This window comes from Paenibacillus dendrobii, from assembly GCF_009807035.1.
GTDB lineage: Bacteria > Bacillota > Bacilli > Paenibacillales > Paenibacillaceae > Paenibacillus_AQ > Paenibacillus_AQ dendrobii.
This window is the reverse complement of the sequence record NZ_WUBI01000003.1, coordinates 682,099-739,769: the sequence shown is the minus strand read 5'-3', so window position 1 is coordinate 739,769 and position 57,671 is coordinate 682,099. Positions and strand designations below refer to the sequence as shown.

The 57,671-nt window shown below is 52.1% G+C and carries 36 protein-coding genes and 1 riboswitch (1 of these 37 running past the window's edge); of the genes, 32 read left to right on the top strand and 4 right to left on the bottom strand.

The features are described from left to right. The 4 genes from GRF59_RS21255 to GRF59_RS21240 form a co-directional block, all read left to right on the top strand. Positions 1-716, top strand: partial view of an ABC transporter substrate-binding protein gene (locus GRF59_RS21255; RefSeq protein ID WP_160499697.1) — the 3' end only. It extends 775 nt beyond the left edge of the window; the window shows 716 of its 1,491 coding nt (coding positions 776-1,491); the start codon falls outside the window, past its left edge; its stop codon occupies positions 714-716. Positions 717-935: 219 nt separating this feature from the next. Next, positions 936-2,663 carry a sensor histidine kinase gene (locus GRF59_RS21250; protein WP_160499696.1) on the top strand — a complete coding sequence of 576 codons (1,728 nt, stop codon included), beginning with the start codon at positions 936-938 and terminating at the stop codon, positions 2,661-2,663. Between the two features lie 6 nt (positions 2,664-2,669). Next, positions 2,670-3,431 (top strand): response regulator transcription factor, encoded by a 762-nt coding sequence (locus GRF59_RS21245; RefSeq protein WP_160499695.1) that lies wholly within the window; start codon positions 2,670-2,672, stop codon positions 3,429-3,431. 28 nt (positions 3,432-3,459) lie between these two features. Then, a complete protein-coding gene (locus GRF59_RS21240; RefSeq protein ID WP_160499694.1) occupies positions 3,460-4,980 on the top strand; it encodes an ABC transporter substrate-binding protein in 1,521 nt (506 codons plus the stop codon). Between the two features lie 39 nt (positions 4,981-5,019). On the opposite strand, the gene GRF59_RS21235 is transcribed toward GRF59_RS21240, so the two are convergent. Continuing rightward, positions 5,020-6,306, bottom strand: a complete 1,287-nt coding sequence (locus tag GRF59_RS21235) for an amidohydrolase family protein (protein WP_160499693.1) — start codon at positions 6,304-6,306, stop codon at positions 5,020-5,022. A gap of 161 nt (positions 6,307-6,467) precedes the next feature. Between GRF59_RS21235 and GRF59_RS21230 the strand changes: the two genes are divergently transcribed. Then, positions 6,468-6,896, top strand: coding sequence for a MarR family transcriptional regulator (locus GRF59_RS21230; RefSeq protein WP_160499764.1), 429 nt, complete (start codon positions 6,468-6,470; stop codon positions 6,894-6,896). A gap of 138 nt (positions 6,897-7,034) precedes the next feature. Here the strand turns inward: GRF59_RS21230 and GRF59_RS21225 are convergent, their stop codons facing one another. After that, positions 7,035-7,577, bottom strand: coding sequence for a YceI family protein (locus GRF59_RS21225; protein ID WP_160499692.1), 543 nt, complete (start codon positions 7,575-7,577; stop codon positions 7,035-7,037). Positions 7,578-7,785: 208 nt separating this feature from the next. On the opposite strand from GRF59_RS21225, the gene GRF59_RS21220 reads away from it, so the two are divergent. The 12 genes from GRF59_RS21220 (at position 7,786) to GRF59_RS21165 (ending at position 28,248) form a co-directional block, all read left to right on the top strand. Beyond that, the gene (locus GRF59_RS21220; protein WP_160499691.1) at positions 7,786-8,754 is read left to right on the top strand and encodes an acetylxylan esterase; all 969 of its coding nucleotides are present in this window, start codon (positions 7,786-7,788) and stop codon (positions 8,752-8,754) included. Between the two features lie 323 nt (positions 8,755-9,077). Beyond that, positions 9,078-10,352: a BNR-4 repeat-containing protein gene (locus tag GRF59_RS21215; RefSeq protein ID WP_202128783.1), complete on the top strand. Its 1,275-nt coding sequence runs from the start codon at positions 9,078-9,080 to the stop codon at positions 10,350-10,352. Positions 10,353-10,528: 176 nt separating this feature from the next. Further along, the gene (locus GRF59_RS21210) at positions 10,529-12,322 is read left to right on the top strand and encodes a sensor histidine kinase (RefSeq protein ID WP_160499690.1); all 1,794 of its coding nucleotides are present in this window, start codon (positions 10,529-10,531) and stop codon (positions 12,320-12,322) included. Positions 12,323-12,346: 24 nt separating this feature from the next. Further along, positions 12,347-13,099: a response regulator gene (locus GRF59_RS21205; RefSeq protein WP_160499689.1), complete on the top strand. Its 753-nt coding sequence runs from the start codon at positions 12,347-12,349 to the stop codon at positions 13,097-13,099. Positions 13,100-13,251: 152 nt separating this feature from the next. Next, positions 13,252-14,580, top strand: a complete 1,329-nt coding sequence (locus GRF59_RS21200) for an ABC transporter substrate-binding protein (RefSeq protein WP_237391948.1) — start codon at positions 13,252-13,254, stop codon at positions 14,578-14,580. 224 nt (positions 14,581-14,804) lie between these two features. Beyond that, positions 14,805-15,686: a carbohydrate ABC transporter permease gene (locus GRF59_RS21195; protein WP_160499688.1), complete on the top strand. Its 882-nt coding sequence runs from the start codon at positions 14,805-14,807 to the stop codon at positions 15,684-15,686. Between the two features lie 23 nt (positions 15,687-15,709). Further along, complete coding sequence (locus GRF59_RS21190) at positions 15,710-16,555, top strand: carbohydrate ABC transporter permease (protein WP_160499687.1); 846 nt, start codon at positions 15,710-15,712, stop codon at positions 16,553-16,555. Between the two features lie 4 nt (positions 16,556-16,559). After that, positions 16,560-18,806 carry an FAD-dependent oxidoreductase gene (locus tag GRF59_RS21185; protein ID WP_160499686.1) on the top strand — a complete coding sequence of 749 codons (2,247 nt, stop codon included), beginning with the start codon at positions 16,560-16,562 and terminating at the stop codon, positions 18,804-18,806. A 168-nt stretch (positions 18,807-18,974) separates the two neighbouring features. Next, the gene (locus GRF59_RS21180) at positions 18,975-22,073 is read left to right on the top strand and encodes a hybrid sensor histidine kinase/response regulator (RefSeq protein WP_160499685.1); all 3,099 of its coding nucleotides are present in this window, start codon (positions 18,975-18,977) and stop codon (positions 22,071-22,073) included. Then, entirely contained in the window at positions 22,051-23,157 is a 1,107-nt protein-coding gene (locus tag GRF59_RS21175; RefSeq protein ID WP_160499684.1) for a response regulator, read from the top strand. Before GRF59_RS21180 ends, GRF59_RS21175 begins: the two co-directional genes overlap by 23 nt. Before the next feature lie 212 nt (positions 23,158-23,369). Beyond that, positions 23,370-25,307 carry a dockerin type I domain-containing protein gene (locus GRF59_RS21170; RefSeq protein WP_160499683.1) on the top strand — a complete coding sequence of 646 codons (1,938 nt, stop codon included), beginning with the start codon at positions 23,370-23,372 and terminating at the stop codon, positions 25,305-25,307. A 4-nt stretch (positions 25,308-25,311) separates the two neighbouring features. Continuing rightward, on the top strand, positions 25,312-28,248 hold the full coding sequence (locus GRF59_RS21165; protein WP_160499682.1) for an InlB B-repeat-containing protein: 2,937 nt from the start codon (positions 25,312-25,314) through the stop codon (positions 28,246-28,248). 145 nt (positions 28,249-28,393) lie between these two features. Here GRF59_RS21165 and proP read toward each other — a convergent pair whose 3' ends face one another. Both proP and GRF59_RS21155 read right to left on the bottom strand, forming a co-directional pair. Beyond that, the gene (gene proP, locus GRF59_RS21160; protein WP_160499681.1) at positions 28,394-29,878 is read right to left on the bottom strand and encodes a glycine betaine/L-proline transporter ProP; all 1,485 of its coding nucleotides are present in this window, start codon (positions 29,876-29,878) and stop codon (positions 28,394-28,396) included. Positions 29,879-30,093: 215 nt separating this feature from the next. Continuing rightward, positions 30,094-34,548, bottom strand: a complete 4,455-nt coding sequence (locus GRF59_RS21155) for an S-layer homology domain-containing protein (protein ID WP_160499680.1) — start codon at positions 34,546-34,548, stop codon at positions 30,094-30,096. A 477-nt stretch (positions 34,549-35,025) separates the two neighbouring features. Here GRF59_RS21155 and cspD point away from each other — a divergent pair, with 477 nt between their 5' ends. The 15 genes from cspD to GRF59_RS21080 all read left to right on the top strand — a co-directional run. Further along, a complete protein-coding gene (gene cspD, locus GRF59_RS21150; protein WP_136607705.1) occupies positions 35,026-35,226 on the top strand; it encodes a cold-shock protein CspD in 201 nt (66 codons plus the stop codon). 85 nt (positions 35,227-35,311) lie between these two features. Beyond that, the gene (locus GRF59_RS21145) at positions 35,312-35,524 is read left to right on the top strand and encodes a cold-shock protein (protein WP_160499679.1); all 213 of its coding nucleotides are present in this window, start codon (positions 35,312-35,314) and stop codon (positions 35,522-35,524) included. 294 nt (positions 35,525-35,818) lie between these two features. Further along, on the top strand, positions 35,819-36,676 hold the full coding sequence (locus GRF59_RS21140; RefSeq protein WP_160499678.1) for a protein phosphatase 2C domain-containing protein: 858 nt from the start codon (positions 35,819-35,821) through the stop codon (positions 36,674-36,676). Between the two features lie 234 nt (positions 36,677-36,910). Continuing rightward, positions 36,911-37,294 carry a GntR family transcriptional regulator gene (locus GRF59_RS21135; RefSeq protein ID WP_160499677.1) on the top strand — a complete coding sequence of 128 codons (384 nt, stop codon included), beginning with the start codon at positions 36,911-36,913 and terminating at the stop codon, positions 37,292-37,294. 27 nt (positions 37,295-37,321) lie between these two features. Next, complete coding sequence (locus GRF59_RS21130; protein WP_160499676.1) at positions 37,322-38,707, top strand: DUF5808 domain-containing protein; 1,386 nt, start codon at positions 37,322-37,324, stop codon at positions 38,705-38,707. A gap of 234 nt (positions 38,708-38,941) precedes the next feature. Then, positions 38,942-40,159: a helix-turn-helix domain-containing protein gene (locus GRF59_RS21125; protein WP_160499675.1), complete on the top strand. Its 1,218-nt coding sequence runs from the start codon at positions 38,942-38,944 to the stop codon at positions 40,157-40,159. 49 nt (positions 40,160-40,208) lie between these two features. After that, positions 40,209-41,225, top strand: coding sequence for an ABC transporter substrate-binding protein (locus GRF59_RS21120; protein ID WP_160499674.1), 1,017 nt, complete (start codon positions 40,209-40,211; stop codon positions 41,223-41,225). A gap of 19 nt (positions 41,226-41,244) precedes the next feature. Continuing rightward, positions 41,245-42,102, top strand: coding sequence for an alpha/beta hydrolase (locus tag GRF59_RS21115; protein ID WP_423802974.1), 858 nt, complete (start codon positions 41,245-41,247; stop codon positions 42,100-42,102). Between the two features lie 2 nt (positions 42,103-42,104). Then, a complete protein-coding gene (locus tag GRF59_RS21110) occupies positions 42,105-42,890 on the top strand; it encodes a 2,3-dihydro-2,3-dihydroxybenzoate dehydrogenase (protein WP_160499672.1) in 786 nt (261 codons plus the stop codon). A gap of 228 nt (positions 42,891-43,118) precedes the next feature. After that, the gene (dhbC, locus tag GRF59_RS21105; protein ID WP_160499671.1) at positions 43,119-44,378 is read left to right on the top strand and encodes an isochorismate synthase DhbC; all 1,260 of its coding nucleotides are present in this window, start codon (positions 43,119-43,121) and stop codon (positions 44,376-44,378) included. A gap of 3 nt (positions 44,379-44,381) precedes the next feature. Beyond that, positions 44,382-46,010 (top strand): (2,3-dihydroxybenzoyl)adenylate synthase, encoded by a 1,629-nt coding sequence (locus GRF59_RS21100; protein WP_160499670.1) that lies wholly within the window; start codon positions 44,382-44,384, stop codon positions 46,008-46,010. Positions 46,011-46,078: 68 nt separating this feature from the next. After that, positions 46,079-47,047 carry an isochorismatase family protein gene (locus GRF59_RS21095; protein WP_160499669.1) on the top strand — a complete coding sequence of 323 codons (969 nt, stop codon included), beginning with the start codon at positions 46,079-46,081 and terminating at the stop codon, positions 47,045-47,047. A 22-nt stretch (positions 47,048-47,069) separates the two neighbouring features. Further along, positions 47,070-54,251: an amino acid adenylation domain-containing protein gene (locus GRF59_RS21090; RefSeq protein WP_160499668.1), complete on the top strand. Its 7,182-nt coding sequence runs from the start codon at positions 47,070-47,072 to the stop codon at positions 54,249-54,251. 82 nt (positions 54,252-54,333) lie between these two features. Next, on the top strand, positions 54,334-54,534 hold the full coding sequence (locus tag GRF59_RS21085; RefSeq protein WP_160499667.1) for an MbtH family protein: 201 nt from the start codon (positions 54,334-54,336) through the stop codon (positions 54,532-54,534). A gap of 266 nt (positions 54,535-54,800) precedes the next feature. Next, positions 54,801-54,887, top strand: a riboswitch (cyclic di-GMP riboswitch). 67 nt (positions 54,888-54,954) lie between these two features. Beyond that, positions 54,955-57,671 (top strand): MucBP domain-containing protein (locus GRF59_RS21080; RefSeq protein ID WP_160499666.1); only part of this gene is annotated, 2,717 nt, incomplete at its 3' end.

The window sequence follows — 57,671 nt, the reverse complement described above, 5'->3', positions numbered from 1 at the left end:
CGGATGTCATGGATGGTTTGAAGACGCTGCACCAATGGTACAAAGACGGCATTATCAACCCGGATGCACCGACCAAGCCTGAGCCGGACAAAGGACGCGCATTCTTTAGTGCCCAAGGGTTCCCTGGCGCAGAAGTGGGCTGGCAAATCAACGAGGGCGTAGAAAAGTACGACATGGTACAAAACTATGGTCCAATCTATACGACCTCGACCATTCAAGGCTCTTTAAATGCAATCTCTGCGAACTCCAAGTATAAAAAAGAAGCACTGAAGTACCTGGAGCTGGTCAATACCGATCCTAAACTGCGCAACATGCTTGCTTTTGGCGAAGAGAATGTGGATTACAAGAAGATCGATGGCGAAAAGGTCGTTGAGCGCACAACGGACACATGGCCACTGGCTGCTTATACGCAAGGTACGTTCTTCGATATGGCGACAACCAAAGGCGCTCCAGAAGATCAATGGCAGCAGGTTGAGAAACTGAACGGGGATGCTTTCGCTTCGTCCTTGCTGGGCTTCTCCATGGACACGACCAACCTGGCTACCGAAGTAGCGAATACGAAGGCCGTGTGGGATAAGTACCGCTATGAATTGCTCACGGGCGCTTCCGATCCGGAGAAAATGGTACCGAAGATCGTTTCTGAAATGAAATCGGCCGGCATGGATGCCATCATGAAGGCTGCTCAAGAACAGATCGATGCTTTCTTCAGTAAGTAAGTCTTAACGCCCTGCATTAAAGACCCGAACGGAGGAGTCAACTGCCGTTCGGGTCTTGTTATATCGGTAATTTTGCATAAAAACATTTTGTTCTATATATCGTCTGGATGGAAGCAGTCAAATGGTATGATGAAATGGATTTATGCCATTGAATTCATTGATGCCTGCATTTTATGATGGAATGAGTGCCGTATGACAAACAGCAAAGGAGGCGGCCGCATGAATTCCTTTTGGCAGATCAAGATCTATCGCGGCAAATTCATTGCTTATACGGTATTCGTGGTGTCTATTGGCTTGACGCTTGGCGCTCTGACTTGCGCGGTGCTGCTGTATCAGTGGATCGAGAATGCCCGCAGTGAGGCTGTCAGCGCCTTTGCCCGGATTGAAGGCGAGCTTCAGTCTGATAATGACCGGATCGAAGCTTACATGCAGCGCATTTATTCCAACAATCGCCTGATGACGGATGTCCGTTACTTTTTGGGCAACAGCGCCGAAGGATATCTCACGGGCAGGCTGCAAAATAGCCAATCCAGCGAACCGCTCATCTCCTTTCCCGAAGATATGAAGGCCTTTCTGTACAGCTCGGCCCAGGGAGACATTACTCAGATTAGTCTTCATACCGAGTTTCAGGGCAATGTGGTCCGATTTGACGGCAACGGCAATGGCAGTTTTCAATTTCGGCTTCCGAACACGGACGACGCCTTCCGCGAGTCCATTCAGAAGGGATTCGTATACCGCAAAAAATTGTCCGATCCCAATCAAATTTCGCGCCAGATCGGGGAGTTCCGTTTTCGGGTCAGCAGCGAGCAGTTGTTCAAGAAGGTACGCGGCTACAAACTGGATATCGCCGCAGCCGTGAGCGATTCCGGTGAAGTATACATGGTCTCCGGTGGTGATCACAGGATGGAAGCGCTGGCCCTCAAAGCAGCGGCAGAGCAGCGGAACAGCGGCTATATTTCATTTGGGGGAGTGAAAAGGGTGTTTTACATGACCTACTCCTCCACCAAGTTCAATTACAAGTTCGTCGTCCTCGTGGATTTGCTCCTGCTCATGCGTCAAAATGCCACCATGCTCGTCGCCGTATTTTTGATCGTACTCATGGCCATGATCAGCGTACTGATACTTATCGTTTATAATCTGCGCGATGACGCGAGATTCCTTAAACGCATTATTCATTCCATCAAGCGCGTGAAAACCGCGGATTTCACGTCGATTTCTCCCGCACGCTACCGGCGAAACGAATACGGCATGATTGCCCGGGAACTCGACGATATGGTTCTTCAGCTCGATAAACACATCCGTACCGAGTATTTGCTCAAGCTGAAACAGCAGGAGACCGAAATGAAGGCGCTTCAGCACCAGATCAATCCGCACTTTTTGTACAACACGCTGGAGGCCATTCGCTCTACGGCTTTGGTGAACCGCGATGTGGATACCGCCGATGCCATTGCGACGTTAGGAACCTTATACCGGGATATCGTGAAAAAAGAAAACATTATTTCCATCGGCAGTGAGCTCGAGTTATTGCAACAATATTTAAAAATTATGGAACTAAAGTACCCTGGTCGGTTTTATTACCAGATCCATGTGGATGAGGCGCTGATGTCGTTATCGACGGTCAAATTTTGGATGCAGCCTCTGGCGGAGAACTTTTTCGTTCATGGTTTCAACCCGGGCCATGAATTCAATCTGCTCATCGTCAATGGCTGGGAAACGGAAGAAAGTTATGTACTGGAATTCGTGGACAACGGAAAATGGATCACCCAAGAGCGTTTGGATGAGGTCCGCCGTAATCTTCCCTACCGTGACGACGCTCCTGTTCATAGCATAGGGCTGCATAATGTATATACCAGGCTTTCCTTTTTCTATGGAGAGGGCTTTTCCATGGCGATTGATAATAACGAGGAGGCAGGCGTTAAAATTACCGTGATGATTGCAAAGGAGTGATTAGGCATGTATAAGCTTCTGATCGTAGACGACGAACCTCAGATTTTGGAAGGGATGAAACGGACTTTGGATTGGGCGAGCTACGGCTTCCACCGCATCGAGACCAGCGAAACCAGAGAAGATGCCGTCTCCAAGGCTGTGGAGTTATTGCCGGATATCGCGATCTTTGATGTCTGTATCGGCACAGACCGCGGCTACGAGATCATCAACAAGCTTAACGAGCTGCGTCTTCCTACGAAATATATCATTATGAGCGGTTACAGCGAATTCGAATATGCCCAGGAGGCCATTCGCTGCGGCGTGAAGGATTATCTGTTGAAGCCTGTCGAGCGATCCAAGCTGCAGATGGTGATCGAGAAAATCATCGTGGAGGATTTGCATGGCACGCTGGATGGCGTGAATGGTGAAGATCTGAGCACAGATCCGATCCTGGGCATTCCATATGAAGGTTTATCTAAATTGACCAACCGCATCCTGCTGATGGTGAAGGCGGAATACGCCCAGAACATCACGTTGAGGTCGGTGGCGGAGCGCTTCCGCATGAACAGTACCTATCTCGGGCAGCTATTTTTAAAGGAAGCCCAGATGAAGTTTTCGGAATATTTGATGGCTTATCGGATGCTTCAAGCGAGGGACTGCATCCTAACCACGGATGAGAAAATTGCAAGTATCGCGCTTTCGGTCGGATACGCGAACCTGAACTATTTTTACACCCATTTTCAAGGGTACTTTGGCAAGTCGCCTTCGGAACTCAGGAAAAAAGGTTAGGCTCCCCATGGGAGAAAGGAGGCTTACGATGCATCACCCCTCTTTTTTCGGCCGTATCACCTTATACATGGCGTTAACCGGCATGTTCGCACTGCTTGCAGCAGGCTGTTCCTCGTCTACAGTCGAAGATCAGGGTACGGAGCCTGGCGGAAGCATGGTCAATCTGGTCTATTACACGATCGGAGAGCCGGACAAGGATCTTCAAATGGTCAATGACAAAATCAATGAAGTTCTGGCCAAAAAAATTGGCGTAACCCTTACATACATCAAGGTGGGTTGGCAGGAGTATGATAACCGGCTAAATACGATGGTGTCGGCGGGGACTCCCTTTGACATTGCCTTTGCGTCCGACTTTACGGGATATGTCAAGCGGGGGGCGTGGCTGAGGCTGAACGACTATCTGTCCAATGTAGGGGAGGGACTGTACGATGTTATCGACCCTATTTTTTGGGAGGGGTTGCGCATGGATGACGGAGGGATTTACGGCATACCCACGAATAAGGAATTGGCCGTGCGTCAGCAGTGGATGTATCCGGAAGAACTGGTGAAAAAGTATAACATCGATATTGCCCAGTACAACACCCTGGAGTCGCTTGAGCCTTTACTCCAGATGATTAAGCAAAAGGAACCGGACTATTTTCCGATGGAGCTGGACAAAGACTCTCAGAATTTTTTCGCTTTATATGGCTATGAATATCTCATGGACAAGAAGCTTCCGCTGATGGTGCGTTCTCTGGAACCCGGCTCCAAAGTCGTGAATATCTTCGAAACGAAGGAAGCGCGGCAGGTACTCTTGACGCTTCGTCGCTATTACAAGGCAGGATACATCAATGAAGATGCCGCATTGCGGGAGAGTCAGGGACTTAAAAGAGGCCTCAAGGTATTCTGGAAAGCTTCGGAAGGCGGCCCTCTCGCAGAAAATAGCTGGAGCAAGGATCGCGGATACACGGTTCTGGCGCACCCGGTCACGCCTGAGCTCGTGACGACGGAGTCCGTGCGGGGAGGCATCATGGCGGTCAGCTCGGAAACGAAGCATCCCGTGGAGGCCATCAAGTTCCTGAATCTGCTGAATACAGATCCTGAGGTACGTAACCTGTTCAATTATGGCATCGAGGGCGTGCATTATACCTTGGATAAGAGCGGCCAAGTCGTGACGATTCCTCCTAAAGATGAGAACGGAGATCCTATTGCGGATGCGCCGCCCAATTATACAGGGGTAACGTACACCCAGGGCAACTGGTTTATTCTGAAGACCATGGGCGGGGCAAACCCGGACCCTATCAACAAATGGGATGAGTTTCGCTCTTCCAACGCCAGAGTCGTCAAATCGAGCCTGCTCGGCTTTACGCCCGATTTAACCATGATGCCGATCCAATTGCAGAATATCGAAATGGTCTGGCAAAAATATTACCCGAGCCTGATGACCGGCAGCGTCGATGTGGACACCGAGCTGCCAAAGTTCAATCAGGAGCTGAGGCAGGCAGGACTTGACGAGGTCAGGGCAGAGGTGCAGAGGCAGCTGGATGCGTGGCGCAGGAATCACAAGTAGCGTTATGATTCATTAAATAGATTAGGGTTCGGAAGGCGCTCAATGGAGCTGCTTCATGCCTTTAAGCCACACGGCTTCAATCGACAAGGTATCCGAAATACGGGTGGTCGGATCGCCATTCACCAGTATAAGGTCGGCGCGCGCTCCTGCAGCGATCCGCCCCCGATCATGAAGAGCAAAACGACGAGCCGGTTTGGAAGTAGCGGATTGCAGCGCTTCGATCGGCGTGAATCCGGCCTGGACCAACAATTGCATTTCATGATGAACGCTGGCGCCATGCGCAAGTCCGCCGAGATTCGGTACAGGGACGGGTGAGACATCCGTTCCGACCAGAACATCCACTCCGGCCCGGTGAAGATCCATGACATTTTTAAAGCTATTCTCCAAATTTCCTTGCGGGAAAGTATTGAAGCTGGAGTTCAAAATATCCAACCAATCCGGACTTAATTTCGAATAAACTCGCGGATCATTCGCCAATTCCGTTGCCGGATTTCCAAGGATGGACGCGTTCAGTACCAAGCACGGCGTCACAAACGCGCCTGAATCGGCGATGGATTTCACCAGTTCGGGCGTGGATTCGGGCCGGTCGATGAACAAGTGGCCCAATCCGTTCACGCCAAGGTTGATGGCGGTTTGCGAAGAATGAGCGGTCAAGACGTGGGCGATAACGATTTTATCGAGCTTGTGAGCTTCTTCCACGGCCGCTTTTAGAATTTCGTCGCTTAATACAGGTAAGCCCGGAGCCCCCATGACCGTTCCTTCTTCAATCATGATTTTAATATAATCCGCACCATTCTCCACTTGGGTGTGCACATGCTTGATCGCTTCCTCCACAGACGTCACTTGGGGGATTTCCTCATGATCGTGAGCATAAGCGGCCAGCATAGCTTCGCGGTCTTCCTTCGACAACTTCTCGAGTTCCCTTAATACGAAATCAGGAATTTCATCGCCATCCGGCAGCAGTTCATCCGGATGACCGCCCGGAGCGGTGATCGCCGTACCGGCAGAACGGACATCGGAGACGTTATCCACATTTTTCAATTGGATGGTACGCCCCCTTTCCGTAAAATCGCCGTTCATTTCAAGCTCTGTCGTCACGCCGAATTGTAAAGCATCCCTTAATCCGCCAATGGACGTATGAACATGCGCATCGATCAAGCCTGGCAATAAAGTCGCACCTTTCGCATCAATGATGGTTGCGTCTGCCGGGATTTCTCCTCCTACCGCTATGATAGTGTCCCCTTTGATGATAACATGTCTTGAATCGATCACTTTTTCCCCATCGAAAATCCTTGCATTTGCAATCACCGTAACTGTATTCTTCATGCTGTCTTCCTCCAATAGTTTATGATTTAACAGTACGAATGATAACAGTTAGAATTCTAACAGTCAATAAACTAATATAATAATTGACATACAAACTCCCTCCCCGTATAGTTATTTAAATGTTGAAAGTTAGGATTCTAACAATTCGAGGAGGTACAATGGTGAAACCTCGCAAAGATACGCCCTATCTGGAATTGTTTCAGATGATTGGCCTTAAGTTAAAGAAAAAAGCGGATGAAAGCATAAAAGAGTTGGGGTTAAACTCGCAGCAAGGAAAAATGATCAGCTATATTTACGAGAACCAGAATCAAGATATCATTCAAAAGGATCTGGCCGATCGATTTCAGCTGCGCGGGGCTAGCATTACAAGTATGCTGCAGGGGCTTGAGAAGAAAGGATACATCGAGAGGAAAATTCCAGCCAATAATGAGCGGCAAAAAAATATTTATGCTTTGCCAAAAGCTGTTGAATTGATTGAAGCTTTTAATGACTCCTTCCAAAAGGTCGATGAAGAGATCGTTGAAGTCCTTACCGAAGAGGAGAAACAGATGTTAAAGGAATTGTTGATCAAGATTAATCAAAGATTATAATGGCGGATGAATCGAATGAAAGCTTGATGCCTACAGGAAACCTTACCCGGGCCGCAACTGCAGCGAGTTTCCAGCGTAAACGGCTCTATGCCGCCACGTTGGAACAATCGTGAACAAGGTTCCCCGTGCATCCAAACGCTACTCTATTCTAATGGCTTCCAAGTTAAGCTCTATCGTGATTTCGTTTCCAACCACGACGCCGCCCGTTTCCAGCGGGGAGTTGAAGGTCAAGCCGAATTCGCTCCGATCGATGCGGGCGATGGCATGGAAACCAGCGCGCTGCCGGCCGCGAGGATCATGGTTCATTCCTTCGAAAGCGGTATGGAAGATAACGGGTTTAGTCGTTCCGTGCATGGTTAAATTTCCTGAGATGTCATACCGTCCTTCGGCAGCAGGTTCGCAGCGGAGGCCTTGAAACGTGATATCAGGATATTTCGTTGAATCAAGGAAATCATCGCTTTTCAAGTGTTCGTCCCGCTGCGGCTGGCGGGTCGTGATACTGCTTGCATCGATGGAGGCTTCGATCGCCATGTTTTCAAGTGCATTCGGATCAAAGCTCATTTGAGCCTGAAATCGCTCGAATACGCCTTTGATTTTGTTAATCATTAAATGCTTCACCGAAAATTCGACGGAGCTGTGCTGAGGATCTACTTCCCAAAGTATCGTGTTCGTGTTCGTCATGTCGTACCACTCCTTTTCGTTTATGAAGCTGATTATATAAAAACGCTACTGACAACAGCCTGTCAGTAGCGTTTTAAGATGTTTTTGACTTGTCGTGAATCGTTGCCAGGGCTTCTTTTACACACGGGCATCCTATTTTTTCGTCAAAAGATCGGTGCAAACGGGAGAGGCATCCGCTATACTGCTAGTTATGAAGGAGGATGACACGATGGGCTACATAGACGAGGTATCGAAGGAGTTATACAGCTATCTTCCCCCTCTCACCAAGCAGGATGATTTTGACGAGTTCTGGAAGACCACGATCCAGCAGGCCAAGGCGGTCCCGCTGGAGCCGGAGAGGGATCAGGTGGATTACCCGGCCCGCTACGCAAAGGTCTACGAAATTTCTTATTACGGAATGGATGAAACCCGAATTCACGGCTGGCTGATCGTTCCGGCATTTGCGAAAAAGGAGAAATATCCGTGCCTCATCCATTATCACGGCTTTAACGGCAGCCGGGGCAAGCCCTCCGAGCTCATGCATTGGGTGATGATGGGGATGGCTGTATTGTCCGTGGACTGCCGCGACCAGGGAGGACGGACGGGCAACAACGCTTCCTACTCTCACGGGTATACAGCGAATGTAGCCAGCAAGGGCGTACATAACAAATGGGAGTATTATTACCGGTACGCGTATATGGATGCGTTGAAGGCGATCGACTTCGCCTGCGCCCAGGAGGATATCGACGCTTCGAAAATCGTCATCGAAGGCGGCAGCCAGGGCGGGGCGCTCGGTACGGCGGTATCCGCTCTGGACGACCGTCCGGTGCTCTCGATGGTGGACGTGCCGAGCAACAGCAACCTCGTCTGCCGAATCGAAGGTAACCACGGGGCTTTTGCGGCGGTAGCCGAATATCTGAACAAGCACCCGGAGCAGACGGACCTCGTGATGGACAACCTGAGCTACTTCGATACGATGAACCTTGCGGACCGCATCTCGTGCAGGGTGCTCGCCAGCGTCGGATTAAAGGACGAAACGTGTCCGCCGCAGATGTACTTCGCTACCTATAACCGGATCACGAACAGCAAAGACATCGTCATTTATCCGTTTAACGGGCATGAAGGCGGAGGGGCCGGCCATACGGAGATCAAGCTGGACTATTTACGTAATCATTTTCCCGACTGGTTCGAAGAGTGAGACCATGAATAGGAATTGATCGGATATTGTTCACCACTGCATGGAGGCAGGCGGAGAATCGAGCATGCGAAGGTTTGAAAAGCGGCGCCAACCCGGCGTCGTTTTTTTGGGGATAAGGTAGCGTCCAGCTTTGAAAATGAAGTGATTTTGTTCTATGGGAAGCATCATTTTGTGTATGACAGTTGGACGGGCCGTCGTGCTACGATATCCATGACGACGTCATGCCCACATAAAAAAATGAAAGCGCTTTACTATACCGGCCGGATAGAGTCCCATGCTTTGCATATGAGAGGGTTAACATACCAAAGGAGGCGGATGATGATATGAAAAGAGGCAGACCGTGGAAAATGGGAATTGCGGCGCTGATGCTGGCGACGCTCCTGCCCGCAGGAACGGGCAGCGCTGCCGCGGCACTAACCGAGGTACCGTATGCGATGGATTCAAGCAATCAGGCGGGTTGGTGGTCCCCGCTCGAAACGTATGGAACGGGATTGGAGTACGCCTACATGGCTTATAACGCCCCCGGAAGCGTCGAATCGACGCACAAGGTTTATATCGCCCGCCGGGACGGAACCGGGGCATGGTCCAACATTCCGGTGATGGATGGAAGCAAGGTTGCGGAGTACACCGACGATGTGGGCCATAACCAGCCGTCGATCGCCAGGGACGGAAGCGGGAGATTCCATGTGTTTGCTTCGATGCATGATGAAGCCTGGCATTATTTCCGTTCCGATACGGTCGGGGGAACGCCGCAAAATCATTCCGCCGACATGCCGACGCCTTCCACGTTCAAAGGCACGTATCCCGTCTTGACCACGGCGCCGAACGGGGACGTGTACCTGTTGATACGTTCCAGCGAGGATGCCGCCGGCTACCGGTCCGGGCAGCTGTTCCGCTTTGACAATGCGGCTTCCACGTGGTCCAAGGTGGCTGTGGTTGGTTCGTCCTTGAACAGATCGTTCTACCCTGACGATCTCGTGTTCGATGCGAACGGCGACTTGCACATTCTGTTTGAGTGGTCCGCTTTTGCGGCCAGCGCACTGCGGCATGAATTGTCTTACGTCAAATACAGCCCGGCGACGGGCAGTTTCACCAAGGCCGACGGCAGCGCCGTCTCCTTGCCGCTGAAGCCTGGAACCGCGGATATCATCCAGCCGCTTGCCGCGACCGAAGTGTATGTTCAAACGGGCAGTGATCCGGGGGGGCCCGGCGTGCAGAGCGCCAAGCTGGCCGTCGACTCCGCGGGCAGCCCTGTCGTTGCGTACCGTTATCGGGAGGAAGGAAGCACCACCTTCTCCGTGAAGTATGCATCTTACGGTAGCGCTGGTTGGAACCTGCAGACGGTGTATAATGCGTCGGAGACCAAGGCAGCCATCGATATCACGTGGGCGGGCTCGGTGCCTCGGGTGTACTACGCCAAAAGCAGCGGTACGGACCGCGCCTTCATGGCCGTCCCGTCGGGCGGCGGCTGGAGCCAAACGTCCATTGCGCCAGGCAAGCCGATCGAGCGGCTGAGCGTGAAGCGCAATGATAACGGCGTCGATATTTTGTATCTCGTGGACGTCACGAACCGCAAGCTGAATTATGGCAGGAATTAAATCGAAAAACACAACAGCTCAGATGGAAGGGGGCGGTTCTGCACTTGTCAATAGAACGATTTGATGCTTTTAGCGGCCCGGGACGCTACATTTTTATGGTATTGCACGAACATTCTTATCTATGGACATCGCGTGAGATATAATGGGAGCACCAAGAGTATAAAGGAGTTCTCGTGATGCGGAAATGGCTCGGCCACCTCGTTCCCCACAAGCTGAAATACCGGTTGTTTGCCGTGTTTGCGCTCGTCATTTTGCTTCCGTTCAGCGTATTGAACTTATACAACTACCAGAAAATCGAATCGCTTGTCCAAAATAAAATCAGCGAGCAGAGCCACGAACAGCTGGACAATCTGCACCGCTCGCTCGAGGATCAGCTCAGCATCGCGTTCAAGACCCTGATCTTCCTGGAGCAGGATTCGGAAATCAGGCGCATCCTGCAGCAGCCGGAGGAGCGTTCGGTCCTGGACAACAAGGAGATTATGGAGGACAAATTCAAAGGTCTGAATAACAGCTTTTTCCTGTATAATCCGTCCGTCTATTTCACGCTGCTCGACAACAGCAGCCATGTATATACGTCCTATCCGCCGAATAAGTCGCTGAATTACAGCCAGATTGCTTCGAACCCGTCGTTCAAAGCGCTGGAGGAGGCCAAGAGTTCCTATCTTTGGGTGTCTGACGATGACAATTACGTGTCCCGGGATATCAGCAAAAGCCCGGCACTGCTGTCCCTGTATGCAGAACTTCGGGACCGCAGCAACCGGGCTTACGGCCTGGCGCGCATCAGCATCGATTTTTCGTTCTGGTTCCAATCCATGCTGCAAAAATCCGAGAGCGATCAGGCCTATTTCATCATGACCCGTTCCGGCGAGGTGATCGCAAGGTCCATCCCCGATGCTTCGCTGTCTCCGGAAGCCGTGCAGGAAATCGCAAGTCTGCCGCAAAACGGCCACTGGACGGATCAGCAGTCCGACTCGCTCGTTAACTACAGCTATCTGTCTTCCCTGGACTGGTACCTCGTGGACCGGATTCCGCTCCATTTGTTGTTCCGGGAAATCGAAACCCTGAAGAAACAGTATTTCGTGACCTTTTACGTCATTACCGCCGCGTTTATTGCGGTTGCGTTCATGATTGCCCATGCGTTTACGAGGCCGCTATCCCATATGCAGCGAAAAATGAAGGAAGCGGTCCACAAGGATCTTCGGATCCGGCTGCCCGAGAAGCGCTACAAGGGCGAAATTTTGGAGCTGACCCGGACTTTCAATGCGATGATGGTCGATATGAACGGACTCGTCCAGCGGCTGCGGGCCGAGGAACGGCAGAAGGATGCGGTGCATTTTCAAATGCTGCTGGCCCAGATGAACCCTCATTTCCTGCTGAATACGCTCAATACAATGAAGTGGATCGGGCTGCGGGGCGGAAACGAAGAGATCGTGGAAATATGCCTGTCCCTCGGAAAGCTGCTGGAGACGAGTCTGAATTCCGACGTAGACCTGATTCATCTCCGCGACGAAATCGAGCTCACGCGCGCATTCCTCTACATTCAGCAGGTGAGATATGGGAACCGCTTTCAAGTGGAGTTCAGCTATGACGAGGAACTGGTCTACGCGCTGGTGCCGAAACTGAGCTTGCAGCCGCTGGTGGACAACGCGATTCAGCATGGCATCGGCAATATGGCGGAAGGCGGGCGGATTCTGATCCGGATGGGTCGCAGCCCGGAGCTGCCGGACCGGCTTACGCTGGAGGTCGAGGACAACGGCGCCGGCATGGGGCAGTCCGGTAAGAAACGTGAAGAAGGACGCAAGCGCCCGAGCATCGGGCTGCAAAACGTGCGGGAGCGGCTGCGCCTGTTGTTCAAGGACAAAGGAGAGCTTGAGATCATTCCGCTCGAGCAGGGCACGCTGTGCCGCATGCATTTGCCGGTGCTGCTGTCCGAGCCCTACGAAAGTGCACGGCAATCCGATATCATCTAGCGAACTGCGAAGGGGAGAACGCATATGTGGAAGGTACTGCTGGTGGAAGACGAAACGTTCGTGAGGGAATCGGTCAAGGAGATCATCCGGTGGGAAGAGATGGGTTTTACGCTGGCCGGCGAGGCAAGCAACGGCCTGGAGGCGCTGCCGATGATCAAGGAAGATCCGCCGGATCTGGTGCTGTGCGATATCGTCATGCCGCAGATGGACGGCCTGGAGCTGCTGCAGGAGACGCGGAAAGCAGGCATCGCATCCAAGTTCGTCATGCTGACCTGCATCGGCGATTTCGAATCGATGCGCAGAGCCATGGAATACGGCGCATCCAATTATATTTTGAAGCTGTCCATGAGCGTCAAGGATTTGCGGGAGACGCTGGTGAAGGTGAGCAGGGAGCTGTCGGCCCAGCGTTCCCCGGCCGAGCGTCCGGTTCGTCCGGCTGCGGCTGCCCGGGAGAAGATCACCCATCCCGAAGTGAACAAAATCATGGAATACATCGAACAAAACTATGACCAGGACATTACGCTCAGATCACTCGCACGCTACGTCATGATGGGGGAAAACTACGTCAGCGCCCTGTTCAAAAAGAAAACCGGGGAGACGCTGATCCACTACCTGCACCGGACAAGGGTCGAGAAGGCCATCGAATACCTGACGACGACGGATCTTCCGGTCAATCGGATTTGCCAGAACGTCGGGTTCATGAACGACAACTATTTCATTAAAATTTTTAAGCGGATGACGGGGATGACGCCGAGCCAGTACCGGATGAAGCAATAGAACAAAATGCATCTCCGGGCGACCGGTGATAAGCCCCTAACTGCGTATATCTGTTCCATGGAAATCATGATTCTGTTACTTACGGCGTGACCCGCTGCTTTGCTATCCTTGAGCTGCAACACAACATTCCTATTTGATGCGGGGGGCTTCAATTGAGAAAAAAAGGTTTGCTTGCGGGATTCGTATCGCTGGCGCTGATCGCGGGCGTGATGTCGGGCTGCTCCGGCGGCGGAAGCAAAGGGGAAGCCGAAGGGGCGGATGCGAAGGCTGCTTCGTCCTCGGGTACTGTTAAGCTGAAAATGTGGGGCGGGGTTCCGCCGGAAGCCGGGCCGCAGGAGGTCATGGACGCCTGGAATAAGGATCACCCGGACATTCAAGTGGAGTACGTGCGGTACGTAAACGACGATGAGGGCAATTTGAAGCTGGATACGGCGATTATGACCGGCCAGGATGTGGACTTGTTCATCAACTATTCCGCTTCGCAGGCGACGAAACGGGTAACGTCGGGGGCAGCAGCCGATTTGAGCTCATTCACAGACTATAATATTGATGAGAAAATGGGGCCGGAAGCCGAAGGCTGGAAGATCGAAGGCAAATATTACGGTGTGCCGACGACGAAAAGTTCGTTCTTCGTCGCGCTGAACAAGGACGCCCTGGATGCGGCCAATCTGCCGGTTCCGAAGGATTGGACCTGGGAAGAGATGATGGAATACGCCAAAAAGCTGAAAAAAGGCGACGGATACGGCTTCATTCAAAACACCGAGCCGTACGTTGATCCGATCGACTCGGTGCTCGCCAAAGAAGGCTATACCAAAGCGGACGGGACGTCCAACCTGGATCACCCGCTGGTGAGAAAATGGCTGGAGTCCTTGAACCGCATGATGAAGGATGATCAAACGACGCCGCCGCTCGGCGAGCAGCTGACGTCCAAAATGCCGGTCGAGCAAATGTTCCTCAGCGGCGAAGTGCCGATGCTGAACATCGGGGCATGGCTGCTCCGCAGCTCTAACAACTTCACCGATTATCCGCGCGATTTCAAAATTGCGTTCGCGCCGGTGCCGAGACTGGAAGAGGATGCGGCGAAGTACGTGACGCGCGGCGGTTTGGGTGATTATATCTCGATCAACGCCAAGTCCAAGCATCAAAAGGAAGCATGGGAGTTTCTGAAATGGTACGCGGACGGCGGCATGGCGCCGATGGCGGCAGGAGGGCGTTTGCCGGCATCCAAGGATTCCGATCAGGACGCGGCGCTGAAGAGCATGCTCGGCGACAAAGGGGACACCTACGATCAGGAATCCTTGATGTACGTCATGTTCGACAATAAGACACCGACTTTTGTCCGTACCGTTCCGCAGGAAGTTATGGATCTGCGCTCGCAGGAATACGAAAAGTACTTCCTGGGTTCCCAGGGTCTGGATGCGGCAGTGGCGGAGATGGTTAAGCGGCATAACGAATATTTGAAATCCAATCCGCAAAAGTAATCATTTGCTGCGGAGGTGAAAATGACAAGGGACGGCCCAAGCTTGATGGCCGTCTCTTTTTTATTCCAGATAGAACAATTTGATGACCAAGCGCCATGCGGCGAGCTGCACGGTGTTTTTTTTGCATCATTTTGTGGTATGAAGACGATGGTTTTGTTCCTTCTCGTGAACCGCTGCGGCTTGCTAGACTGAGTACATCAAATCAAGAAATGAGGGGAAAACGCATGAACAACCATTGGATGAGAAGGCAGCGGAGGCTGGGTTACGTCTTTATCGGGCCCAGCATGATCGGCGTGCTGTTGTTCTTTCTCATACCGGCCGCATATTCCCTGGGCTTGGTCTTCACGGATTATAAATTCATGAATCCCAAGGTCGGGTTCGTCGGTTTCGATAATATCATCCGGATGCTGCACGACAAGCTGTTCTACCTGTCGCTGAAGAATACGGTCCTCTTCCTCGTGGCGGTGCCGGTGTCGATCGCGCTTGGCTTCGTCGTCGCGGTCATCCTGAACCAACGGATCTATTTAAAAAAGCTGCTGCGCGCTTTGTATTTCATGCCGTACATCACGAGCGGGGTAGCCGTCGCCTTTGTCTGGATGCTGCTGTTTCAGCCGAAGCAGGGGCCGATCAACGGTTTCCTCCGCGGCATCGGCATCGAGCATCCGCCGGGGTGGCTGTCCACCACGACAACTTCGATGTTCGCCATCGATATCATTTGGATCTGGTTCCTGATGGGCTATAACATGATCATCTATCTGGCCGCGCTGCAAGAAGTATCGCCGGAACTGCTGGAAGCCGCGAAGATCGATGGTGCGCGGCCGGGTCAGCTGCTCCGTAAAATCATTTGGCCGCTCGTCAGTCCCACGACGTTCCTGCTGCTCGTAACCGGCATGATCATGACGATCAAGACGTTCGGTATTATTCAGGCGACGACGCAGGGCGGTCCTGGGAACAGCACGACCATCCTTTCCTTGTACGTCTATCAGAATGCTTTCCGATATTATGACATGGGCTATGCCGCCACGATCTCGTGGGCGCTGTTCATCATCATCCTGATCATCACCGTGGTTCAATGGATCGGCCAAAAACGTTGGGTCCACTATTAACAGAAAGAGAGGCCTGAAGCATCATGGAACTCAAAAAACGACTCGTTTCCGGCACGCCGGGCAGGCTGCTGGTGACGCTGATCATGCTGGCGCTGGCCATCGTGATGATCATGCCCTTTTTATGGATGATCAGTACGTCCTTGAAAACCCCGACCGAGGTGTTCAAATACCCGATCGAATGGATTCCTGCGCATCCGACGTGGGAGCATCATCTAAAGGTGTGGAGCGGCCCGAAAAGCTTCGGCACCTATTATCTGAACTCGCTGAAGATCGCTTTCATCGGCATGGTCGGAGCCACGTTCCTGTCCGCTTTCGCGGCATATGGCTTCGCCCGGGTCGAATTCAAGGGGAGAAATGCACTGTTCATGCTCTATTTATCCATGATGATGATTCCCCCGCAGGTACTGTTCGTGCCCAAGTTCATCATGTTTGAATGGGCCGGCATCTACAACACGCATTGGTCGTTGATCCTGCCCGGCATGTTCACGATTTTCGGCGTGTTTATGCTGCGCCAGTTCTTTCTGTCCATTCCCCATGAGATTTCCGAGTCGGCCTTCATCGACGGAGCGGGGCATTTCCGGATCTTCTTCCGGCTCATTCTGCCCCTCGCCAAACCGGCACTGGCTACTCTGGCCATCATCGATTTCTCCTGGCAGTGGAACGATTACGAGAATGCGCTGGTCTTCCTGATCGACGAGCGGCTGTATACTATTCCGCTTGGACTTCAGAATTTCATCCTGGAAAATACGGTGGATTACAACGGCATGATGGCCGCGGCTTCTGCGGGCATTATTCCGATGATCGTCGTGTTCGCGATCGGCCAGCGCTACATTATTCAAGGCTTGACCAACTCAGCGGTGAAAGGGTGAGAAGATGAAAACGGAGACGATGCGAAGCGACGTGACCGTGATCGGCGGCGGGCTGGCAGGCGTATGCGCCGCCATTGCGGCGGCACGGCTCGGCAGCAAGGTCGTACTGGTGAACAATCGCCCGGTTCTGGGCGGCAATTCGAGCAGCGAAGTACGGGTATGGGTGTGCGGGGCGACCGCGCACGGCATTAACCGGTATGCGCGGGAGACGGGCATCATGGGCGAGCTGTTCGTGGAGAACCAGTACCGCAACCCGGACGGCAATCCGTACTTGTGGGATTTGGTTATCCTGGAAGCGGTCAAGGCGGAGCCGAACATTACGCTGCTGCTGAATACCGATGTGCATGAAGTTGAGGCGGATGGTCCGGAGGAGAACCGCATGGTTCGGTCGGTGACCGGCTGGATGATGGGCTCCGAACGGCGCATACGCCTGGAAAGTCCGGTCTTCCTGGATTGTACCGGCGACGGTCTCGTCGGCTTTATGGCGGGAGCCCGGTACCGGATCGGCCGTGAAGCCGCCCATGAATACGGGGAAGCGTGGGCGCCGGAGGAAACGGACGGCATTACCTTGGGCAGCACACTGCTATTCTATACGAAGGACGCGGGGCATCCCGTCCGGTTCGTGCCGCCTTCCTTCGCCAAGGACATCACGCAGACGCCGATCCCGATCAAGCGGGTCATCCGCAGTGGCGATTCGGGCTGCCATTATTGGTGGATTGAGTGGGGCGGCGAGTTGGACACGGTTCATCATAATGAAGCGATCCGGGACGAGCTCTGGTCCGTCATTTATGGCATCTGGGATTATATCAAAAATTCGGGGCAGTTTGAGGCCGATACCATGACCCTGGAATGGGTCGGTTCCATTCCGGGAAAAAGGGAATACCGCCGTTTCGTCGGCGACTATGTGCTGAATCAGAACGACATCATCGCGCAGGAGCCGTTCCATGATCGCATCGCCTTCGGCGGCTGGTCCATTGACCTGCATCCGCCGCAGGGCATGTATGCCGAAGCCAGCGGCTCCAAGCATATGCATGCGGACGGCAACTATCATATTCCGTACCGCTGTCTGTATTCGGCGAACGTAGGAAATCTGCTGTTCGCCGGCCGGAACGTCAGCGCTTCCCATGTGGCGTTCGGCACGACGCGCGTCATGGCGACCTGCGCGGTCATGGGGGAAGCGGCCGGCACCGCTGCTTCGCTGTGCGCAGCGAAGGGCGTGTCGCCGCGCGATATCTACCGCTCGCATCTGCAGGAGCTGCAGCAGACGCTGCTGCGCCAGGACGCTTCCATTATTGGTCTGTCGCATGAAGACGATCAGGACCTGGCATCGCTGGCGAAGGTTTCGGCATCATCGGTTCGCAGAGCCATCTCCTTCGACAACCCGGATTCCGCCGTTCAGCTAAGCCGGGATGTCGCGGTGCTGTTCCCGGTCGAGCCGGCAGTCGAAGGGCTGGAGCTGCTCGTAGACGCAGCCGAGGATACCCGGCTTACCGTGGAGTTATGGGACACCGGACGTCCGGAGAATTACGTGCCGTATTCGAAGGTGGCTGAAGCCGAAGCGGCCATCGCCAAGGGCGAAGCGCAGTGGGTATCCATCCCCCTCGCTTGGGAACCGGACGCGCCGCAGAACGCCTTTGTCATCATTCGCGAGAATCCGGGCGTCAGCCTGTACCGGACGTCCAAACCGCTTACCGGCGTCCTCGCCTTCGAGAAGGGAGCGGTCCCGAACGCGTCGTCCAATCTGGAGGACCACGACGAGAATCAACCGGTTGTGGCCTGGAGCATGAAAGCTGTGGTCCGCCAGCCGTTCTGCTTCAAGGTCAAGGGCATGACCACAGCTTATGCGCCGGAAAAAGCGGTTGGCGGATACAAGCGGCCATTCGGCGGTCCTAATCTGTGGGCATCCGAGCCGATCGGTCCGGAGAGCGAGGCTTGGCTGCAATTGACATGGGAGCATGAAATATCGATGAAGGAAATCATGTTGACGTGGAACGACGACGTGAATGAAGACCTGATTAACCTTCATCATCACCGCACGTCATTCGATACCATCCCGGAACTGGTGAAATCTTACCGGATCGAGGCACGGGTCCAAGGGAATTGGAGTACGGTGGCTTCTGCCGAGGATAATCGGCGGAGGAGCAATCGCATCCGTTTGAAGGGCTCGATCTTGGCCGATGCGCTGCGCGTCGTGATCGAAGAAACGAACGGCGCCCCTTGCGCCGAGTTGGTGGAAATTCGGGTGTATTAACAGTTGAGGCAGCCTACCCTTCCGGGTGGCTGCCTTTTTGAAGTACTTCTATTATATTTTATGAATCTGCTTTTTTTGCTGCCGTGGTATGATAGCCTTAACCAAGCTTGAATGGGAAAAAGTGGGGTTCTGAATCTTTCTCCTTTGGCAGGAAGGAACATGCAGCCTATGAAAAAGCAATTGTCAGGTCTGATCGTCATGGTCGCCGTATTTGCCGTCGCGACCTCAATTTTCATCTATGAATGGCTTCATCCAAATGTCAACTACCCGAAAGCGCATGAAGGCGTGCTGGATGCCAGACATTGGAACTTTACGCAGCAGGGGATCATCCCGCTTCGAGGCGAATGGGAATTTTACAAGGATCGGCTGCTGACGCCCCGGGACTTCGCCGATCGGGGAACGGAGCTGCAAGCGGAGCGGCGTCTTCTCCCTGTCCCCGGAGACTGGGAGGGAAAGGTGTCGGATGACGGCTATGGCGCCGGGACTTACCGTCTGCGGATACGGGTGGGTGATCTTGGCGATTACGGTCTTCGAGCCAAAAAGATTCGGATGTCGAGCCGCATTTACATGGGCGGCAAGGAGCTTGGAGGCACTGGGCAACCTGCCTTGTCGGATAATGATTTTGTGCCCAGCAATGTTCCATTCTTCGGGTCGATCGAGGCGGATGGCCGGGAAATCGATATTATCGTCCGGGTGTCGAGCTATCGATATCTGCAAGGAGGACTTGTGCAAGCACCCGAGTTCGGGCTAACGGTCGACGTCATGGCCCGGAGAGATAACGCCCGCATAGCCGACGTGATCGTTATGACCACGCTGCTGTCCTTTGGCATTTATTTTGCGGGGATGTTCAGGCAATGGCGGCGGGAGCCGTACTTGATTTTCTTCAGCTTGTTCTGTTGGGCACTGGGGCTTTTTTTCAGTATCGACAACGAAATTATTATGGGGAACCTGGTTCCCTCGATGTCATTTCTGCTGTTGCAAAAGCTGTTGTTCATCCTCCCGTACCTGTCTATTCTGTTCTTTATTCATTATGTGCGCCTCTATTTAAGCGACAGAAGCGGGTACTGGTTTAGGACATTCCTTGGGGTTTCCTGTGTTTATCTGGTTTTGCTGGCCGCGCTTCCGAATGATTATCTAATGGTTTTGTTGTGGCCCGGCGTTGTTTTGCAGATTGTGGCCTTCGGGTTCATTTTCGCCTCGATTTTCCGCAATCGTCATCAGGGAATCCAGGTTTTTTATATTCTACTCGGCGTGTTCTTTTTAATCATCAGTTGGGTGTTTGCCCAGACCCGTTACCAGTTGGCGCTGGATAGTCCTTATTACATCATCGTCACGCTGCTGCTGGTCGTACTGTCGCAGTCGTTCCTGATGACGGACCGGATTCGGGGAGCTTTTCTGCGCAGCGAACGCTTGGCCGAACAACTGCTGATCCATGACCGGCAGAAGGACGAATTTTTGGCAAAAACGTCGCATGAGCTTCGCACGCCTCTGCACGGCATCATCAATCTGTCGGAGGCGCTGCTGGAAAACAAGGAAGTGCCACTCGCAGCAGGGCATCGCGAGAACGTCAGGCTGCTGCATCTGATCGGAAGGCGGCTTGCCGGGCTGGTGAATGACATCCTCGATATGAACCGGATTCGGTACGGTCAGCTCCATGTGCAGCCGAAGCCGGTTGATCTGTATGTATCGACCCGCTTTGTCATGGAGACCTTGTCGATTTCGCCGATCAAGAGCGGCGTCCGGCTTGTAAGCGAGCTGTCTCCCGCGCTTCCGCTTGTACTGGCTGACGAGAATCGGTTGCGGCAGATTTTGCACAATCTGCTGGAGAACGGGCTGAAGTACACCGACCGGGGAAACGTCTCGATCTCGGCAGAAAGACGGGGAGAGATGCTGGCTGTTTCGGTTAGCGACACCGGGAGGGGTATTCCGGCTGAAATCATGGACGACCTGTTTCAGCCGTTTTTCCAACATGACGAGAAAGGCTTCCAATCACGCGATGGCATCGGGCTCGGGCTCAGCATATCGAAGCAGCTGGTGGAGCTGCAGGGTGGGCATTTGCAGGTAGAGTCCGAAGTTGGCCGCGGTTCGCGGTTCACGTTCACGCTGCCGATTGCCTGGAGTGGAGCGCGCGAGGCGGCGGCAGTCGCAGAATACGCCGAATATACGGTGGACGAGGAATGCACAGAGTACGAGAAGCACATGAAGTCTCCAGAGAACCTCGAACCGATCACTGCTCTCCCGTTCATGCCCGCCGGGTTGGAGGAGACGTTCCATATTCTGATCGTCGACGATGAGCCCTCCAACCTGAAGGTAGCGATGGATGCAATCTCCTCCATGGGTCATACGTATACAACGGCGGGCGGCGGAGCAGAGGCACTGGAGGCGCTGCGGCGCAAGAAGCCAGACCTCGTGCTGCTCGACTTAATGATGCCCGGCGTGTCGGGACTCGACATTTGCCGGAAAATCCGCTCATTGCACGGTCTGGCCGAGCTTCCGGTGCTGATGCTGACCGCCTCGGGGCAGACGCGTGACATTCTGGCCGCTTTTACTGCGGGGGCTAACGATATTTTGCAAAAGCCTTTTGAACTGGCGGAACTTCGGGCCAGGGCGCAGTCGCTGCTGGCGATGAAAAGCTCCTCGGAGTGGGCTGTACGTAGGGAGATGGATTTTTTGCAGGCTCAAATTTCCCCGCATTTTCTGTACAACAGCCTGAATGCCTTGGTTGGGCTCAGCTACAAGAATGTGGACAAGCTGAGGGAAACCATTCATCATTTGACCACGTATCTTCGTGCCAAGTTTACATTCGTCTTCCAAGGAGACGCGGTTCCACTGGAACGGGAATTGGAGCTGGTGCGCGCCTACCTTGCCATTGAGCTGCTTCGTTTCGGTCAGCGGCTGGTCGTCCGCTATACAATCGAAGACAATGTGCACAGTATGCTGCCTCCGCTTACCCTTCAGCCTATTGTCGAGAATGCCGTCCGCCACGGGATCGGGCAAAAGCCCGAGGGAGGGACCGTGGATATCATCGTCCGCCGCGGCGATAACGGTGTCGAGATCGTCGTCAAGGATGACGGAGTCGGAATGGATGAAGGGACGCTGAGGCAGCTGGAACAAGGAAAGACCGGGGGCATCGGCATCGGAAATGTGAACCGCCGTCTGCAAATGAGGTACGGACGAAGTCTAGACATTCAAAGCCGCTTAGGCGAAGGAACTCGAATCACGATTTATTTGACGGAGGGGCACTATGTGGAGAGCCATTCTGATTGACGACGAAGAGATCGCACTTGACGTCATGGGCATTTTGTTGGACGAAGTTGGTGATGTGGAGGTAGTCGGCAGGTTTCAACTGGTTACCGAAGCGATTGAACAATGCGGCACTCTCCAACCGGATTTGATTTTTTTGGATATCGAAATGCCTGGAATGGGCGGGCTGGAGGCTGCAGGAGCGCTGGCAGCATGCTGTCCGGATGCTGAAATCGTCTTTGTGACGGCCCACGACCAGTATGCGATTGACGCGTTCGACACCTCCGCCATCGGGTATTTGCTTAAGCCCGTCGCCAAGGACAGGCTTGTTAAGACGCTATCCCGTTATGCGGAACGGCAAGCCAAAAGGCAGATCCGAAGCGTTGAATCCATGCGTGGGAACGAGCTGAATGCCGCCAGCCCGGCGGCTGGACTCGAAGGATACGCGGAAGATAAGCCGCGGCTGTTGCTTAAAGTGCTGGGTAGCATGGAACTGTATGCTCCAGACGGCCGGCTATTGACATGGCGTACCAAGAAAACGAAGGAGCTGTTTGCGCTGCTTTGGCATCATCGGAGTCGGCCGGTATACAAATACGCGATTCTGGAATATTTGTGGCCGGATGATTCGGCGGAACGAGGACAAAAGCTGCTGCATACGTCCCTTTATTACTTGCGGAGCCTATTTAAGGCGGAAGGCTACGACGGATTCGTGAAATACGGTGATGAGCGGTATTGGATTGATTCGTCGGCCATCCGCAGCGACTTGGAGGAGCTCCTTGGAATGCTGAAGGAAGGAGATGCGGCAACTAAAGCCGAAGACATGATCAGACTGTACAGCGGCGGCGATTATTTGGAGATGGAGCATTACGAATGGGCCAATGCCTACCGGATGGAGCTTCGCTCGGCCATGATGTCCTCCATGAATGCAGCACTCGGACGGGTACCGAATGAATTCCGCTTGCAGCTTCTCTGGAAATTGATCGAATTGGAGCCAAGCCGGCTGCCCTATTATGACTTGCTTGTGGATTGCCTGTACCAGGCTGGGGACGAGGATGGCGTTCGCCGGGTGCGGGCGATGATGGAGCAGATGGAGCTGAAGGGAGAATAGAACGGGACGATTGGGGCGAAAGTAGCAGACGACAATCGCAGAAAATGTAGAGAAAACAGTCTTCAGATACTCATTTGAAGGCTGTTTTTGTCGTTTTATGGGAGCAATGTTGTGAAAATGTTGAGAGCTGCTTATTACAATGAGACTCAGATGCAGACGATCTCAAGACTATGAGGTCCGTAATTTATACATTCGGAAAGAGAGGATCAGACATGAACGCACAAAAGAGGAACAATACCGCTTACAGGGCGGTCATATCCGTCGTTATAAGCCTGGTCATGCTGTTCGGGGCGATTCTCCAAATGTTGGCGGTGCCGGGACAAGCTTCCGCCGCCCCAGGAGTCGTATGGAAGCCGATCGACGGGGGCGGGCTCAGCGCGGGTACGGGTTCGAACTCCAGCTCGAGGGACCCGAGCATCGCGACCTGGAACAACCATTTGTATGCTGCATGGCCGCAGCAAAATGGCGGCTTCGGGCAACCGGAAATCAGAGTTATGCAGTGGGACGGCAGTCAGTGGTCGCCGGCTGATGACGGGAGCGGTCTGAACTTTGGATCCAACAGCAGTGCAAACAATCCTTCACTTGCAGTATATAAGGGTTGTTTGTACGCCATCTGGTCGGAAAGACCTTCATCAATCCCTCAGATCAGAGCCAAGAAAAATTGTGGAGGCGGGGACGGATGGGTTTCGACAAGCGGAAACGATCCGGTAAGCGGCAGCGGCAGAGGTGAATTGCCGGTGCTCCTCGTTTATCACGATGATTTGTATGCGACTTGGATAGGTACTTCGGACGGGAGTACGGGCCGAAAAATTCAAGTGAAAAAATATAATGGCAGCGTCTGGAGCAGCGAAGCGGTGGATATGACATTCGTTTCAAACGGAGTGGCATTTGGGCCGCGGCTCGCAGTCTATCAAGACGATCTTTATTTAACCTGGAGCGAGCAAATGGCGGACAGCCCGTATTACTCTTATATTCCCGTCATGAAAAAAACCATCAATGGTGCAGGAAGTGTCATTTGGAAGAACGTATCGGGGAATTTGGGGATTACGAATACGACGACATCGGCAGGAAGCCCGGTTCTGCAAGCCTATAACGGGCTGTTATATGCGGTATGGAGGGATAACAATCCCGCTCAGTTGAAGGTAAGCAGCTTCGATGGAAGTGTCTGGAGCCCAGTCGGTAGCGGCAATTTGGATAAGCCGACGGGGGTTCAATCGCAAAGCCCGAATTTATTTGTATATAATCAGAAGCTGGTTGCCGTTTGGAACGATGTGAATTCGCAAGGGTTCCAGTGGGACCTCCGGGTCGAGGAATACGACGGCACGAAGTGGAGCCCGGCGAACCAGGGAATTGCGGACACGAATTTCGGCAACGTTACTTCTTTTGCCTTATTGAACAACGCGATGTATCTAGCATGGTCCGACGTCTCGAAAATTTATGTGTCCGAGCGCCGGGAACCGCCTGCTGCCCCTAAGGGTTTACAAGCGGTTGCGGGAGATCGGGAAGCGGAGCTTAGCTGGAATTTGGGCAGCGGGGTTGCAAATTACAAGATTTATCAAGGCACCGCCAGCGGGGTGTACGGCCCCGATCCGATCAAGACAGTAGATGGCACGACCGGCCATTATAAAGTTCAGGGACTTGCGGGCGGCACGACTTATTACTTCGTCGTGACGGCCGTTAACGATAATGGGGAGAGCTCCTCCTCAGTGGAAGCGAGCGCAATTATTACAACGCAGCTCGCGACGGTAAGCTACGCGCCTGGTGATCACGGAACGATCAGCGGAGCGAGTGAACAGGTGGCGATCGGCGGGCATCCGGCAGCGGTACCGACGGTCACTCCTGAGGCGGGATACCATTTTGCTGGATGGAGCAGCGATGGAGGCATCACGAAGCTTAGCAGCCAACAGGTTGCCGCTTCGACGGTGACCGCTGACGTGACATATACCGCTTATTACACGGTGGTTGTCATGGGAGACGCGGATGGGGACGGCAAGGTAACGGCTGCGGACGCGCTTTTGTTGACCAAATACATCAAGGGTAAGATTACGCTGACACCGGAGCAATTGCAGGCGCTCGACATGAACGGTGATGGACAATGGGACGATGAGGATGTCAAAGCTATTCTTGCCATCTCCGTGGGAAAGGATTGATTTAATGCGTTGGAAAAAATGGATTTCGACAGTGCTTGCGGTCGTTATGTTTTTGCCTTTCGGAACGTTGGTCCATGCAAAGTCGGATATAGCGTCAAACTCGATGAAGGTAAGCAGTGAAGAGGGATATGCCGGAGGTTTCGTTGATGTACCGGTGTTTCTGACACCGGAGGATATGATCAACAAGTACGACATTTCGATCGGGTTCGATGCTGCGTCGCTCGAACTGGTGTCCGGGAATGAAGTTACAAATGAACTGGGTGCCAGTCAAGGCGATACGTTCGATACGGATATCACCATTACGGGAATCGCCAATGTAAAAGCTAATTTGGTTAACAACCCGGTTTGGGATGATGATACAAAGGTGTTCACTCTTCATTTCAAAATCAAGGACTCTGTGCAGCCAGGCGATTTGGACCTGACTGTGCCTAAGCACGATCTCTATGAGGGCGTAGAAATCGCTTCGACAACGGTGGAAGACGGCAAAATTACGGTAAGGGCAGTGAACACTAAACATACCGTGACGTTTGATTCACAGGGAGGCAGCGCGGTAGAAAGCGCGACCAACGTGACCAGCGGCACGACGATCGGCGAGCCGACAGCGCCAACGAAGGCAGGCTACACGTTCGCAGGCTGGTACAAGGATGCAGCGGGAACGGAAGCATGGAACTTCGCAGTGGATACGGTCACGTCTGATGTGACACTGTACGCGAATTGGACGTCGACTACGCAGGAGCAGTTCACCGTGACGTTTGATTCACAGGGAGGCAGCGCGGTAGAAAGCGCGACCAACGTGACCAGTGGCACGGCGATCGGCGAGCCGACAGCGCCGACGAAGGCAGGTTACACGTTCGCAGGCTGGTACAAGGATGCAGCGGGAACGGCTGCATGGAACTTTGCAATGGATACGGTCACGTCCGATGTGACACTGTACGCGAATTGGACGCGGCACGCGGTGCAGATTCAGATTGGCTCGGTGAGCGGAACGCCCGGGTCTACGGTGGACGTACCGGTCACAGCAGGCGAATCCACCTATGGAATAGCAGCCTACGACATACAGATTGATTTTGACACGGAGGCCCTGGAATTAACAGGCATTGCGGGAAATGCGGGAGATTACTTCGACTCCAATTACGATAACGTCACAGGCTGGCTCAAAACGGCATGGGTAGACAGCGATGCGGGCGATACGCCGATCGCGGCGGGAGAGAAGCTGTTCACCATCAGTTTCAAGATTAAGAGCGGGGCAGGGTTAGGCGATAAGGCACTGACGGTGCAAACGGAAGAACCCATTCTTTTCTCGATCTTGGATTCGTCCGGGAACGAGATGGAAAAAACGTTGACTCCCGGCAAGGTGACGGTAAAAGAGGGACCAGTGCAATTCACCGTAACGTTCGATTCGCAGGGAGGCAGTGCGGTTGACAGCATTACCCACGTGGACAACGACATGACAATCGGCGCTCCTACAGCACCGACGAAGGCAGGCTATACGTTCGCGGGCTGGTATAAAGAAGCGGCTGGAACGCATGCATGGAACTTCGCAGCGGATACGGTCACGTCCGATGTGACGTTGTATGCGAAGTGGACAAGCAATGATTCGAACAACTCGAACAATTCAAATAACTCTGGCTCTCCTTCAACAAGTTCAGGCACGTCGACCCCTGAGAAGCCTGCAGGCCTTCAGGTGATTGTCGACGGCGTCGTGAAGGACCAAATCGCTACAGGCTTGACCACTAAAGAGAACGGCAAGTCTGTGCTGACGGCCACGATCGACCCATCCAAGCTGGTTGATCAGCTTAAGCAGGCGGCGAACAAATCCACCGTGATTGTCCCTGTTACCGCAAGTGTGGACAAGGTGTTGGTGGTACTGACCGGCGAAGCAGTGAAGAGCATGGAAACCAAGCAGGCGGTTTTGGAGGTACAGACGCCATACGGTATCTACAAACTGCCTGCCGGACAAATAGCCATCGACCAAATCTCCTCTAAACTGGGCGAACAGGTCAAATTGTCAGACATAGTCGTTCATGTGGAGATTGCCAAGAGCGATGAGGCAGCGACGGTTCTCGCAGAAGCTGCGGCGACCCAAGGAAGCTTTGCGATGGTAGCTCCGCCTGTCACATTTAATGTAACAGCTTCTTATAACGGCAAAACGGTAGCCGTAGAGCAATTTAGCAGCTATGTGGAACGCGAAATTCCGCTTCCCTCCGGTCTCGATCCGAGCAAGGTGACAACAGCTGCCGTGTTGAACCCGGATGGCAGCGTTCGCCATGTTCCTACCGTTATCACGACTCGTGAAGGGAAAAATTATGCGGTCGTGAACAGCCTCACCAATAGCGACTACTTCCTGATCTGGAATCCGAAGACCTTCATGGACGTGGAAGGGCATTGGTCGAAAAAGGCTGTAAACGACATGGCTTCTCGAATGATTGTCAAAGGGACCGACGACAACCATTACAATCCCGATGCGGTCATTACACGGGCGGAGCTCGCAGCTATTGTGGTACGGGCGTTGGGCTTGTCCGAGAACGGCAGCAAGACCGATTTCACGGATGTCAAGTCCGGGGATTGGTATGCAGGCGCTGTCGCGAAGGCTGTGGAATACGGCTTGATCGAAGGCTACGAGAACCAGACGTTCGCACCTACCCAAACCATTACCAGGCAGGAAGCGTTGGTGATCATGGCCCGGGCGATGAAGCTGACAGGACTTGAAGCGGATGGTGCATATGCGGAGTCCGTGCTGTCCCCGTTTGCAGACCGAGCAGAGGTAGCTTCTTGGGCGAAGCCGGCCATGGCCGCAGCCGTGAAGAACGGACTCGTGAAAGGTTCGAGTGAAGGCTTGATGCCGACAGGAAACCTTACCCGGGGCGAAACTGCAGCGATTGTGCAACGGTTTTTGATCCAAGCCAAGCTTATCGATAACCGAAACACCAACGAGAGTTAAGTAAATAACAGGTTTAAAATCAGCACAAAACCAGCCTCTTTTCCTTATTGAATGGAAGGGAAGGCTGGTTTTGTCTTTGTATTGGTAAAAGCATGTCCGGAGATGGACTCGTATATATTCGTATTCGCGTCCGTGGCTGAGTGGGCTACCTTTTTTCCGACTCGCTTTCCTGAATCATGACATGTTCCTCATGCCACCACAATGCTTCTTCCGGTTCTTCCAGCAGCTCCTTGATTTCTTGCTTCTCCGCGACGGCAGGCGGGGAGCCGCGAAGCGCTTTGCCCGAGGTTTCGGTAAACCACAACGTCACGACGACCAAACCGATGATGGAAGTGGCGATCAAAAAGTAGGCCGGGACGAGGTTGTTCTTGGTCAGATTAATCAGCCAAGCCATCACGAGAGGGGTCGTGCCGCCGAACAAGGATGCAGAGATATTATACGTGATCGCTAGCAGGCCGTACCGAACATCGGTAAAAAACAGCGCAGGCAATACGGAAGGCATCGTGCCTTCAAAACAGGTGAGGAACACGGCCAGGATCAGCAGTCCCAGAAATACAAGCCCGAGCTTGCCGCTGCCAATCCATAAAAATGCCGGAAGCGAAAGCACCAGCAGTCCTGCAAGTCCAATCTGCATAATCCGTTTATTGCCGAACCGGTCGCTGAAATGACCCATGGCCAGTACGATCGGAATCATGATAAACATGACGATCAGAATCAGCAGCAGCCCTTCAGCTTCCCCGTAACCCAGCACGGCGGTCAGATGCGATGGCATATAGGACAGCACCATATAATCGACGACGTTAAAGAAAAAGACCAGCACGGTGCAGATCAGCATGACCTTCCAATGCTTCGAGAACAGCTCCCTAAGCGGCACCTTCGGCTTGTTCTCATCCTTTGCCTTTTCCATCGCTTCAAAGGCTGGCGTTTCCTCCAAATGTCTGCGGAGGTACAGTCCGACCAAACCGATCGGAGCCGCAACGAAAAAAGGAATTCTCCAGCCCCAAGCAACCATCTGCTCGGAACCGAGAATATAGGTCAGCAGCGTGACTAATCCGGAACCGGCAATGTAACCGATCAAGGTCCCCACTTCAAGTCCGCTGGATAAGAAGCCCCTCCTTTTGTCGGGCGTCGATTCGGCGATAAAGGTCATCGCTCCGGAGTACTCACCGCCCGTGGAGAAGCCTTGTACCAATCGCGCTACCAAGAGTAGCACGGATGCGGTTACTCCGATCGATGCGTAACTTGGAATGAGACCGATGCAGAGCGTGGAGATCGCCATCATCAGCAGGGTAATGGTAAGCACTTTTTTACGGCCCCAGCGGTCTCCGAGACGTCCGAAGAATAATCCTCCGAACGGCCTAACGATAAAGGCGATGGAAAACGTGGCGAACGTATAAATCAACTGTACTGAACCGCTCAAGGACGGGAAGAAAACCTTTCCGATCACGACGGCAAGATAAGAATATATTCCGAAGTCGAACCATTCCATCGCGTTGCCCAGGGCCGTTGCGACAACGGCTTTTTTCGCCATTTTTGCGTCCACGATGGTAATGTCGTCTTGATGCAGCTTAGGTCTAGGCCGTTTGCCGATCCGCGGCCAATGGTACTTGTGCTTTTCGTGGCTGTTCATCCGCTTAGCTCCTAACGACTGAGAAATTAACATTGCGTCGTTAGTATTCGCTGGAAGCGGAGGGAAGATGCATCATGAAACGAGCAAGAGTGAATGAAAGTCTTCATGTGATGTTATCACTGGCTATGGTTCAATTAGAAAAACGGATGCCGCGATTAAACGCTGGCATCCGTTTTTGTTGAAAACATGTATTCTACAATTCTTACCGTTTATGATTACTTGATATCATCCTGTAGACTGGCCTTCCAAGTCTCCGAACCATCATCGTTGCGGATCGATTCATGAGATATGGTTGCTTCTTGCACGTCTCCGAAGCCCCAGAAGCCTGTGCTCACATCCGGGAATATCGGATCAAGGCCGGTAAGCGGACCGCGGTACAATGCTCTGTTGATAAGTGTAACCGCTTCTGCTCTTGTAATCTTGGCGTTAGGCCGGAAGGTGCCGTCCGGGTAACCCGAGAGCAGATTGTTACGATATAGGGCTTCAATGGAGTTTGCAGCCCAGCTTCCGCTAAGGTCATTGAAGTGATGGTTCACGGCAGATGAACTGTCTAGCTTCAGGAAGCGTGCCAATACAGAAGCCAACTCGCCGCGGGTTACAGGGGCATCCGGACGGAATGTCTGGTCCGCGTAACCGTTAAAATAGCCTTGGGAAGTGGCGATTTGGATATAGTCCGTTGCCCAGTGTCCTTTTCGGATATCCTTGAAGGTCGTTGCGTGAACCTCGGTTTTGTCCGAGAGACGGGCAACAATGGCGGCAAGTTCGGCTCTGCTTAAGGAACCGTCGGAATGGAACTTGCCATCCGGATAACCGAGAATATAACGCTGATGCTTCAGCTGTCCAAAGCGATCGGAGAATACTTGGACCTGCACGGAAGCTTTTTTGCTGCTGCCTCCTGCTAGGAGTTGGCCAACTATCTCATACTGTACTTGCTCCGAATGGAGCATTCCCCATTTCACTTCAATTTGGAAGCTTCCCGTACCGCCGGCCTTTAAACTGCCAATGCTCCAAGATACGGTTCTGCCTTCGACAGTACCGCCTCCCGCATTGATGAGCTCAGCTCCTTCAGGAATGGTGACTTTGATGACTGCACCGTTCACGGCAGACGTTGTTTTGTTGCTGTAATCGATTTTAATGGTCGATGGTTCGCCTTCCTTCACCTGCTTTTTATCCACGGATAAGTTCAAGGTTAATTCGCCTTGGGAAGGAGTGCTGACAGATGTACTTGAGCCGCCCGAGCTCGTTGTTGGACGCGGCTGCATGGCAAAATCCAAATTAATAATACTTTGGCCTACGTGAATAATACCGTCTTGAATATAACTATCGGAGCCGTTAGCTGGTACATTCGGTTTCGCCTGCCGGGTATCATAAGCGAAATAGCCGTCTTTCTTGGCAATGATGTAATAGTCGCCTTGAGGGTACACCATCCATGCATATTGACCCGCTGCATCGGTAGATTGAGGATTGGCGTTTTGGTTAGGCGCAAATCCCGGTAGTGCCGGCAGGGAGACAGGCGTGTTCGGTATCCGTCCGTTTTTCTGGTTGAGCTGTGTATCTGCCCAGTACAGCTGAACGTCCGCGCCGCTCAACACATTTCCAGTGGAAGCATCCGTCACGACACCATATGGGTCAATGAGGGAATACACAATACTGGTTTGTCCGTCTTGGGACATATCAACGTTAACGATCGAAGAAGGTCCGGCGAGCAGTGCTCCTTCCGGTGTCTTCAGTTGATAGGATATCTCGTATCTGCCTTTTGGAACTTGTTCCATGGAGAAGGTTCCGTCTTGGCCGATACGAAGCTCTTTCTCAAAATTGCTGCCATCCAGGCCCTTGAGAACGGCATAAGCTTCGCCGTTTCCAAGCAGATCGCTTAAGCTTGGAGCATGAGCCCCGCCGGCTGCAGGCACGATGAACAGCTGCCCTTTGAGCGTATTCACCGGTTTAATCGTCTGGCCTGGCTGGATCGTGCCGAGAGTAACCTCTTTGGTTTCGGTCAATGTTACCTGCTGTCCTCCGACCTGAACCGGTGTTTGAATATTCAATGAATACGTATAATCTCCGCGAGGTACGGGAATATGGTATGAACCGTCTTCGCCGGTCATCACTTCTGCGGTGAAATCCGGCGTCCCATCATGGTTAAAATCGGATTCAACCGTGATCTTGGCACCTGCTACCGGCTTACCGCTAACTTGATCGATAATGATCCCGTCAATGGCTGCAGGGAAGTAATCTATACCCGCGCTGGATTGAATTGTGGTATTTGTGCCGTGATCCGTGATTTTAGCCGTGATGGTATCGTGTGAAGGCGTCGTTCCCTGTAATGCATCAGGGATATACGTCCATACGGCGATGCCCTCCTCGTTCGTTACTTGCGTAACGGTTTTCCCGGAATCAAGGGTGATTTCAACCGGTACACCGGCGGCTGGTTTGCCTTCGGAATCGGTCACCTTAGCCGTGACATGTACCGGACTTTTGCCATCTGCCAGCACACTGTCAGGAGTCACGGTGAGGTCCAGCTCATACGGCTGTTCCTGAATCTTCACCTGCACGGTTTCCGATACGGATTTACCATCATAGGAAGCCGTGATGATAGCCAGGCCAGGTGAAACTGCGATAACGCGGCCGTTGGCATCAACGGTTGCGACACTTGGATCAGAAGACGTATATGTTGCTTTGCCGGTCACGTTTTCTATGCTCTCGTCAGCCGCATACACCGCTGTTACCTTCGGTGTATGTTCATCTCCGGGCTTCAGGGTTATGCTTGCCGGATCGATGAACAGATCACGCAGGCTCGATGCAGATGTCTGCACTTTCACGGGCAGCGACGAACCGGATTCGATTCCGTTGCTGACTGCTGTAATGGTATAGGTTTGAGTGGTATTCGGCTTCAGTCCCGCCAATGCATATTTCGAACCTGTCAGTCCATCAGCTACAAGTTTGCCGCTGCCGTCGTAAATATTATAGGTTTGCGCACCCGGGACGGCATTCCAAGAGAGCTCGGCGGTGGTGGATGTCACACTGCTTGCTTGCATCACCGGTGCGTCGATTGTTACCTTAATGACAGCTTGTACAGATTTTCCGTTGTATACGGCATCAATGACAGTGGTTCCTGCACCCACAGCCGTAATGAGTCCTTCGGAATTAACAGATGCAATGGAAGGATCTTTTATTACAAAGGTAGTTCCCTCAAGGGTCACGTCTCTGGTGCCGTCCGTATAAACTGAGGTAACGACCGTTTGATGCTGGTACTCTGCCTTTTCGGGATTGGTATTGAGTTCATAGTTTTTTTGATCCAAATAAAGTCCAATGGTGACTGAATTGGAAGGAAGCGTTTCGATTTGACCGACTGGATTCTCCAATACGGCGGTAACCGTATAGCGGGATACATCATCCAAGTCTGTCCCCTGTAATGTGTATGTTGTTGTTCCATCAATGCGCGGAACAATCAGGACATTGTCTTTATAAAGAGAATAGTAGGTTGCACCTGTTACAGTAGTCCAGCTTAAAGTGTTGGCTGTCTGCGGAGTTGTACCCGCTTCGAGCACGGGAGGTTTCGGAATGGTCGCATAAGCGCCGCCCACAGTAACCACTTTAATTTCTCCGGAAGGAGGGGCGCTGCCGAAATCCAGGATGGTCTTGGCTTGTCCCGATGTATTTGTCTGCTGCGAAGGGGTTAACAGAACACCCTCCTCGGAGTAGAACGTCATCGGGGCGCCTTCGACAGGATCGCCGTTGACATCGAACGCAGTTCCCGTTACTTCGTATTTGCCAGGATCGCCCGTAGGAACGACTTGGATTCTAACGTCAGTGGGCGCCTGTTTATACACATAATCTTCATTTCCAGTATCGATCGGATCGGGCGAATTGGTGAAATACCAGGAGATGATATCATGCGTCTCCATCGATCCGCCTGTCGCCGAAGTAAACCCGGCATACACGCCAGGATATCCGTCAAAAATCCCCTCAAGGTTAATGCCGGATGTCGTAAGTACTGGAACCTCCGGACGGGTATCGTCATTGCTGAGGTAGACTTTCACGACTTTGCTCGCTCCGTCATAATCTATCCAGGAACTTAGATCCTTGCCTCCGGAGAGCTTAATGCCGTTCAGCTTGGTCGTGTACCAAGAAGGGTTGGTATTATTGACGCTGCCGTTCACCGCCAAACCAATATAATTATCGGAAGGGTCGTTGACGGGGCTGGCGTTTTTGTAAGTATCGTATTTAATGGCAAAGCTGGGTGTGATTCCGCCATAGCCGATGCCCTCGCCAACTTTGCCCGCGCTATTGGATTGTGCTTGAACCGTAAATGTAATTCCGTCAGCGGGAGATGCTTGCGGGTTGTCTCCGTTCAGCCGGAATTTGAAATAAGTACTGAAGGAATAATGATTGCCTGCCGCAATGAGCTTCTTGTTGAAGGCGGTGCCGAATTGATTGCCTTTTGCCTCCGTTAGGCGAAGTATTTTACGCTGTTTTGAGTCTGTGACAACTTTTGCCTGACCGTTTATGGCAAACAAGTCGACTTGTTTCGAATTGCTGAAGTTGTCAATTTTATAGGTCACCCATTTGTCTACGGGATCAGCGTAGACTGCTGCTGTCATCGGCTGGAGTGTCGCAACCAACATGCAGATGACAATAAGCAGCGGCCTTAATTTGACTGCCTGAATCATAATGTTATTTTCCTCCTAAATGAAATGGTTTGGTGCTTTGTGACTTGATTGCCTCCGGTTTGAACATTGCGGTTGCAGAAATGATTGAATTATATCCGCAAGGGACTTTTTCTCGAAGGACTTTTGCGTAGCATCATTATATAGGTAGCTTCTGAATATAATCTGAATAAGGAATACAATGAAGGGTAAAAAGGCTGCCAAATGGCTATATTATGTAGGATACACCGGCATCCAATGGAGCAATGATGCGTAAATCAGGCAGCGGCCGTAACCCCAAAAAAATTTTTTTTGGATTTACACCTTCTGGAAGTATCTATTCATGTACAACTGTGTTATAATGTAGATATTGTAATAGCGACCTAAACGAATTCACATAGCGTAGAGGGTTATTCATTTATTCAATAACCTTGTACGATATGTGATTTTTATTTAAGAATAAGAATGCCATATAAAATTTAAAAAAGGTGGTAATTGGTAATGGAAACAGGAACAGTAAAATGGTTTAACGCAGAAAAAGGATTTGGCTTTATCGAAGTTGAAGGCGGAAGCGACGTATTCGTACACTTCAGCGCAATCGTTGGCGACGGCTACAAATCTTTGGACGAAGGCCAACGCGTAGAATTCAATATCGTACAAGGCAATCGCGGACCACAAGCCGAAAATGTCGTAAAACTCTAATCTAGAGCCTTGTGCCCCGAACAGACTTGTTCGGGGCACTTTTATTGCCGCAAAAAACCAATACTGGATAGAAAGAGGGATGCATATGTACAACTCACGAAAAAAACCATTGGAAGATCTGCCTACTGAATTAACCGAAATATGGTCTTGTTCGAACGAGGACTGCAAGGGATGGATGCGGGATAATTTCGCTTTCTCCGAGGCTCCTGTATGCCCCCAATGTCATTCAAAAATGGTTAAAGATAAGAGAATGCTGACGGTGTTGACGAATACAAGCCCCAGCCAGTCTAAAAAATAAAGATATTTAATGCGGCGACGAATTGTATGTATACAGCTCCGATTCGTCTCCATCATGAAAACCTGGTCCGCATGAGGACCAGGTTTTTCTTTTATCCAAGAACATCCGCACGCGCTGTTGAAAACGTTTACCCGTGCCTCACTATTCGTTTGTTCCTGTATGTGCTACCATTTGAATAAATTAAACTGAAGAATTAGGTACCATCTCTTTGTTGCAGCAAAAATCAAGAAGATGAAGGATTAAACTTCTGTCATCTATCTAAATAATCTAAATGGGGTCAAAGGGGGCGGCATCATGAACATACATCATATTTCCGTTCAAGGTACAGGCGATTGGAACGAGGATGCGGTTGTCTTAAACGAGAGACAGCAGCTTTATGGCGTCATCGATGGGGCTACTTCACTCGTCCCGTTCCGGAGCGCGAACAATGAAACAGGCGGACGGCTTGCATCGCAACTGCTCAAGCAATTCTTCGAAGAGCTTGCAAGCGGGGACCGCCGCGACTTGGAGACATTGACGATTGAGGCCAACTCCAGGCTTGGAGCAAAAATGCGCGAAAGCGACATTCAGATGGACCGCAAGAGCGAGCTTTGGACGGCTGCAATGGCGCTGGTTCGCATCACCGACCACCATATCGAATACGTTCAAGCGGGCGATTGCATGCTGATGGCTTTATATCGTGATGGCTCAGTACGAACAATTACGCGCGATCACGTGTCTCATATTGGCGAAATATCGATGGAGACATGGAGGCAGGGAATCGCATCAGGCATTCGAACGAAAGCAGCATTGTGGGAGCAGGTGCAGCCGCAATTACTCGGCAACAAGGACAAAATGAACACTGATAACGGATATTCCGTGCTGAATGGGCTGCCGGATGCGGATCGATATCTGGAAAGCGGTAGAATCAATCGAATCCAATTGGCTGGCCTGCTGCTCGTGACGGATGGCCTGTTCTATCCGGAGGAGTGGCCAAATCCGGAGGCCGGCGCTGAGAGGCTGGACGAGAAGCTTCTACGCAGCGTTGCTTCCGACGGTTTAGAACGTTATGCCGAGTGGCTTCTGGCCCTGGAACAAGACGATCCGGAGTGTATCCGTTATCCCCGCTTTAAAATATCTGACGATAAGTCGGGTGTTTGGATCACGTTTTGATGAATGGCCAGCTTCTGTCCATCTACAGACGACAGAATGATTCCAAGGAGAAACCAAGGCGCTCTGCAGGACACTGACATGAATTGTCGGTGTCTTTTTTTATTTTTCTATTCAAAAGAAGATCCACGTCCGAACGGGCAACTACCAATGACTTTCTAGACTTTAAGTATTATTTGTATTACAGTATATAATACTTAATGGTTGAATGAACCTGCTGAGGGAGTGAAAGTACATATGGTTATTTCCTTACAACTGGACAGCGATACACCTCTATATGAACAATTGCGGAATCAGATTGTGATCGGCATTGCCACGGGTGAGCTGGCACCGCAGGAGAAGCTGCCAACGGTCCGCCAATTGGCTGAAGAGCTGGGGATCAATACGATGACAGTCAACAAAACCTATTCGCTATTAAAACAGGAAGGTTACATTGTAATCGATCGGCGTCATGGTGCCAAGGTAAGTCCAGTCATGCAGGACAATCCGGTTCCGTCCCCAGAGCTTGCGGATAAGCTTCAGTTAATAATTGCGCAGGCAGCGATACAAGGCATCAATGAGTCGCGTTTTCAAACACTTTGTTCGCAGATTTTCTCCAAAATGACTTATCAGCACCCCTAAACTAACCATCTGGAATGAGGTGTCTTGATGTTAACGATTCTTTTATTATTTTCTGCGATGATCTGTTATATTGCACTGCTCGCCACGTATAAGCAGCAGGCCAAATATCAAAATGGCATGCTGTTTGCTGTAACCTTGCCCGGTGGCGCTCTGGAGCACGCAGATCTTCAACATGTCCGGGCACGCTTCGACAAATCATTTTCAAAAGCGGGCCTTTGGATGGGCATTGGTCTCATTCCGTTTGTGATTCTTTACGCCTGGATTCCATATCAAGTTATTTATTTTCTCGTTTGGTTATGTGCCCTCGTACTGGCCGTGGTGGCTCCGTTTCGGCGAGCTTTTCGCGATACGCTGGCTTTAAAACGTGAACATGAATGGTTTGTCGGTAACAAGCGCGTGATCCTAAGCGATTTGCGTGTAGCCCAATTGAAGAATAAACGTTCCGCTTCCCTTTGGCTCTACCTTATCCCGTTTGCGATGGCAATCGGCATGCTGCTGTGGGCAGTGCGCAGTGAAGATCCGTTTTTTGGTGTCACGACCGGCGGCTTGGTTCTTACGGCGCTCTTCTTGTTCATTTCACTCTACATGCGTAGAATCAAGTCGAAAGTGTACAGTATGAATAGCGAAGTCAATATCATTTTAAACCAAGCAAGACGCAGAACGATTTCCTACTTATGGCTATGGATGGCTATCGCTGAGAACATCCACTTTTTACTCATCTACATACTTTTGGTGAACGGTAATGCAGGCATGGATGGCTTGTGGATTGCGGTAATTTTACTGTTTACAGCGATTCCGGCTGGCAGTATTTATTATGCATATCATAAAATTCATGCTCTGGAGCAAGAGGTTTTGGCGCAGGACGGTAAAGTCATCTATACGGATGATGATGAATATTGGGCGAACGGATTCACGTACCATAACCCGCATGATAAAAGTATTTTTGTACCCAAGCGCGTGGGAATGGGAGCGACCATAAATACTGCGACGCGGGTCGGAAAATGTATCATCTGGGGAACGGCCGGAATTATCGCAGCGCTCATCATCGGTGTTTCCTTTATGCTGGTGCGGTCAGAGATCACATCGCCTACGCTGTCTATTACATCGGATCAACGAGTAGATATTCGATATCCGATGTATTCCTACGAATTCGGCATTGACGATATTAAAGAGCTAACACTGGCCGATACGGTACCTTCGGGAGGCGTCAAAACGAATGGCGAAGCCACAGGAAAATATTCACGTGGGAAGTTTCGCTTGAAAGAACTGGGTAAATCCCGATTGTATATCTTCAAGAATAACCCTCCTTATATACGTATCAAGCTGGATGATGTGTATATTTTTTATAATGAAAAGGAGCCGCTGCTGACGAGGCAAATTTTTGAACAGCTGCAGAAGCAAATGGGGAAGTAAGCGGAGAGAGACAATAGACTCTATATCCGGAATTTATCGTTATGGGGAGAGACATCTGTAAAGATGTCTCTTTTTTTATTAATTTCATTCACTGATAGAAGGAAAATAAACGAATCACAAATAAAATTGGACTTGATCTCGCTATGAAGGTATGCTAGTTTTAACAAAATTGATAATGATTATCATTATCAATTTTGTTTTTATTATTCATACAATCAGAGGGGGATGGTTACTGTGAATACAAAAGATACACTACATACGAACAACGGCTCAATTACCACGAGTCGCATGCATAAGACTGATTTGCAGGATATCAAAGCGTTTATGGCAAGCCATTATAATGAACCGGTGTCTATTGCTCAATTAGCGAAGATGGTCAACATTAGCCCCAAATATTTCGTGGATTTATTCAAAAAAACATTCGGTCAGAGTGCGATGGAATATTTAACGGACGTGCGCATTCATCATGCCAAGCGGTATTTGGCGGAGTCCGATGAGCGACTGAGGGATATTGCGAAAAAGGTAGGGTACAAGGATGAGTTTTATTTTAGCCGCAAATTCAAAAAGGAAGTGGGCCTGTCCCCTACCGATTTTGCGAAAAATACGAAGAAGCGCCTCGCAGCATGTTCCTCCCCGGCCATCGGCCATTTGCTCGCACTTAACATCATTCCGGAGGTCGCACCTCTCGATCCCAAATGGAGTCCGTATTACTACAACCTCTACAGCAACAAAATTAAGTCACATCTTATTCTCACTAACCCGTATCACAAATTAGCCTTTGAAACCAATATGGATAAGCTGAGCCAAGCACGACCGGACGTTATCATCGGTTCGGATCACCTTCAAATCAGAGAGATCAGCAGGCTGAGTTCGATTGCTCCGGTTCATTGCATGTCAGCCAAAAAAGGTTGGAGAGATCAGCTGCTGGATATTGCAATTTATTTAGACAAGGAAAACAGCGCAAGGCAATGGATTCGTAATTATGAAAGCAACGTTCAATTTGCGAGGAAGCAAATCAAAAATGTGCTGGGCGACGATCGTATTATGGCCTTGCGGATTTACCAGACACAAATGTTCGTTTACCAGAATCGAGGTTTGGAGGAGGTGCTGTACAAGGATTTAAACCTCCAAGCTGCTTGCGGAAGAGAGCTGCAAAGCCACTTGCCTATTTCAATACAAGAACTGCAGGAGCTAAACCCCGATCGGATTTTGTTGTTTGTATGCCCGGAGGCTTCTACGCGCAAATACTGGTTGACATTGCAGCATGCTGCCGGGTGGAAGCAGCTTCAGGCCGTGCAGAACAATCAGGTATATATGATCAGTGCTGATCCTTGGTTTGAGTATTCATCTGTAGCGATTGCACGGATGCTGGACGAAGCCCTGCTCTTATTTACAGGATATTGTCCAAATGAACTTCTGGATTATGACTATGGTGAATCCTTGCCAACATAAGTATACTCAAAGTCGATTGAGAATCATTATCAATTAAGGGGGATATATCATGTTAAGACTTTGGGTCAAAAGGGAAAAGAGTTGGAAGACTCTGTTCTCGGTTCTATTGAGTTGCGTAATCCTAGGAGGCTTGCTGGCTGGCTGCGGCGCCAAGATCGAGGGCGGGAATGCCGCGTCCGAACAGCAAAACTCGACTGGAGAAGCCAAAGCATCTGCCGAAGCTGCCAAAGGGAGCAGCAATGAAGCGATTGAAGAGCGGATTGTAACGGATGATCTTGGACACGAGGTCAAGCTATCCGCTACACCCAAAAGGGTCATTGCCCCTTATCTGGAAGAATCCTTGTTGAAGCTGGGTGTAATCCCTGTGGCGCGATATTCCAACGCTAAGGATGGACATGTCGACTGGCTGAGCGAACTGGACGATGTACCGATTCTTGATTTTGCAGCAGGCATGCCTTCGCCAGAGGTAGTCATGTCATATGAACCTGACATCATTATTTTGCATACGGAGACTTTCGCAGCAAACGGAGCCTATGAAAGTTATGCGAAGATTGCGCCGACCTACGTTTTCAAGAATGCTTCCGGAAATATGGAGAAGTCGCTTACGACGATAGCGGATCTGCTAGGCAAGTCTGCCGAAGCTGATACGGCATTGCAGGCCTATCGGGAAAAAATAAAGGACGCCAAGGAGAAGCTGAGTAAGACTACGGAGAATAAAAAGGTAGCAATTATACGCTTCGCGCCCAAAGGGGTCAATTTGATGGGTGGAAACTATTTGGCCGGATATCTGCTTCATCAGGAACTGGGACTTGGTAAAACGACGCTGGTTGGGGATGCGAACAGCGCAAATCTATCGCTGGAGGTTCTTCCTCAATTGGACGCAGACTATATATTCGCCATTAATCAAGGGGGAGACCGCTCGATGATGGATAGTCCGATTTGGAAGAGCATGCCCGCTGTTAAGCAGGGACATGTTTATGAAGTCGACAACGGCTATTGGCTTGGAAGCGGTTTGATTGCTTATGAAAAAATTATCGATGACGTGGTACGGTTTCTGACGAAATAGGAGGCTGTTTATGGAACAGATGATACCAAGTTCAACGCTTACCGATTTTTCGCGCCGCGAGGTGGTTATCCCGAGTGCAGAGCAATGGGTACTTCGTTCACGCGCGGAACGGCGCATCTATCGGATCATGGTTGCGCGCCCAGCGGGAGAGCCTCCGCCAGGCGGCTATCCGGTCATCTACTTGCTGGACGGCAATTCCGTATTCGCCACGATGGTGGAAGCGCTGCGATTGCAGTGCCGCAGGCCGGATCAGACGGGGGTATTGCCTGCGATTGTCGTCGGGATTGGATATGAGACGAATGGTCCGTATGCAACGGAACGATTTTACGATCTTACACCTTTACCGTCCATGGAATACCGGAAGCGTTCCGATGATGATCCGGTTCCCGAGCAAGGCGGGGCGAAGGCTTTCCTGCAATTTATCGAAGAAGAACTGAAGCCGCAAATCGAAAGCGAATTCCCGGTCGACCGCAGGCGGCAGGCGCTGTTCGGGCATTCTCTTGGCGGGCTGTTCGCTCTGTATGCGCTTTTGAGCAAGCCTGAATCCTTTCAGTATTACATTGCGGGCAGTCCGTCCCTGCACTGGAATCAAGAATATATGTTGGAGCTGGAACGGGACTTTGTCGCAAAGTCCAAAGAGAGACCTATCCATGCGCGGGTACTCCTCGGCGTGGGAGAACTGGAAAAAACGCATGTGTGCCGGAATTGCGATCGCGCCCGGGCGTTGACGGATCGATTGACAGCCATCCCGGAGGATATTGGTGTGAAGGCGGAATACAAGGAATTCGAGAATGAAGGCCATGTGTCTGTCCTGCCGATACTGGTCAGCCGGGCGCTAAGATTTGCTCTGCATCCAGACCATCCAGAGGGAGTGTAGTGATGAAATATTCAGGGATCGAGGGAAAAGTCGCCCTCGTCACAGGTGCGGCCCAGGGCATAGGGGAGGCGGTGGCTCGCGCCTTGGCCGGTCAAAGGGCTATCGTGGCTGCCGTCGACCGGAATGAAGATGGCATTGCCAGCCTTGCGGCCGAGCTTAACGCAGGTGGCTTCCATGTCGCGGCTTATCCGGCAGATGTAGGTGACAGCGCTGCCGTGGAACGGGCGGTTGAGCGGATCGAAAGCGAGCTTGGGCCAATCGATGTGCTCGTCAATGTGGCAGGCCTGCTGCGGACCGGCCCGATCGAGACGTTCAGTGACGAAAAGTGGGAGCAAACCTTCAGAGTCAACGTCAACGGTGTATTTTATATGTCTCGCGCTGTCGTGCAGCGCATGTCCCGTCGCCAATCGGGCGCAATCGTAACGGTTAGCTCCAATGCTTCCGGGGTGCCGCGTGCTCATATGTCTGCTTATGCGGCATCGAAAGCTGCCGCAACGATGTTCACCAAATGCCTGGGCCTGGAATATGCCCGGCACCATATCCGTTGCAACATCGTGTCCCCGGGCTCCACGGATACGGAGATGCAGCGGGCGTTGTGGAACGAAGAGAATGGGGCCGAAGCGGTTATCTCAGGCTCGCCCGAGCATTTTCGCCTTGGGATCCCGCTTGGCAGGATCGCGCTCCCATCGGACATTGCCGATGCAGTCATATTTCTCGCATCCGATCAAGCCCGGCATATTACGATGCATGATCTGTGTATCGATGGCGGTGCGACGTTAGGCTGCTGATACAAGAGCTGTTTAAGAGTTCTGCTTTTGATAAGAAAACCAGCGATCGAGGGCCGTTCAAGGATGAGCCACCGCGATGCAATTGGTGCGTTTTCTTGCGATATCGAATTTCGTCAGCTTAGCTGATCATTTATAAATCTATATCTAACCAGCTTCATCCAATCTTCTCGGTGCTGAAAGCCGTCCTTTTGAATACGGACTACAAGACATGTGAAGGAAGTGACAGGGATGTTGAAGTGCAGCGTTGTTCCCGCAGCAGAGGGAATACAGCCTTTGGAGCAATATAGGGAAGGTTCATCCTTCTTGTTTTCGTCGCCACAAGGCGTTTTGTTGGCGCACGGGGAGTGGGGTGGTTTGGAGGAACGTCAGGTCGCCGCTGGGAAGGAAAGTTTGCATGAGGCCGCTTGGAGGCTGCTGGATTCCGCCCGGCGCAGCGGTCATGATTTTCCGGTCGTCGTCGGTGCAATCCCGTTCCACGGCGAGGAGCCCGCACGCCTTTATGTGCCGGCTGAGGTTTACCGTTGCGAACCATTGCATTTTGAAGCAGGTGATATGCCGGAGCAGCCACTTCTCCACGGTTATACCGTTCATGCGGTTCCCAGTCCTGAACAATATAAGCAGGGGGTGAACCAGGTCCTGGAACATCTTCGTCAGGGCGAGCTGCAAAAGGTGGTGCTTTCAAGATCGCTGCATGTCAAGCTGGCGCAAACCGTCGACACCAAGCGATTGCTGCTGCGTTTGTCCTCCAAGAATACTCAGGGGTTTACGTTCGCGGTCCCGTTAACGATGCGGCAGAATCATGGAAACGATATAGACGCCGGCGTTGATGCAGAAGAGACGCCGCGGACCCTGGTCGGAGCCAGCCCTGAATTGCTCGTGACGAAGAAGGGAAGGCAGATCAAGGTCAATCCGCTGGCAGGTTCGGCTGCCCGCAGCGATGATCCGATTGAAGACGAGCAGCGAGCCGCCGGGCTTATGGGATCTGTCAAGGATCGGCATGAACATGCGGTGGTCATCGATGCGGTCGTATCCGCCCTGCGCCCCTATTGCAGCAAGCTTAATATTCCGGAAGGGCCCTCCCTCGTGCATACGAAAACGATGTGGCATCTATCCACGGAAATAACCGGCGAGCTTGCGGATCATTCCGTAACTTCGATCGAGCTTGCCTTGGCGCTGCATCCGACGCCAGCCATATGCGGGACGCCTACGGAGGCTGCCCGGAACGTGATCCGAGAGATCGAGCCGTTTGAACGTGGGTTCTTCACAGGAGCGGTAGGTTGGTGTGATGCAAACGGAGACGGAGAGTGGGCCGTTACCATCCGCTGCGCGGAAGTTACGGGACGCTCGCTTATTCTCTATGCGGGGGCCGGCATCGTTGTTGGCTCATCTGCGGAAGCCGAGTTTGCGGAAACGTCCGCGAAGTTCCGCACGCTTTTGCAAGCGATGGGATTACATGAACAACAATCGATGATGACGCAGGAGGGATGAACGATGCTGGCAGGTTGTAAGGCATGGCCTGAAGAGTTTGCTGCCCGTTATAGACAGGCGGGATGCTGGCAGGGAGAGACGTTTAGCGGGATGTTGCGCCGGCGTGCAGTTGAATATGGAGATCGCATCGCGATTGTCAGCGGCGATGGACGCATGAGTTATGCAGAGCTGGATGAGAAGGCAGGCCGCCTTGCCTCAGGTTTTCTCCAACTGGGAATCAAGGCTCGGGATCGAGTCATTGTCCAGCTTCCGAATATACCTCAATTTTTTGAAGTCATTTTTGCGCTATTTCGCATTGGCGCACTGCCTGTCTTTTCCTTGCCGGCGCACCGCAAGAACGAGATCGCCTATTTATGCGAGTTCACGGAGGCTGCTGCATATGTCATTCCCGACACCGATGCGGGATTTGATTACCGGGGGCTTGCCAAGCAGGTCCGGGATGCGGTTCCGGCTCTGCGCCATGTCCTCGTTGTTGGCGAGCCCGGGGAGTTTACGCCTTTGGCAGACTTGTATGATGCAGAACCGATGATCGATATGTTCGAAGAATCGGACGCCGGTGACGTGGCATTTCTCCAGCTATCCGGCGGTACGACCGGTCTTCCGAAGCTCATTCCACGCACACATGATGATTATATTTATAGCTTGCGGCAGAGCGCGGGAATATGCGGCTTGAATGAGTACAGCGTTTATTTGGCGGCACTGCCCGTCGCACATAATTATCCGCTCAGCTCCCCCGGCGTGCTTGGCACGCTGTACGCGGGGGGCAAAATCGTACTCGCGCGCGGCGGAAGCCCGGATGAGGTGTTTCCGCTTATAGCGGCAGAGGGCGTCACGATTGCCGCTGTTGTGCCCCCGCTGGCCTTAATTTGGCTGGATGCGGCGGAATCGCGCCATTTTGATTTGTCCAATCTGCAGGTGCTGCAGGTTGGAGGGGCCAAGTTCATCGCAGAAGCGGCGAAGCGGGTCAGGACGTCCATCGGCTGCAAACTGCAGCAGGTGTATGGTATGGCGGAAGGGCTGGTCAACTACACGAGGCTGGATGATCCGGAAGACACGATCATTAACACGCAGGGCCGCCCGATGTCCCCATATGATGAGATCCGCATTGTGGATGACGCGGATGAGGAAGTGGCTCCCGGGGAAGTGGGGCACTTGCTGACGCGCGGTCCGTATACCATTCGCGGATATTATCAAGCCGAGGATCATAACGCTAAGTCATTTACGGCGGACGGTTTTTACCGTACGGGCGATCTTGCCCGAATGACTTCAGACCATTATTTGGTCATCGAAGGACGAGCAAAAGATCAAATTAACCGCGGCGGCGATAAAGTGGCAGCCGAGGAGGTTGAGAACCATCTATTGGCGCATCCCGGCGTGTTTGATGCTGCGGTCGTTTCCATGCCGGATGAATATCTGGGTGAGCGAACATGTGCTTTCGTGATTCCTTATGAAACCTCCGTGACGGGAGGTGAATTGAAAACTTTTCTAAAAGAAAGGGGGCTCGCGGTGTATAAAATACCCGACAGGGTGGAATTCGTCGATTCCTTACCCCAGACCGGGGTCGGCAAGGTGAGCAAAAAAATGCTGCGCGACAGCATTGCCGAAAAAACAAAGCGCTTAAGTAAGAAGTAACCAAGAACTCTTATCGGATGTTTCTGGCTTTACCTGAACCCAAATTTGAATTGAAAAGAGGGGATATGATGGCTCTTCCTTCCATCGTTCCATATTCGATGCCTAGCGAGACTGAGCTGCCGGCGAACAAAGCCGCTTGGATTCCTGATCCGAACCGTGCCGCACTACTTATTCACGACATGCAGCAGTATTTCGTCGATGCATTTCAGACAGGAAAGTCGCCGATGGTTGAACTGCTTGCGAACATTAAGAAGCTGCGCGCCCGCTGTACAGAGCTTGGAATCCCCGTCATTTTTTCGGCGCAACCCGGCGGTCAGAGTCCCGACCAGCGCGGATTGCTTCAGGATTTCTGGGGAGCGGGGATAAACGACGGACCGTACCAGAAGGAATTTGTGAGCGAGTTGGTACCCAAAGAAGAAGATATTGTCGTGACGAAATGGCGTTATAGCGCATTTCAGAAAACGAATTTGCTGGATATCCTGCGTGAGCGCGGCCGGGATCAATTGATCGTTTGCGGTATTTACGCGCATATCGGCTGCTTGATGACTTCATGCGAGGCGTTTATGCAGGATGTGCAGCCTTTCCTCATCGCTGATGCCGTTGCCGATTTTTCCGCGGACAAGCACCGGATGGCGCTCACCTACGCGGCTGAGCGTTGTGCGGTGACGACCACGACAGAGCGCGTATTGGACGCCTTAAACCGCACTGGGAATTCAACAGTGTTGGAAGAGGAGCGGAATGCAAATGCGGAAGGAGTAGATCTGGTAACGCAGCAGTCCATTCGTGATACTGTTGCGCGGCTGCTGCAAGAGGAACCTTCCGAAATCGGCGATCATGACAATCTGGTTATGCAATGGGGATTGGATTCCATCCGGATCATGAGCCTGGTTGAACAATGGAGGCGCAGTGGTATTGCGGTGAGTTTCGTGGAATTGGCAGAGCAGCCTACCGTGGAATGCTGGCGAGAGCTTTTATCGGCCAAACAGAATCATTCCAATCCCAATCATGATTTTACGCCGAATTATGATTACTTCTAAAAATGTAAAGGGGGACTTCATCTTGCATGATCATGAGAAGGTCCGCTTGCCTCTATCGGGGGCTCAGGCCGGAATATGGTTCGCGCAGCAGCTCAATCCCGATAATCCGATATTCAATACGGCTGAATGCGTGGATATCCACGGTCCGCTTGATCCCGTGCGTTTTGAGACTGCACTTCGCCAAGCCGTGACGGAGGCGGAAGCGCTGCATGTCCGTTTTGGCGAGGAAGCAGGAGAGCCATGGCAGATGGTCGTTCCTGACGGCGATTGGACGCTTCACGTTATCGACGTAAGCGGCGAGGAGGAGCCGGATGAATCGGCCAGGGCATGGATGAAGCATGATTTGGCCCAGCCCGTCGATTTGTGTTGCGGGCCGATATTTACGGAGGCATTGTTTAAGCTTGGTCCTGAACGTTTTTATTGGTACCAGCGCATACATCATATTGCGGTCGATGGCTACGGCGCGGCTCTTCTGGCACGAAGAGCCGCGCATCATTATACGGCCCTGGCGGATGGTCCTCCGAATAGCACAGGCACTTTCGGTTCCCTGCGCTCCATCTTGGATGAGGACGCAGCGTACCGGTCATCGGAGCAGATGGACCGCGACCGCGAGTTTTGGCGCCAGCGCTTCTCCGACGGATTGGAAGCGGTCAGTTTAGGAGGGCATGCGCAGCGCACGGCGCGCAGTTTTGTGCGTCGTTCGGCGCAGCTTCCGGATGCGGTAGCTGCAGCCGAGTCGGGCGCAAGCTGGCCTGAAGTCCTTGTAGCGACAATGGCCATATACATGCATCGATTGACGAGTGAACCGGAAGTGATTCTCGGCTTGCCCGTCATGTGCCGCCTGGGTTCGGCCGCGATGCGGGTTCCCGGCATGGTCATGAACTTGCTTCCGCTTCGCGTATCGGTGCGGTCAGATATGAGCCTCGGAGGTCTCTTGAGTGAGATTTCCCGGGAGATTCGACAAATCAAGCACCATCAGCGATACCGGCATCAGGATTTGCGAAGGGACTTAAAATTGCTGGGGGAGGGTCGCAGATTATTCGGACCGCTCATCAATGTGATGCCTTTTACGGAGGATTTAAGCTTTGCAGGCTATCGCGGCAAAATAAGCAATATGTCTGCAGGACCCGTAGACGATTTAACGATTAACGTATACAGCGATTTCGACGGCAAAGGGGTGCGTATGGATTTCGACGCGAATCCCGATATCTACAGTTCCGACGAATTATATATGCATCAGCAGCGCTTCCTGCATCTGTTGGACGAAATCTCCCGCGCTGACCCGCATCGGCCGATCGGGCAATTGGAAGTGATATTGGCTGATGAACGCAGGCAGGTTCTGCATGAGTGGAACGACACGGCGCATGAGCTGCCGCGTATGAGCGTGCCGGAGCTTTTCGAGGGACAGGTACAACGCGTTTCCGATGCGGTTGCGATTGTCTGCGGGGAAGAGTTGCTCCGGTACGGGGAACTGAACGCGAAAGCCAACCGGCTGGCTCATTACCTCATTGCCCATGGCGTCGGACCGGATCGGATCGTTGCGCTGGCGATGCCGCGTTCCGTGGAAACGGTAGTGGCTGTACTGGCGATACACAAGGCTGGAGCCGCTTATCTGCCGCTCGATCCGGACTACCCGCCCGAACGTCTTGCATATATGCTGGAGGATGCCAATCCGGTTTGTCTCATCTCGCTAAAGGGGACGGCTGAAGGTTTACCGCTTTGCAACAAGGAGATGATCGTGCTGGACGAGCCCGAAATTATGGGCGCCCTTGCACAATTTCCGGCTCATAATCCATCGGATGAGGACAGGGATGCCACGATTTCGCCAGAGCATATTTCCTATGTCATTTACACCTCCGGCTCCACGGGGAGGCCGAAGGGCGGCATGCTAACATTCGGCGGGCTTGCTAATTTGCTGTATGACATGAAGGCGCGTTTTGCGCTCGGCGAGCACGATCGGATGCTGTCCGTCACTACGATTTCATTTGACATCTCGGTAATGGAGCTGCTGTTGCCGCTTGTTTCCGGAGCCAGTATCGACATTGCCCAGCGGGAGACGATTCTGGATCCTTCCGCATTGGCGCATCGAATTGCGGCAACCGGCGCAACCATCATGCAGGCGACCCCGACATTGTGGCAGGCACTCGCCGACGGCAAACCGGATATGTCTGGCGGTCTCACAATGATAACGGGCGGGGAACCGCTGCCGCTTGGTTTGAAACTGGCTTTGCAGGATTTGGGCGGAGAAGTGAATAATCAATACGGGCCGACGGAGACAACCATCTATTCCACCGCCGCGCGGCTAGACCATGCCCGGACTGTCAAGCCGTCCATTGGAGGTCCGATTCGAAATACGAAGCTGTACGTGCTCGACCCCGCATTAGAACCCGTACCTCCCGGGGTAGCGGGCGAGTTATATATTGCCGGCGCCGGGCTTGCGCGAGGTTACTTGGGACGGCCGGATTTGACCGCGGAACGGTTCGTTCCCGATCCATTTGGCCCTCCGGGCACGAGGATGTACCGTACCGGAGACCTTGCGAGATGGCTGACGGACGGCACCATCGATTATTTGGGGCGCGCGGATCAGCAGGTGAAGCTGCGGGGCTTCCGCATCGAAACGGGAGAAATCGAAGCACAGCTTGGAGCGCATCAAGGCGTGTCGCAAGCGGCGGTAGTCGTGTATGAAGATCATGCTTCGGAGCGGCGGCTGGTTGCTTACGTGGTTCCGTCTTCTTCGGCCAGCATCGATCCCGCCACGCTCCGCCAATATGCGGCAGGGAAGCTGCCTGATTATATGGTTCCGTCCGCATTTATTGTAATCGATGCCATGCCGCTGACGCCAAACAAAAAGATCGACCGCAAATCATTGCCGGCGCCGGATTTCGCTTCCGAAGCAGCGGGACGCGGACCGCGCACTCCGCAAGAAGAAATATTATGCGCTTTGTTCGCGGAGGTGCTTGGTCTCGACCGCGTGAGTATCGATGACGACTTTTTCGCTCTCGGCGGCCATTCTTTGCTGGCCGGTCGAGTGGTGGTACGCATTCGTGAAGCATTTGGCGTTGAACTGAATATAGGAAGTATTTTCGATTCGCCTACAGTTACGTCTCTAGTCGGCAAGATCGGTTCTGCGCAGGAGGGGAGGCCGGCTGTTAGCTCGGTCGTAGGGATGCGGCCGGACCGGGTCCCATTATCTTTTGCCCAGCAGCGATTATGGTTTTTATACCAACTGGAAGGTCCTGCTCCTACGTATAACATTCCGATCTTCGCCCGGTTTTCAGGTGAGCTGGACATTGGGGCGCTGCAGGCGGCAATCGGGGATATCGTGAATAGGCATGAGACGTTGCGCACCATTTTCCCGGAAGATGAAGGAACCTCATATCAGCTTATACTAAGTCCCGAAACGGTACAGATCCCGTTTATCGTAACGGATGCAAAGGAGCATGAGCTTCCCGAACGAGTGGCTGAAGCGGCAGGTTACTGTTTCCGGCTTTCGGAGGAACCGTCTTTACGTGTTCACTTGTTCCGGTTGGGCGCAAGCGAGTATGCGTTCCTTCTGCTGCTGCATCATATTGCGGGGGACGGCTGGTCATTGACTCCGCTGGCACGGGACTTGTCCGCCGCTTATGCTTCGCGGTGCCGCGGCGAGGTGTCTGGCCAGAAGCGGCTTTTGGCGCAATATGCTGATTATTCGCTTTGGCAGACGCGGTTTCTGGGCAGCGCCGATGATCCCGATAGTCCTATTGCGCGTCAGCTTGATTACTGGACAAGAGCGCTTCAGGGTTTACCGGAGGAGCTGGAGTTGCCAACCGATTATCCGAGACCGGCGACGTCTAGTCATAAGGGCGGTACCGTCCCGTTGTACATCGATCCCGAGCTGCATGGACGGCTGACAGACCTGGCGAGAAGGCATCGTGCCAGCTTGTTTATGGTGCTTCAAGCAGCGCTGGCCGTTTTATTGACCCGGCTTGGCGGAGGGAATGACATCCCGACTGGAGCCCCTATATCCGGGCGCAACGATGACTCGCTTGAAGACTTGATCGGATTGTTTATCAATACACTTGTCATTCGTATCGATACCTCGGGAAATCCCGGATTTGATGAACTGCTGTCCAGCGTCCGCGAGGTCAGTTTGGCGGCATACGAGCATCAGGACGTCCCGTTCGAGCGTCTAGTTGAGGTGCTGAATCCCGTTCGTTCGCGGGCACGACATCCGCTTTTCCAGATTATGATGGTGCTCCAAAATACGCCGGATGCCGTACTCGAGCTGCAGGGCACGACATCGAGTCTTGGCATTCAGAGCGCAGGTACGGCCAAGTTCGATCTGACTTGGGAATGGAATGAACGCCGTAACGGAAGCGGTTCGCCGGATGGCTTGGATGGAATATTGGAATTCAGCATGGATTTGTTCGCGCGCAGCACGATTGAGGCGCTTGCTCTACGTTATGTGCGTGTATTGGAGTGCATTGTTTCTGAACCAAGTAAACCAATTGGAAAAATTGATATATTACTTCCGGAGGAACGGCGGGACATCGTATTGGAATGGAATCCCAAAACGGAGGGCGTCATCCCGGCAACGCTGCCCGAATTGTTCGAGGCTCAGGTCATACGCTCGCCGCAGGCCGTTGCCATTGTTCATGAAGGAGTTGCCTTGAATTATGAGCAGTTGAACATGCGGGCAAATCGTCTTGCGCATCTGCTCATGGCACAGGGTGTCGGCCCCGAACAGATCGTGGCTTTGGCGCTGCCCAGATCCATCGAGATGGTGGTTGGCGTGCTGGCGGTGCTCAAGGCAGGGGGAGCCTATTTGCCGCTTGATCCCGATTATCCTGCGGAGCGGCTTGCTTATATGTTGGAGGATGCCGGTCCGGTATGCATCGTGACCGATATGAATACGGAAGATAAGCTGCCGGATGCCGGATATGTGCCGCGAATTGTGCTTGATGGGCAGGGGGTTATACAGCAGCTTCGAGATTGTCCTGAATTTAATCCTGTCCATGATGAACAAGGGTGCAAACGATCTCCGCTTAACCCCGCTTACATCATTTACACGTCGGGGTCTACGGGCAGACCCAAGGGCGTGCTGATTCCGCATCAAAATGTGGTTCGGCTGTTCTCAGCTACCAAGGGGTGGTTTCATTTCCATGACAATGATGTGTGGACTTTGTTCCATTCGTATGCTTTTGATTTCTCGGTATGGGAAATATGGGGGGCGCTACTGCATGGAGGCCGTCTCGTCATTGTCCCTCACGCGGTCAGCAGATCGCCGGAGGAATTCCTGGCCTTGCTCGCACAAGAAGGTGTTACCGTCTTGAATCAGACGCCTTCTGCGTTCTATCAATTGATGCAAGCGGACAAGGAGCTTCCGGAACTGGGTCAGGCGCTGTCGCTGCGTTACGTCGTGTTTGGGGGCGAGGCGTTGGAACTGGGCCGTCTGCGCGGTTGGTATGAGCGTCATCCGGATGATGCGCCTCGGCTGATTAATATGTACGGCATCACGGAGACGACCGTCCATGTCAGCTATAAGGAACTGAATCGTGGTAGCGACGTTCCGGGAGCGTCCAGCCTGATCGGGGGATCGATTCCGGATTTGGCGGTGTATGTGCTGGACGATGAACTGCAGCCCGTCCCTTATGGTGTAACAGGGGAAATGTACGTATCCGGCGGAGGTTTGGCACGCGGTTATTGGGGGCGTCCGGGTTTGACGGCGGAACGCTTTATCGCTAATCCGTTCGGTCCGCCCGGAAGCAGGATGTATCGAACCGGAGATCTGGCGAAACGCCTTCCCGACGGTTCACTGGATTATCTAGGCCGTGCCGACCACCAGGTGAAGATTCGCGGCTTCCGCATAGAACTGGGCGAGATTGAGGCCGTACTTGCAAGCTATTCCGGTGTGTCTCAGGCGGCGGTTATTGTTCGCGAGGACAATCCGGGCGATAAAAGACTTGCGGCATATGTCGTACCTGAACATAACGCCAACTGGGAATTATCGGAACTTCGCCGTCACGTGGCTTCCAGGCTCCCTGATTATATGGTACCGTCAGCGATCATACTCATGGACGTAATGCCGCTCACTCCAAACGGCAAGCTTGACCGCAAGGCGTTGCCGGCTCCGGAGATCATGCTGGCCATAGATGGACGTAACCCGAGAACGCCTCGCGAAGAGGTACTTTGCGATCTGTTCGCCGAAGTGCTTGGCGTTCGCCGGATCGGGATCGATGACAGCTTTTTCGAGCTTGGCGGTCATTCGCTGCTTGCTGTTCGGCTCATCAGCCGTATTCGCGAAGCGCTCGGGCGAGAGATCAGCATTGCGGCATTGTTCGAAGCACCAACCGTGGCCGCGCTAGCGGAAATGCTCGAACTGGACAGGGATTGCGGGAACAATGCGCTGCAAGTGCTGCTCCCGCTGCGGACACACGGGGCAGAAATTCCGCTATTTTGTGTTCATCCCGCAGGCGGTCTCAGCTGGTGTTATGCCGGATTAATGAAACACTTGGGCGTGGATTATCCGATTTACGGCTTGCAAGCCCGAGGCATCGCTCAAGTAGAAAAACTGCCGTACTCTTTGGAAGAAATGACGGCGGATTATATTCGCCATATGCGCATGATTCAGCCGAATGGGCCTTATCGACTGCTTGGCTGGTCATTAGGCGGCAATGTAGCGCATGCGATGGCTGTACAACTGAAAGAGGAAGGGGAAGAAGTGGCGTTTCTCGCAATGCTTGATGCATACCCGAGCCATTACTTGTCGATTCGCGGGGAACCGGATGAAGATGAAGCGCTGACCGCTCTGCTTGCCTTAGGAGGTTATGACCGGGACAGCATCGGCGAGGAACAGCTTACAATCGAAAGCGCGATACGGATATTGCGCAGCGACAGCAGTGCTTTGGCTACACTTGATGAAGAGACCATCATGAATCTGAAAGCGACATACGAAAATTCGGTGCGTCTATTGGGTGCTTATGTGCCGCAAAAATTCGAAGGCGACCTGCTGTTCTTCCGCTCGACCATTATCCCGGACTGGTTTGACCCGATTGAACCGGAAATGTGGGTTCCTTACGTTGGAGGGCAGATCGAGCGTTACGATATCGCTTGCCGCCACAAGGACTTATGTCAGCCGGGTCCACTTGCTGAAATCGGAGGAAGAATTCTGCAGAAGCTGAGCAGCGGCCACTTCATGCGCGGATCGCTTGAATTGCATTCCTAAGATCAAGGGCATGTTGGAGCAAGATGTGCAGCGCATTAGAATGGGATGGTTTAAGATCGGATTGAGAAGAGGGGGATATATAATGGCGAATCCATTTGAACAAGCGGACGGGTCATATTTGGTATTAATCAACGATGAGAAGCAGTATTCGTTGTGGCCGTCTTTTGCGAACATGCCGTCCGGCTGGGATCGGGTTTTTGGACCGAATCCCCGCGAGGAATGCCTAGAATATGTTAATCAGCATTGGATAGACATGAGGCCGCGCAGTTTGGTTAGGAGATAGATGGGGAATAAAACGCATTTTTTGCTCGCGCTTGCCCTACGTTTCCTCCGCAGAAGCGAGCGCTGTGCTTATCCTATTGGAACCATCCTGCGAATAGAAAATGCATATTGCCGATAAAAAAAGGCTAGATTCAGCTCATATTGGGTAATTGACAATCGTAGGTACTTGGTATATATTGGTTTACGTCAATAGTTCCAATATACTACTTATGGACTAGTAACTTATATCGGATATTTATCAAGTGGTATCTGCCATTAACGACAATTTCATATATTTGGCACACTAATCGAAAGATTAGCTCGCAAAGCCTGGAGTCTAACAGTCTCATGACTTATGATCGTCCGGTTGCAATTAACATCGTTAATGCAGCCGGGCGTTTTTGCGTTCCGGGGAACTAAATTCAATCTTAAGGAGGACGAGATGAAACGGGGTTTAAAACTTGTAGTATCATGGCTGTTCATTTTGACGGTGTTCACAGGATTTATACCAGGTAATCTGTTTGTCAGCTCAGCATCTGCAGCATCCAATGAGCTCATCTGGCCCAATCCCGGAGCAGTCAATCTGACGAAGACGGCTGATCCTGCAGGGACAGGTCAATGGAAAGTAACGTTGACCGTTGAGGGTAAGAACATCAAGACTACTTCAGACGTTGTGTTGGTGATTGATAGATCCGGAAGTATGGACAATTACAGTCGGATGACCAATGCAAAGGAAGCTGCGAATAAGTTTGTCGACAATCTGCTGTTTAAAGATTCGACTACAAGAGTTGCAGTGGTTACGTTTGATGAGAGCTCTTCAGAAGTGTCCTCCTTTAAAAGCGCGAGTGAAAAGGAAGCACTGAAATCGGCAATTAAAAAGATTACGGTAAGCAGTAACGGAACGAATATTCAAGCCGGACTAAACAAAGCCCGTACCATGCTTGGAGAAAGCAAAGCTCAAAACAAGGTTATTGTCCTGTTGAGTGACGGGGAACCGACCTACAGCTATAAAGCAAAGAATGCCTCGGCATCCGAATGGCCGGAAAACAAATACAATTTTGCCCTTTCCGATTTCAATTACAGTACCATTCTAGGTTCCGGTGGGGATTACAGTCTGAAATATAAAGGTATTTTCGGAATTACTAAAGACGAGACCTATACCGTCAAGGGCTATAAGGTACCTGATAATGGAATCGGAACTCTATCCGAAGCTAAATTCGCCAAGGATAGCGGCATTGGTATCTACTCTATCGGGCTTGAAGTTGGAAATAACAACAACGCAACATATGTGCTGAACACAGTTCAAAACAAAGGTTACTACACCTCCAGCAGCGCTGATTTGAGCAAAGTCTTCTCAGAATTATCCGGCCAAATTTCTTATGCAGCGCAAAATGCCATCGTAACGGATCCGATGGGAGACATGTTCAATAAAGTCAGCGAGCCGGCCGTTTCGCAAGGAACCATTACTTGGGACAGCAAGTCGGAGACATTCACCTGGAATGTCGGCAGCATCATGGAAGGTTCCCCGGCTACCTTAACTTACACGGTCACGATGGACCAAACGAAAAGTCCTGACCCGAATAAGTTGTATCCGACCAACGGAACGACAACGCTGAAATATGATGATATTAACGGGAAACGAACCTCTAAAGACTTCGAAGTACCTAAGGTGAGTTTCGGCAAAGGTTCCATTACGGTTAAAGGTTATCTCGTAAACGATGCGGGGCAACCCATCAATGCAGATGGCGTGGTTGTCGACAAGCCGGAGCTTGCACAGCAGCTGTACAATCAACCATTCAAGCAGGGTGACAAGGATTCGCTGGATATCAACAAGACTTATTCCGTGGAAGCTCCTTTAGTAGATGGCTACCAGCTCGGAGCCGGCAAGAATCCCACCGATGTGACTTTAACCATGAATAAACCGACTCAAACCGTTTGGTTCGGATTTGCGGTAGCAGTCGAGCAGCAGGTTAACGTCAAGTACCTGGAAAAGGGAACGAACAAAGTACTTGCTGAACCGACGGTTGCAAAAGGCTTGAAGGGAAAACAAGTCGACCTGACTGCCAAGGCCGTTCCGGGCTATACGGCGGAAAAGGCAAACGACAAGTACACTTTTACAGCCGACAAGGATCAGAACTACACGTTTTACTACACAGCGAACAAACAAACCGTAACGATCAACTACGTGGATCAAGATACGGATCAACCGATCCAAGCTCCATCGACAAAAGACGGTGTGACGGATCAAGAGATTACGCTGACGCCACCGGTGATCGCAGGCTACACGGCAGTGGAAACGGACGGTAAGTACACGTTCACTGCGAAAGCAGATCAACAGTACACCTTCTACTACAAAGCCAACGAGCAAACGGTAACCGTGAAGTATTTGGAAAAAGGCAGCGAAAGAGAGCTGTCTGAACCCACGACGCAAAAAGGCGTAGCCGGTAAAACGGTGAACGTTGCCATTCTGCCAGTCGCAGGCTACACCGCTGTGAACGCAAATGAGAGCTACACCTTCACGAACAAAGAAGGTCAAGAGCACATCGTGTACTACACAGCGAACAAACAAACGGTAACGATCAACTACGTGGATCAAGATACGGATCAACCGATCCAGGCTCCATCGACAAAAGACGGTGTGACGGATCAAGAGATTACGCTGACACCACCGGTGCTCGCAGGCTACACGGCAGTGGAAACAGACGGTAAGTACACGTTCACTGCAAAAGCAGATCAACAGTACACGTTCTACTACAAAGCCAACGAACAAACGGTAACGGTGAAGTACTTGGAAAAAGGCAGCGAAAGAGAGCTGTCTGAACCCACGACGCAAAAAGGCGTAGCCGGTAAAACGGTGAACGTTGCCATCCCGTCAATCGCAGGCTACACCGCTGTGAACGCAAACGAAAGCTACACCTTCACGAATAAAGAAGGTCAAGAGCATATCGTGTACTACACAGCGAACAAACAAAAGGTAACGATCAACTACGTGGATCAAGATACGAATCAACCGATCCAGGCTCCAACGACGAAAGACGGTGTGACGGATCAAGAGATTACGCTGACGCCACCGGTGATCGCAGACTACACGGCAGTGGAAACAGACGGTAAGTACACGTTCACTGCGAAAGCAGATCAACAGTACACGTTCTACTACAA

What these genes read in the sequence shown, in the direction of transcription:
- GRF59_RS21250 (WP_160499696.1), top strand. Translation starts at nt 936, where the DNA reads ATGAATTCCTTTTGGCAGATCAAGATCTATCGCGGCAAATTCATTGCT.
- GRF59_RS21245 (WP_160499695.1), top strand. Translation starts at nt 2,670, where the DNA reads ATGTATAAGCTTCTGATCGTAGACGACGAACCTCAGATTTTGGAAGGG.
- GRF59_RS21240 (WP_160499694.1), top strand. Translation starts at nt 3,460, where the DNA reads ATGCATCACCCCTCTTTTTTCGGCCGTATCACCTTATACATGGCGTTA.
- GRF59_RS21235 (WP_160499693.1), bottom strand. Translation starts at nt 6,306, where the DNA reads ATGAAGAATACAGTTACGGTGATTGCAAATGCAAGGATTTTCGATGGG.
- GRF59_RS21225 (WP_160499692.1), bottom strand. Translation starts at nt 7,577, where the DNA reads ATGACGAACACGAACACGATACTTTGGGAAGTAGATCCTCAGCACAGC.
- GRF59_RS21220 (WP_160499691.1), top strand. Translation starts at nt 7,786, where the DNA reads ATGGGCTACATAGACGAGGTATCGAAGGAGTTATACAGCTATCTTCCC.
- GRF59_RS21215 (WP_202128783.1), top strand. Translation starts at nt 9,078, where the DNA reads ATGAAAAGAGGCAGACCGTGGAAAATGGGAATTGCGGCGCTGATGCTG.
- GRF59_RS21210 (WP_160499690.1), top strand. Translation starts at nt 10,529, where the DNA reads ATGCGGAAATGGCTCGGCCACCTCGTTCCCCACAAGCTGAAATACCGG.
- GRF59_RS21205 (WP_160499689.1), top strand. Translation starts at nt 12,347, where the DNA reads ATGTGGAAGGTACTGCTGGTGGAAGACGAAACGTTCGTGAGGGAATCG.
- GRF59_RS21195 (WP_160499688.1), top strand. Translation starts at nt 14,805, where the DNA reads ATGAACAACCATTGGATGAGAAGGCAGCGGAGGCTGGGTTACGTCTTT.
- GRF59_RS21190 (WP_160499687.1), top strand. Translation starts at nt 15,710, where the DNA reads ATGGAACTCAAAAAACGACTCGTTTCCGGCACGCCGGGCAGGCTGCTG.
- GRF59_RS21185 (WP_160499686.1), top strand. Translation starts at nt 16,560, where the DNA reads ATGAAAACGGAGACGATGCGAAGCGACGTGACCGTGATCGGCGGCGGG.
- GRF59_RS21180 (WP_160499685.1), top strand. Translation starts at nt 18,975, where the DNA reads ATGAAAAAGCAATTGTCAGGTCTGATCGTCATGGTCGCCGTATTTGCC.
- GRF59_RS21175 (WP_160499684.1), top strand. Translation starts at nt 22,051, where the DNA reads ATGTGGAGAGCCATTCTGATTGACGACGAAGAGATCGCACTTGACGTC.
- GRF59_RS21170 (WP_160499683.1), top strand. Translation starts at nt 23,370, where the DNA reads ATGAACGCACAAAAGAGGAACAATACCGCTTACAGGGCGGTCATATCC.
- GRF59_RS21165 (WP_160499682.1), top strand. Translation starts at nt 25,312, where the DNA reads ATGCGTTGGAAAAAATGGATTTCGACAGTGCTTGCGGTCGTTATGTTT.
- proP (WP_160499681.1), bottom strand. Translation starts at nt 29,878, where the DNA reads ATGAACAGCCACGAAAAGCACAAGTACCATTGGCCGCGGATCGGCAAA.
- GRF59_RS21155 (WP_160499680.1), bottom strand. Translation starts at nt 34,548, where the DNA reads ATGATTCAGGCAGTCAAATTAAGGCCGCTGCTTATTGTCATCTGCATG.
- cspD (WP_136607705.1), top strand. Translation starts at nt 35,026, where the DNA reads ATGGAAACAGGAACAGTAAAATGGTTTAACGCAGAAAAAGGATTTGGC.
- GRF59_RS21145 (WP_160499679.1), top strand. Translation starts at nt 35,312, where the DNA reads ATGTACAACTCACGAAAAAAACCATTGGAAGATCTGCCTACTGAATTA.
- GRF59_RS21140 (WP_160499678.1), top strand. Translation starts at nt 35,819, where the DNA reads ATGAACATACATCATATTTCCGTTCAAGGTACAGGCGATTGGAACGAG.
- GRF59_RS21135 (WP_160499677.1), top strand. Translation starts at nt 36,911, where the DNA reads ATGGTTATTTCCTTACAACTGGACAGCGATACACCTCTATATGAACAA.
- GRF59_RS21130 (WP_160499676.1), top strand. Translation starts at nt 37,322, where the DNA reads ATGTTAACGATTCTTTTATTATTTTCTGCGATGATCTGTTATATTGCA.
- GRF59_RS21120 (WP_160499674.1), top strand. Translation starts at nt 40,209, where the DNA reads ATGTTAAGACTTTGGGTCAAAAGGGAAAAGAGTTGGAAGACTCTGTTC.
- GRF59_RS21115 (WP_423802974.1), top strand. Translation starts at nt 41,245, where the DNA reads ATGATACCAAGTTCAACGCTTACCGATTTTTCGCGCCGCGAGGTGGTT.
- GRF59_RS21110 (WP_160499672.1), top strand. Translation starts at nt 42,105, where the DNA reads ATGAAATATTCAGGGATCGAGGGAAAAGTCGCCCTCGTCACAGGTGCG.
- dhbC (WP_160499671.1), top strand. Translation starts at nt 43,119, where the DNA reads ATGTTGAAGTGCAGCGTTGTTCCCGCAGCAGAGGGAATACAGCCTTTG.
- GRF59_RS21100 (WP_160499670.1), top strand. Translation starts at nt 44,382, where the DNA reads ATGCTGGCAGGTTGTAAGGCATGGCCTGAAGAGTTTGCTGCCCGTTAT.
- GRF59_RS21095 (WP_160499669.1), top strand. Translation starts at nt 46,079, where the DNA reads ATGGCTCTTCCTTCCATCGTTCCATATTCGATGCCTAGCGAGACTGAG.
- GRF59_RS21085 (WP_160499667.1), top strand. Translation starts at nt 54,334, where the DNA reads ATGGCGAATCCATTTGAACAAGCGGACGGGTCATATTTGGTATTAATC.